Below are 56932 nucleotides of genomic sequence, written 5' to 3' on the forward strand. Positions count from 1 at the left end.
GAGGTGCCGCGGGTGAAGTAGGCGCCCCTGGACGGATGTGTCGCCGGCAGGGTGCGGAACGGGATGCCGTCGCCGTCGACATCCTTGTAGCGGCCGAAGTCGGCGCCCGCCTCGAGCATTTCGGCGGTCATGACCTTGCCGTGGTCGAGGGCGCGGCTGTCGTCCCAACGGAAAGGGTCGACCAGCCATTCGTTCATGCCCATGTCCAGGTCGAGCATGACGAAGACCATGGTCTGCAGCCGGTCGGCCAGATCGAAGGCCTGGGCGCCCATTTCGAAGCATTCGCCCGGACCTTCGGGCAACAGCAGGACATGTTTGGTGTCCCCGTGGCTGGCGTAGGCGGCCGAGAGGATGTCCGACTGCTGGGTGCGGGTCGGCATGCCGGTGGATGGACCGCCGCGCTGAACGTCGAAGATCACAGCGGGAATCTCGGCGAAGTAGGAAAGGCCGATGAACTCCTGCATCAGCGAAACACCCGGTCCCGAAGTGCAGGTGAACGCGCGCGCGCCGTTCCAGCCGGCGCCGACGACCATGCCGATCGAGGCGATCTCGTCCTCCGCCTGGACGATGGCGTAGCGGGCTTGCCCGGTCTCCGGATCGTGGCGCAGCTTGCCGCAGTAGTCCGTAAAGGCTTCCGCCAGCGAGGTCGACGGGGTGATGGGGTACCAGGCGCAGACCGTGGCCCCTCCATAGACAGCGCCGAGCGCCGCCGCGGTGTTGCCGTCCACGAAGATCCGATCGCCCACCGCATCGGTCCGCTTCAGCCGCAGACCGAGCGGCTTGAGGTTCTGTTTCGCGTGGTCAAAGCCGATGTGCAGGGCCTCGATATTGGCCGGGATCATCGCCGGCTTGGAGGCGTACTCCTCCGCCAGAAGCGCTTCGACCACCTCCTGCTCGATGCCGAGCAGGAAGGTCAGGGCGCCGAGGCCGATGATGTTCTTCATCACCTTGCGCTTGGACGGCTCGACGTAGGCGGCGTTGCACAGGGCGGTCAGCGGGACGCCGACCACCGTGATGTCATCACGAAACTTGCTGGCCGGCATGGGTTTGGTGGAATCGTAGAACAGGTAGCCGCCCGGATCGATCTCGGCGACGTCGCGGTCCCAGGTCTGGGGGTTCAGGGCGACCATCAGGTCGACGCCGCCACGCCGACCCAGCCAGCCAGGGCCGCTGACGCGGATCTCGTACCAGGTCGGCAGACCCTGGATGTTCGACGGGAAGATGTTCCGCGCGGCTACCGCCACCCCCATCCGCAGGATCGCCTTGACGAACAGGCCGTTGGCGCTGGCCGAGCCCGAGCCGTTGACGTTGGCGAACTTCACCACGAAGTCGTTCACCGCCCGGGTTTGAGGGGTCATTTCGAGCACCCGCCGGCGTGGGTCATGTCGATGACGACCTTCTGCATGTCCCAGGCCCCGGTCGGGCAGCGCTCGGCGCACAGGCCGCAGTGCAGGCATACGTCCTCGTCCTTCACCAGCACCCGTCCCGTGGGCAGGGCTCCGGATATGTAGAGGTCCTGGGTCAGGTTCAGGGCCGGCGCCTTGAGGCGGGGGCGCAGCTCCTCCTCGTCTCCATTGACGGTGAAGGTGATGCAGTCGGTCGGGCAGATGTCGGCGCAGGCGTCGCATTCGATGCACAGAGGCGTGGTGAACACCGTCTGGACGTCGCAGTTGAGACAGCGCTGGGCTTCGGCCAGGGCGAGGGCGGCGTCGAAGCCCAGCTCGACCTCGGCCTTCACATTGGCCAGGGCCTCTGCCGTGGGCAGTTGGGGCACGACCTGGCGATCCTCGTCGGAGATGTCGTTGTCGTAGCTCCATTCGTGGATGCCCATCTTCTGGGACGAGACCAGCACGCCGGGCGGGGGTCTGAGCCGCACATCATTGCCACGACAGAAGTGGTCGATGGAGATCGCCGCGTCATGACCATGGGCCACCGCCCAGATGATGTTCTTGGGCCCGAACGCCGCATCGCCTCCGAAGAAGATCTTGTCGTTGGTCGACTGAAGGGTGGTCTCATTGACGACGGGCATGCCCCATTCATCGAACGCCAGCCCGATGTCGCGCTCGATCCAGGGAAAGGCGTTCTCCTGACCGATGGCCACCAGCACGTCGTCGCACTCGATGTGCTGATCAGGCGCGCCCGTCGGCCTGAGCGTGCGGCGCCCCTTCTCGTCGATCACCGGGGTGACCTTCTCGAAGGTGATCCCGGTCAGCTGGCCGTCGGCGTGGGTGAAGGCCTTGGGGACAAGGAAGTTGAGGATCGGGATGCCCTCGTGCGTCGCGTCTGTCTTCTCCCAGGGTGAGGCCTTCATTTCCTCGAAACCGGAGCGGACGACGACCTTGACGTCCTCGCCGCCGAGGCGACGGGCGGTGCGGCAACAGTCCATGGCCGTATTGCCGCCACCCAGAACGATCACCCGCCGACCGATCTTCTCGATGTGGCCGAAGGAGACGCTGGAGAGCCAGTCGATGCCGATGTGGATGTTGCGGGCGGCCTCCTGTCGGCCGGGAACGTCCAGGTCGCGCCCGCGTGGCGCCCCGGTGCCGACGAAGATGGCGTCGTAGTCTTCCTTGAGCAGCGCGCCCAGGCTGTCGATGCGCTCACCCAGCCGCATCTCGAGGCCGAGGTTGGTGATGTAGCCCATCTCTTCGTCGATCACACTCTCGGGCAGGCGAAAGCGGGGGATCTGGCTGCGGATCATGCCGCCCGACTTGGCGTCGGCGTCATAGACGACGACGTGATATCCGAGCGGGGCGAGGTCCCGCGCCACGGTCATCGAGGCCGGTCCCGCGCCTATGCAGGCGATCTTCTTGCCGATCCGGTTGACCGGCGCGCGCGGCATGCGGGCCGAGACATCGCCCTTGTTGTCGGCCGCCACGCGTTTGAGCCGGCAGATGGCGACCGGCTCGTCCTCGATCCGCCCGCGGCGACAGGCGGGCTCGCACGGGCGATCGCAGGTCCGCCCGAGGATGCCGGGGAAGACGTTGGACTTCCAGTTGACCATATAGGCGTCGGCGTGGCGCCCCTGGGCGATCAGCCGGATGTATTCGGGAACGGGCGTATGGGCCGGACAGGCCCACTGGCAATCGACGACCTTGTGGAAATACTCAGGCGCCTCGGTGTTCGTGGACTCCAACGCGTGGAACTCCTCTTCCCCCGCTCCGGTGCCCGGGTGAGAGGAGCCGTCCCATCTACACAGGATCACTCGCCCTACGCACGCAACAGATGCTCAAGCTGTTGTTCTAGACCGCGCCTGAGGTCCTAACCAGTATGTCCCGACGAATATTTGTCGGATGCTGTCATCTGTGAATCGCCCTGCGCTGAAAGCCTCGTCCGGGCCGGTTCCTGGAAAATCTCCCCAGTCACGACTGATTATTGAGACCACCCCTGACGCATGATGTTCCAGGCGGGCTCGCTGTTGCGACGGGGTCAGGTTGCGCGCGGCGCGCGAACCTGTTTGGACTGGTCCCAGCGGAGTTGGAGGCTCAATCAATATGTCGGGCGAGGAGTCGGAAGAATGTGCAAGGGAGGCGTCGGGCGCGTTTGAGCCCCTCACCGCCGGCCACCTGTTCTTCCTGCTGCACCACCTGGTCCGACAGCGCGAGAATGCTCTGGGTCGGGAACTGGTCCAGACGGGACTGACGCTCAGTCAGTGGCAGGTCCTCGCCACCTTGAGTCGGCTGGACAGGGCCACGATGGGCGAGGTCGCGGCCTTCTGCGCCACGGACCGCACGACCCTGACCCGGACCGTCGACCGCATGGTCGAGGTTGGGCTTGTCCAGCGCGATCGCGATCCTGTTGATCGCCGGCAGGTGCGTCTGAACCTGACCGACAAGGGGCGGGAGGTTTTCCAGCGCGCCCTGCTGGACGTGACGCGTTTCAACGACCGGGTCACGGGCGTGCTGAAAGCCGAGGAAGTGGAGCGGTTTCAGCCAATGATCCGGCGGGTTTTGACTCACGTCCTTGAGGACAAGGAGTGGGTGGACGACCTGATGGCCTTCCGCCGGCTTAAGGCCACGGGACCCGCGGCATGAGTTGACCGGCCGACCCCGTGATCGGCCTGCGCGCCCCTTTTGATCTTCGACGCTAGTGCGAGAGGCAGAGGCAGATCAGGCTGTCCTTGATGAGATCCCGGGTCACGCCTCCGAGCGCCCACTCCCGCAGGCGTGTGTGACCGTAGCCACCCGCCACGATCAGACCTGCGCGTCGGGCGAGGGCTTCGTCGAGGACCTGACGCCCGGCGGAGGCCTCGGTCGGGGCTACGACCATGGGCTCGGCAGCGATTCCGTGTCGGCCCAGAAAGCGCACGATGTCAGACAATTCGCCGTCGGCGGCTTCAATCTCGTCAGGGGAGCGGATGGCATAGACGGTGACGCCCCTCGCCCGCTGCAGCAGTGGAAGAGCCGCGGACAAGGCAAGGCGGGCTTCCCGGCAATCCTTCCACGCGACGAGGGCCGGCTCGCCGACCGGATTCCGGACGCGGGTCGGCGGGGTCACCAGCACGGGGCGTCCGCTTCCCATCAGGACGTCGGCCACATCCGGAGCGTGATAGGGCGCGCGCGAGTTGCGGCCGCCGAGGATGACCAGGTCAACCGCCCGCGCTTCGCGCGAACACACCTCGCCGGGAAACCCGATCTGGCCTCGCCAATCGGCGTCGACGTCTCTCGCGCGAATGATGTCGGCGAACCGCTCTGAGGCGCGCTTTACCTCGGCCTCCGCCATGTCGCGATAGAGAGCCAGCAATTCGCCGACCATGGCCCCGCCGCCGAGCGGATCATATAGCGGCGGCGCGATAGACCCGGTGCAGAGGCCGGTCAGATGGGCGTTGAATGCATTCGCGAGGTCGCAAGCCAGTTCGAGACGGCTGTCGCTCTCGGCGCCGTCATCGACGGCGACAAGAAGGCTGGCGTAGGTCATGGCGGTCTCCGTCTGTTGCCAAAGAGAACGGCGCCCTGTGATCGCCCGCCTTGATCAGGATCAACGACCCTGTTTGACGGACCCCCCAAGGTGGGATGCTCTGGAGATGCACCATGTTCCTTGCTCGCCTGACCGTCGCCCTCCTGCTGAGCTGCGCCGCTTGCGCAAGCCCGGAGCCCCTGTCCATGACGGTGTTGACGACCCACGACACAGCAGAGCAGGCAGCCGTGCGCGGCCAGCAGCTCGCGACCCAGGCCTGCGCGGGCTGCCATGCGGTGAGCGCTGTCGGTGACAGTCCGATGGCGGAGGCCACACCGTTTCGCGAGATTGTTCACCGCTACCCGCTCGATCAGCTGGAGGAAGCCTTCGCCGAAGGCCTGGTCACCGGCCACCCCGCCATGCCGGCCTATGTCTTTCGGGCCAGCGAGATCGACGACCTGATCGCCTATCTGGAAACCGTGAAAGCCGAGCCATGAACGCCGCGACCCCTCCGCCCATTCACGACCGTGCAGTCGACGCCATTGTCGAGCTGCTTGATCGCGAGCGGCTGATGACCCTGGCCTGCATCCGGCCCGACGGTTGGCCGCAAGCGACGACGGTGGGCTACCTGAATGACGGCCTGAACCTCTATTTCGTCGTCGCCCGAACGAGCCAGAAATTCGCCAACCTCCAGGCCGACTCCCGCGCCTCGGTGGCTATCCGCTCCGAAAGCGGGGGCCATGGCGACGGCGTCGGGGTGTCCATGGCAGGTCATGTCGTTGAGGTTGTCGAGCCTCAAACTGTGGATCATCTCAACGGGAAGGTGATCGAGCGGTACCCGGACGTCCACATCTATTGTCCGGCGGGAGATGCCGTGGCTGTAATGCATTTCGCGCCGGCGATCATCTCCGCAGTCGGCGTCGTTCACGGTCGAAGCGAAGCCCGAACATACGCGATTGGTGATCTCGAGGCTCAAGGCGTTTCGCGCTTTTTCTGACCCCTTGACGCTGATCAAATGCGGGCGCCCGCCGTTGGCCCATGGTTCTTCGCAGGGAGAACCACCATGAGCCTGAAACGCATCCTTGCCCTGGCCTCTGGCGGCGCTGGCGACCCGTCGGCCTTGGCCTTTGCCGCCTGGCTGGCGGGTCAGCACGACGCCGTGGCGGAGGTCGTCCCCGTCTATCCCGACTCAGTGGTTGATATGGTCACCCTGGGCCTGGTGCTCGGCGCCACGCTTTCCCGGGACGCCTTTGAGGAGTTGGCGGAGGCGGAGCGGACGATGCAAGGCCGCATCGAAGTCGCCGCGCGCCAGTCGGCGAATGCGGCGGATGTGGTCTATGGGGCTGGAGAAGGCGCGCCCCGGCTGTCTGTTCTCACGCGGGGGCTTCGGCCAGCGCTCGCCCTGTCCCGAAACGCGGCCTTGGCCGACCTCATCGTGATTGCCCAGGAAGGGCTCAAGACAGGACCGCTCGAGGACCTTCTGAGCCAGGCGCTGCTGGGTGATCGCGCGCCGGTGCTGATCACCCGAGGCGATCCCGATCGTCTGTCCGGGCCGGCGGCGATCGCCTGGGATGGAAGCCCGCAAGCCGGGCGCGCGGTTCGTGCCGCCCTGCCGCTGCTGGCGATGGCCAGCGGCATCCATGTGCTCCAGTGCGTCAGCAGCCTCGACCGGGAGGCCGCGGACCCGGACATCGACCTGCTCAACGACTATCTCAGGCTTCATGGCGTGGGCGCAGGCGTAGCGACTATGTTGGAGGGCGAGGATGCAGGCGCGGTCCTGCTCGCGGCGGCCGAAGGCAAGCGGGCCGGGTTGCTCGTAGCCGGGGCCTGGGGCCATTCGCGGCTTCGGGAGACAATCTTCGGCGGCGCTACGCGGAGTTTTCTGCGCCGGAACGACGGTCCCAGTCTTCTGCTGGCGCACTGACATGGCCATTGGCGTCGACTCCCATGTCAACGCCGTCAGGCGGTCCATTTCGCTTTTCCAGGGACCCACGTCGTGAATGCTGAACTGACCTTTCACGGTGCGGCCGAGTGCGTCACCGGTTCCTGCATGCTGCTGGAGGCCGCCGGTAGGCGCATTCTGATCGATTGCGGCATGTTCCAGGGGCCGAAGACCCTCAAGGCGCTCAACTACGAACCTTTCCCGTTCGCGGCGGACTCGCTCGACGCGGTGCTGCTGACTCACGCCCATATCGACCACTCGGGATTGCTCCCGAAGCTGGTCAGGGCCGGCTATCGAGGGCCTATCTTCACGACGCGAGGCACGCGGGATCTGTGCGAGGTGATGCTGGCGGACTCGGCGAGCATCCAGGAAAGCGAGGTGCGACACCTCAATCGGCGCAACGCCCAGCGTGGCCTTGGGCCCGTGGAGCCGATCTACACCTCCCGGGATGTCGAAAACACCCTGCGGCTGTTTGAGCGGGCCAAGTTCGGCGAGTCGACGCCGATCATCGAGGGCGTGCAAGCGACCTGGTGGCCGGCCGGTCACCTTCTGGGCGCCGCATCCATCCAGGTGCAGGTCGGCGAGGGGGCCGAGGGCCTGAACCTGCTGTTTTCGGGCGACATCGGGTCAGGGCGGCAGCCCTTCCTGCCGCATCCCGACGGCCCCGTCGGAGTCGACCATGTGATTCTGGAGAGCACTTATGGGGATCGCGAGCGCATTGATCTGGAGTTGGTCGCCCGACGCCGCGCGCTCGCCGAAGAACTGCGTCAGGCGCGAGCGGCGGGGGGACCGCTGCTGCTTCCAACCTTCGCCGTCGGGCGCGCCCAGGAACTGATCCTCGACCTGCTGGCGGTGATGGAGGCAGAGCCGGACCTCGCCGCCGACATCTTCCTCGACTCACCGCTCGCCATCGAAGCGACGGAGGTCTTCTTGCGGCGCGGATGGAACCCGGACACCGGCGAGAACCCGTTCGAGCTGCTTCGCCAAGCTACGCGTCTGCACCACCTGATGCGTCCCCAGGAAAGCGATCGGCTCGAGCGGCTAAGTGGATGGCACATCATCCTGGCCGGCAGCGGCATGTGCGACGCCGGACGCATCCGCCGCCACCTCAAACGTCTGCTGTGGCGCAAGGAGGTGACCGTCCTGATGACCGGCTTCATGGCCGCTGGCACCCTGGGCCGCATGCTGGTCGAGAGCCGCTCCGCCGTTCGCATCCAGGGCGAGGAGGTCCGGGTCGGCGCACGAATTCGCAATCTCGACTGCTACTCCGGCCATGGCGATGCGACCGATCTGGCGGCCTGGCTCAAGGCGAGAAGTCCCGTTGGAGGGACCGTGCTGCTCGACCACGGCGAACCGGGGGCCCTGGCGGCCATGGCGACCCGGCTGGCCGATGAGGGATACAGGCCGGTCACCGCCCTGCTGGACCAGACCTACCTCCTGACCCGAACGTCGGCGGAGCCGCTGCCCTCCACGGGCGCGCGGCTGGCTCCGGGACGGGCCACCCGGCCGGATTGGCACAATGATCGCTCAGCCTTCCTCGTGGCTCTCAACGAGAGGCTCCAGGCGCTCCCGAACGACGCGGCGCGAGCCCGGCTGGTCGAGAGACTGAGCGGCGTCCTGGAGCCAGCGTGATGACAGATCCCGCCGCGGTGCTGACCGCGCAGGCCGCCAGCCGGGCGTATCTGTTGCCCGTCACCGACGACGCCTTCCTCCTCGGCGACTCCATGCGGGGCGTGCGGTTCCTGATGGAGTTCGCCAAGGCGGATGAAGCCCTTCGCGCCTGGGGCGTCGCGTCTACGATCGTCGTCTTCGGCAGCGCGAGGATCACCGAGGACGGTCCCGGCGACCACGCGCGCTGGTACGCCGAGGCCCGCCGGTTCGCGGCCCTGGCCTCGCGCGAGGGCGGTGCGCTCCACAGCGGCGGCCAGCCGAGACAGAACGTCATCGCCACCGGAGGCGGTCCGGGAATCATGGCCGCGGCCAACCGCGGCGCGGCGGACGCCGGCGCACCCTCGATCGGCTTCAACATCAGCCTGCCGCAGGAGCAGGAGCCGAACGTCTGGTCGACGCCGGATCTGACTTTCCGGTTCCACTATTTCGCCATGCGCAAGATGCACCTGGCGATGCGCGCCAATGCGCTCGTGGTCTTTCCAGGTGGCTTCGGAACCCTGGACGAATTGTTTGAGATCCTGACCCTGCGCCAAACCGGCAAGATGAGACCGGTGCCGGTCATTCTCGTCGACAAGGCCTACTGGACAGATCTGATCCGCTTCGAGACCCTCCTGAACCAGGGCTTTATCAGTCCGGATGATCTGAAGATGATCCGGTTCGCCGAGGATGGAGCGGATGCCTGGCGCAAGTTCGCCGAGGTCGTGCGGGCCCGGGACGTCGATTGATTCAGGAACCCGGCGGATCGCTCAGGACGCCGGTGAAGATGAGCTCGAAACGGGTCCCTTTCGCATCCAGCGATCGCTGCGCCCGGGCGCCGAGCTGGCTGGCGAGGCGCGAGACGAGCGACATGCCGAAGCCTGGGGACCAGTCGCCGCGCGAACTGCCCACTCCCGAGTCCGAAACGGTCAGTCGGGCGCCGGCTTCAAGACCGTCCAGCGTCACCTCGACGACGCCCGACCGCTCGGCGAGGCCATGCTCCAGGGCGTTGCCGACCAGTTCGGCGGTAATTATCGCCAGGGCGGAAGCGGTTCTGAAATCGGCCCAGAGCGGTTCGATCCGGGTCCGCACCTCGACCTCGCGATCGAGCGCATCCAGCTCGGCGACGTCGCGGCAGATATCGCCCAGCAGGCCATCGAGCCTGACACTGCCGCCGTCGCCCTCCTGTAGTCGCTAATGAAGGTGCATGATCGCCCGGACCCGCCGGCCAGCCTCGCTGAGGACGGTCGCCGCTTCGGGCGTAGCGCTTCGGCTCTCCAGCCTCAGCAGGCTCGCCACCTGTTGCAGGCTGTTGCCGATCTGGTGGTGGGCCGCTTGTATGGCGTCGGCGGGGCCGTGTGATGGTTGAACCGGCCTGTTCAGCATTTCCGTGATCTCCCTCGATCCGATGATTCTAGGTCGGACGGAGTCGCGAGCCTTGAGCCAGATCAAGGCGGGCGAACAAAGGATTCCGGAGACTCGCCATATGCGAACCGCTCCTCCCCGCATCGCCGTCCTCGTCGCCCATCCACGGCGAAGGAGTTTCACGGTCGCCATGGCCCGGGCCTTCGCCGCAGCGGCTCGAGCCGCGGGCGCAGACGTCGTCGAGCGCGACCTCTACCGACTTCACTTCGATCCTCGCCTCCGGGCAAGTGAGATGCCGGATCATCCGGGCGCCACAGTCAGAGCCGACGTGGCCCGGGAACGCGAGGCTATCGCTGAAGCGGATCTCTTTGCGTTCTTCTATCCGCTCTGGTTCAACGCGACGCCGGCGATGATGAAGGGCTATATCGACCGGGTCTTCGGCATGGGCTTCGGCTATACCGCGCTCCAGCACGGCGGCAACCAGCCGGGGCTTCGGGGCCGCAGGATGATCACCTTCACCTCATCGGGCGCCCCCCAGGCCTGGGTCGAGCGCAGTGGGGCGTGGGCGGCGATGCAGACGCATTTCGACGAGCATTTCGCCGCGGTGACCGGCCTGGAAATCATCGGGCACCACAACGTCGGCGGTGTCGGCGGCGGCATGCGCAAGGACGTGGTCGACCGCCACCGTCAGGCGGTCGCGGACCGGGCGCGCCAGATCATTGCCGCCTACCGCCGCGAATAGGGATCAGCGGGCGGTGTAGCCGCCGTCGATGACGAGTTCGGCTCCCGTGACGAATTTCGCTTCGTCAGAGGCGAGGTAGACGGCGCCCCAGGCGATGTCATCCGGCTCTCCGATATGGCCGAGCGGATGCAGGGCGGCCGTCGCCTTTCGGCCCTCTTCCAGATCGCCTTGGCTCGCCAGATGGTTTTCGACCATCGGCGTCCAGATGAAGCCCGGGTGGATCGAGTTCACCCGAATCCTGTCAGCGGCATAGATCAGGGCGTCGGTCTTGGTCATCAGCCGCACCGCCCCCTTCGAGGCGTGATACGGCGGCACGTCCGGCCCGCCGACCAGCCCGTAGATCGACGACAGGTTGATGATCGATCCCCCGCCCGATTGTTTCAGGTGGGGGATGGCGTGCTTGGTGCAAAAGAACACGCCTTTGACGTTGATCGCCTGGACCCAGTCCCATTCTGCCTCGGTGATCTCGTGCGTCGGCTTGTTGGCCCCGGCCACGCCGGCGTTGTTGACCAGGATATCGAGGCGGCCGAACTGCTCGATAATCTCGAGCATCACGGATTTCACCTCGCGCTCGCTCGACACGTCGCAATGCCAATAGGCGATGGCCAGGCCCCGCTCCCTGAGCATCCGGACCAGCTCCAGCCCCTCGGCGTCGAGAACGTCAAGAAGCGCGACGGAGGCGCCTTCTTCCGCCATGCGGATCGCGGTTGCACGGCCAAGGCCCACGGCGCCGCCGGTAATTATGGCGACCTTGTCGATCAGACGGTTCATGGCCTCAGGGCTCCGGGCGGACAATGCGATCTTCGAGCGAGGCCTTGACCGCTCGTGCATCGAAGGCTCGCGCATCGCCTGCGGGCTTTGTCCCGCGGCGCATCACCACCTCGGCGACGGCTTCGTAGGTGGTGATCCGACGGACATCGAATTCAGTGTCCCCACTGTGGCGATCCCATGATCGCCAGCCGGCGCGGGTCCCGTAAGCGTAGCGCCAATGCGGCTCCCAGCCCGGTCCCCACGCCCCGATCGGTTCGCGTACGATCAGGGTGACGTGCTCCTCCGTGTCACGCTCGACCGCATGGAACCAGTCATGGCCGTTCTCCAGAGTGAGCTCGGCCGCCCGGTACAGCAGATAGGTCTCTACCGTCTCGCGGGACGTGAGGCTGTTGCCGGCGAAGACGACCCGCCAGCGTTCCCGCTCGACCTGCAGCTCATGGTAGCCGTCTGTGTGGGCGGGATCGGTCGGTGACGCCGGGTGGTAAGGCGTCGGGGTGGCGCAGCTGCTGAGAAGGGCGGCTCCCCACACCAGGGTTGCGACGACGGACGCGGCTCGGGTAGCTCGGGTCATTCAGACTCTCCTTCGGCTTCCCCCATCTCGGCGGATCTGACGCGGGCCGCCTTGACCGATGTCAATCAGCCCGCATCAGGCGGTCGATCTGCGTGAACAGCATCTCGTCGAGCAGCGGCTTCTCGACGATCGGCGCGCCCGCCGCGGCGGCCCGGCGTCGCAGCGTGTCGGAGGGGGAGGTCGTGATCAGAATCGCGGGTCCTTCGATCCCGCGGTTCCGCAGGGTCGCAAGGAGATCGATCCCGCGATCACCGCTCAGCATCTGGTCGATGATCAGGCAAGCGAAGCGCCGTCCCGGACCCGCGAGCGCCACGGCTTCCCCGGCGGTCCTGCAACAGGCCACCTCAAAGCCGCGTGTGTCGGCCACAAAGGCGAGGGCTCTCAAGACTTCTTGATCGTCATCGACGATCAGGAGAGTCCGTCCTGACTTGTCTTTGGTGGAGGACACTGGAACTCACTCGGAGGACGGGGACCGCCGACCCTTGGCGCCGCCGTGCGGCGCGCGCCTTGACATGGAACAAATCAGAGGCCGGCAGCCAGCGCGATCCGCATCAGTTCCGCGACATTGCGAGCCCCGGACTTGGTCATCAGGTTGGCCCGGTAGATCTCCACAGTTCTGGGGCTGATCTCCAGCTCGAACGCGATCTGCTTGTTGAGCTTCCCCCCCACCACGCCCGCCAAGACGTCCCTTTCGCGGGGCGACAGCTGCGCGAGACGCCCTTCAGCGCTCTTGCGCAGGGCATCCGATCCCTCGGCCGCCCGGGGCGCCGAAAGGGCGTCGCGGATCGAGCCGATCAGACGTTCGTCATCGAATGGCTTTTCGATGAAATCGACAACCCCCGCCTTCATGGCCTCCACCGCCAGCGGGACGTCGCCATGCCCTGTCATCACGATCACCGGCGTGACAGAGCCGCGGCGCCCGAGCTCGCTCACCAACTCCAGACCTGTCAGGCCAGGCATTCGAATGTCAGTGAGGATGCAACCTTCCCCGACCGGGAGGGCCTCAAGGAAGTCACCCGCCGAGGCATAGAAACAGGCTTTGAGGCCGTTCACGTCGAGCAGGAAGGCAAGCGCATCGCGCAGGCCGTCGTCGTCATCGATGACATGCACCAGATCAGACAAGGGCGTTCTCCTCAGCGCGGGGCAGGGTGAATGCGAAGACTGCGCCACCACCGCTATTATCTTCCGCCCAGATTCGCCCGCCATGGGCTTCGATGATGGTGCGACAGATTGACAGCCCTACGCCCATGCCGGTCGCCTTGGTCGTGACGAAGGGCTGAAAGAGGCGTTCGCGCACCTCCGGGTTCAGGCCCGGCCCGGTGTCGGCGACGCTGATCCGGATAGTCCAGGCGTCGTCGGCGCACACCCGGATTTCCAGCTGCCGCCGCGGCGCATCGACCATGGCGTCGATGGCGTTGCGTATCAGGTTTAGCGCCACCTGCTGAATCTGGATCTTGTCGACCATCACCGAACCGACATTTCGGGCCAGCCGCAGGTCCACCCGCACGTCCTGATCCTTGACGCCGACCAGCGCAAGCGCGCTTGCCTCTTCCATCACCTTGGCCGGATCCTCGAGCGTGTGTTCCGTTTCGCCCTTGGCCACGAACTCTCTGAGACGCTTGATGATGTCGCCCGCCCTCAGCGCCTGGTCGCCCGCGCGGTCGAGCGCGCTACGCAGCTTGACCAGATCAGGCTCGGGACCCTCAAGCAGGGTCACCGACCCCTTCATATAGCTGGCGACGGCCGAAAGCGGCTGGTTCAACTCATGAGCCAGAGATGACGCCATTTCACCCATCGCGGTGAGGCGTGAGACATGCATCAACTCCGACTGCAACTGCTGCAGCCGCCGCTCCTGATCACGCCGCTCGGTCAGATCCCGGACAAAGCCTGTGAAGAACCGGCTCTCTCCAACGGCGGCCTCTCCCACGGCCAGTTCCATTGGAAAAGTGGAGCCGTCCTTGCGCTCGCCGACGACGATCCGACCGACGCCGATGATCCTCCGTTCCCCGGTACGGAGATATCGTTCCAGGTAGCTGTCGTGCTCGGATCGATAGGGGGTGGGCATGAGACAGCTGACGTTGCGCCCGATCGCCTCTTCGGATGTCCAGCCGAACAGTCTGACGGCGGCGGCGCTGAACGACTGGATGATGCCGCTCGCATCGATGACGATCATCGCCTCCGGGACCGTTTCGAGGATCGATTGCAGGTGAGCCTGACGGCTGGTCGCCTCGCGGCTTCGGCGCCACAAGCGCTCTCCCCCCTCCGCCACGAAGGGGCCCAACAGGGCGAAACCCAACGCGTTGTAGAGGTTGGCCGTGTCGTTCCAGAGGGCGCTCTGCAGATGGATCGCGCCGGAGGCCAGGCAGAACGCTGTCGCCGCTAGGCCCGGGCCGCGGCCACCGAGCGCCGCAGCCACGAGAACGACCGGTACATAAAGCACGAAGAACGAGCGATCGCCGAAGGCAGGCTCCAACGCCAATCGAATGCCGAACGCGAGGATCGCGCCGATGATCGCGGCCATATAGCCGTATCGGCGGGTCATCGTCTCGGAGATGGTGAATCGAATTTGCACCGGCCCCCTCGGAACGAGACCACATCCTGTGGCTGTCCATCGACCAGTCTAACATACTGACGCGAATTGCGCGCGAGGGTCAGGCGGCGGCCATGTCCGACAAGGCGCCGAGCCGCCGGATGCGGTATCTGCGGGCTCCAATGAACTCGACGAGACCCTCCGCCTGCAGCCTCCCCAGCATGCGGGAGATCGTCTCGATGGTGAGCCCCAGATAATCCGCCATGTCCTGGCGGCTCATCGGCAGCGCGACAATCTCGCCGCGGAAACGGTCGGCGATGTCGAGCAGGAAGCGGGCGACCCTTTCGCAGGCTGTCGCCCTTCCGAGCAACAGCATGTGGGATTGCGTGCGGCCCAGTTCGGTGGCGGTCGCTTGCCAGATCATGCGCTCGAGGCGGCCGGCGTCGTAGGCTGCGGAGCCGGAGCGGCGGATAGCGAGGACTTCGCAATCGCCCAAGGCTTCGGCCGAGAACCGGTGGGTTGAGGTCATCGCGACCCCGAGCACATCTCCCTCGTAGTAGAAGTCGCCGATCTGACGACGGCCGTCGGCCAGCAGATGGCTGGTCCGGACCGCGCCGCGGACGAGACGATAAATCAGGTCAGCGTCCTCGTCCTGGGCGTAAATCTCTTCGCCCTGTCGGAAGGTCAGGCGCGCGGCGCCGGTCCATTCCTCGGCGCCGCTCGGTGCGTTGTCGAAAGTCTGCTGAAGCAGGGTCGGCGTCATGGCGGGCCTCCTCGTCTTGATGAAGACAGGGATAGGCGACCACGACGGTTCTGGTTATTCGGGAGCGACCCCTAGGCGACCTTCCCTACGGGCTGATACGTAGGCGACTCTGATCGGTCGGGACCTCGGACGCCAGGACGACGCCGACCTGTCGAGGTCGTCTGAGCGCCCATGAGGTCAATCAGAAGCCTGTGAGGCCGGACGGGAAGCTGTCCGGGTCAGGAGCACCAGCACCAGGCCGCTGCTGATCAAGGCCATTCCAACGACTGGTCCCCAGCCCGACGCTGCACCCGTGAAGGTTCCGCCTGTGACGGCGATCGCGGCGACGGCGGAGGCAAGGGCGGAGGCGAAGAGCCATCTCCAGGCGCCCGCGGGATGAAGCTTCAGGGCCAACGCCAGCTGGATGCCGCCGTCCACGACCAGAGTCGAGATCGCCAGAATTACCACTGCGAACGCTCCGGTGCGTGGACTGTAGAAGAGAAGGGTCCCGAAGCCCGCCGCCGCGGCGCCGGCGATCAAGAGGGCCCCAAGCGGTCGCCCACCGAGCAGCAAGAGCAGCCAGATAGCGAGTATGGTGATGCCCGCTATCCAAAGCGCCCAGCCCGATGTTCCGCCAAGTACAACGCCTGCCGGCTCAGGCGCCAAGGCAACAACCGCGCCGACCAGGATGAACGCCAGTGCTGCGAGGAAGACCGGTTGGGGCCGGGCGCTGATATCGCTGAGCAGTCCATCCGACCAGTGAGGCAGCGCGCGAGTCGTCATGGGTGTCTCCTGCAGTCGGCTCTCTGTCGTTCACCAAGGCGATCCCTGCCTTGATGTCGATCAAGGCAGGGATCGCCGCTGGCTACATTGTCCGCAACAGGCTCCGAAGGAGGACTGCATGGATATCATGGGATCAAGCCTGATCGTGGTCGCCGACGGACGGCAGGCCCGGCTGTTTGAGGAACGGCGCCGTGGAGGACCGTTGACGGACGTCACCGCCCAACTTGGCGATCTGGCGTCCCATCGGCCTGAGGCCTCCAGCTCACGGACCCGCACCCATGACCGTTTCGGCCCGGCTTCCCACACAGGCGACGGGCCGACGCCACAGGACCGGCGCGAGGCGGATTTCGTTGGCCGTGTAGGCGTTAAGGCTGCCGAGATCATGCGCCGGGGGAGCTATCAGGACCTGGTCCTGATCGCCGCGCCGCGCGCGCTCGGCCAGCTGAGGCGAGCGATGGCGCACGCCGGCCTCGAGGTGGCGCACACCGAGTCCCATGACCGTGTGTCCGAGAGCCCGGCGTCGCTTCGGACCCGCCTGCGTGACCTCCGCCTCGGGGCCTGAAGGCCCTGGCGGCTTCCGATGGTCGGCCTAGCGGAACGCCGTGCCGGGCCGCACGCCGAGCCGTCGGAACAGCATGGCGGCCGGGCAGAATCCGGTGATCGAGGCCTGCAGCAGGTTGAGGCCCACGAACATCGTCAGCCACATCCAGGCCGGATGAATCCAATGGGTCAGCGCCACGCTGACCAGCACCATGAACCCGGCAAACATCATGACGGCGCGGTCGAGGCTCATGCCTTGGACTCCTGTACGGGGGTGGACTGGGTGGTGCGGCGCAGCTTGTGGGCGCCGATCAGATCGAGGGCCAGCTTCTCGTAGAGCGGCTCGGCCTGACCCTTGCGGACCTTGTGCAGAAAGTAGCTCTCGAAGGCGACCTTGGCCGTGTGCACCCAGCCACCGCTGGCGGACCAGTTGATATTGCGCGGCGGGATCTGCGGTTGGGCCATGAACGCCACGCCGCCGTCGCCGAAATCAGCCAGGCAGATAGCGTTCCAGCTGGCCTCGAAGCTCGGCGCCTCGCCGTCGAGGATCTGCTTCAGATTGGCCGAAATGGCCGAGACCATGCTCTCGATCATGAAGCCGGTCTTGGGCACGCCGACAGGCACCGGGGTCGGCCCGGTCGGCGGAATGGCGATGCAGACGCCGAGGGCGAAGATGTCGGGCCAAGTCGGATTGCGCTGGTGCTTGTCGACGAGGATGAAGCCGCGCGGATTGGTCAGTCCCTCGATCCCGCGCACGGCCTCGACCCCGCGGAAGGCCGGCAGCATCATGGAGTAGGCGAAGGGCAGGTCGTGATTCGCCTTGACGGTGCCGTCCTCGCCGACCTCCTCGATATGCATCATGCCGGCGTCGACGCTCTTCACCTTGGCGTTGGTGATCCATTTGATGTGCCGCTGACGCATCTCGCTTTCCAGCAGGCCCTTGGTGTCGCCGACCCCGTCGAGGCCGAGGTGGCCGATGTAGGGTTCCGAGGTGACGAAGGTCATCGGCACCTTGTCGCGCAGCTTGCGACGGCGCAGTTCGGTATCGAGGATCATGGCGAATTCATAGGCCGGGCCGAAGCATGACGCGCCCTGGACCGCTCCGACCACGATCGGGCCGGGGTTCTTCACGAACTCGTCGAAGGCAGTGGCGGCCTCGACCGCATGATCGACATGGCAGATCGACACCGTATGCCCGTTCGGGCCGAGGCCCGGAATCTCGTCGAAGGCCAACTCGGGCCCGGTAGCGATGACCAGATAGTCGTAGTGAAGCGCCCGACCGTCGGCCAGGTCGATGCCTTTTTCAGCGGGCCGGATGCGGCTCACGCCGACGTTGATGAACTCTACGCCTTTGCGCTTCATCACCTCCGGCAGGCTGACTTCGATGGCTTCGCGCTTGCGCCAGTTCACCGCCACCCAGGGATTGGACGGGGTGAAATGGAAAGTGTCTCCCTTCGAAACCATGACGATCCGCGCGCGTTCGCCAAGAACGTGGCGCAGATCATAGGCGGCGATAGCGCCGCCCAGGCCTGCGCCGATGATGACGATGGTGGGCCGGTTCATAGGCGCTCTCCTTCGCGGGACGTTCTGAGATGCCCGATCCTGCGCCGCCCGGTCCGCCGCGCCTTGATCCGTATCAAGGCTCACGATCGGCGCCGGGAGGACAGTTCTCAGGCTTGCATTCATATTAGTACCACCTAATATTAGCGCAAGCTTACATAAGGATAATCCTCTGATGACGAAGCCGACGGCCCTGTTCGCCGCCCTCGCCGCCACCGCCCTTCTGGCAAGCGGTCTGTCGGCTTGCGGCCCGAAGCCCGAGGTCGCCGCCACGGCGCCCGCGCGGGGGGAGCGCCTCTCCGTGGCGGAAGCCCTGATCGACGCGGTCAAGCCGGCCTCGGCTGTGGTTGCGTCGCGCGATCTCGGCGAGGCGCGCGCCCGCATTCCGGGCACGCTCACCCAGTTGAACGTGCGCGAAGGCGATACGGTGCGCCAGGGCGAGGTCATCGGCGTGGTCACCGACAACCGGGTCGGACTTGAGACGGCGGCGTACGGCGCCCAGGTCGCGGCTGCCGAGGCCGAGGCCGCGCGCGCCCGGGCCGACCTGTCACGAATCCAGACCCTGTTCGATCGAGGCATCTACGCCCAGGCCCGGCTCGACCAGGCTCTCGCCGCCTCCCAGGCCGCCAGCGCCCAGGTCCGGGCGGCGCGCGCCGTGCGCTCGGCCAGCGCCGAGACCGGGGCCCAGGGCCGGATTCTCGCCCCGACGTCAGGCCGGGTGCTCGCCGCCGACGTGCCCGCAGGCTCGGTGGTCAACGCCGGACAATCGGTCGCCACGATCACCGCCGGACCGCTCGTCCTGAGGCTGGAATTGCCGGAGGCCCAGGGCCGCAACCTGCGGGTCGGTCAAAGCGTCGTCATTTCGTCCGAGGACCTGCCCGGCGTCAGCGCCGGGACCATCGCCCAGGTCTATCCGGCGTCCAACGCCGGCCAGACCACCGCGGACATCACCGTCGCCGGCCTGAGCAGCGACCGGGTCGGGCAGCGCGTCACCGTCCAGGTGCCGGTGGGACAACGGCGCGCGCTGGTCATCCCCCGCCGCGTCGTCTCCACCCGATACGGCATCGACTTCGTCCGCACCGTCGACCGCGCCGGCCGCGTCAGTGAGGCGCCGGTCCAGCTGGGCGGCCCCGTCAGTGGTGACCGTGTCGAGGTGTTGTCGGGTCTCGCCGTCGGCAATGTCGTTCTGGCTCCGGAGACGGCCCGATGAACCTCGGCCTGTCCGGACGGCTGACAAAGGCCACACTGAATTCGCCGCTGACCCCCCTGATGCTGCTGGCGGCCATCGCCGTCGGCCTGATGGCTCTCATGTCGATCCCCCGCGAGGAGGAGCCGCAGATCAGCGTGCCGATGGTCGACATCATGGTCGCGGCCCCGGGGCTGAGCGCCTCCGACGCCACCGAACTGGCGGCCAAGCCGCTGGAAGCCATCGTGCGCAGCATCGACGGCGTCGAGCACGTCTACACCCAGGTGCAGGACGACCAGGTTATGGTCACCGCCCGCTTCGTGGTCGGCTCGGACCCCGACGACGCAGCGGTCCGGGTGCATGAGAAGGTGCGCGCCAACTACGGCTCCATTCCCGTCGGGGTGTCCGAGCCGCAGATCGTCACCCGGGGCATCAATGACGTGCCCGCCGTAGTCCTGACCCTGACGCCGCGCGCCGACGCCGCCGGGCGCTGGAGCGACCAGGCCCTGTACGACGTCGCCGTCCGCTTGCGCACCGAGATCGGCAAGGTCGAAGACGTCGGCCTGACCTTCATCGTCGGGGGCCGCCCGTCCGAGATCCGGGTCGAGCCCGATCCCGCCCGCATGGCGGCGCGCGGCGTCGCCCTGTCCTCGGTGCTCGAGACCGTCGCCCAGGCCAACCGCAGCTTCCCGGCCGGCGCCTTCCGCGACCAGGGCCAGGCCGTGGCGCTGCGCTCGGGCGAGCGGCTGGCCACGCCCGACGACGCCTCCCTGCTGACCGTCCGTTCGATGGCCGGCGAGCCTGTCTACCTGCGCGACGTCGCGACCGTCGTCCAGGCTCCGCGGGAGGACCAGGCCCGCGCCGCCCACTACGCCCGCGCCGGCGACGGCTGGAGCCGGACCCCGGCGGTCAGCCTGGCCGTCGCCAAGCGTCAGGGCGCCAACGCCGTGGTCGTTTCGCACGGGGTGATGCAACGGGTCGAGGCGCTGAAGGGCACGCTGATCCCCGATGGACTCGAGGTCGTGGTCACCCGCGACTACGGCGAGACGGCCAATGAGAAAGCCAATGAGCTGCTGATGCACCTCGGTCTGGCCACGATCTCCATCGTCATCCTGATCGGCTTCGCCATCGGCTGGCGCGAGGCGGGCGTCACGGCGGTGGTCATTCCCACGACCATCCTGCTCACTCTCTTCGCCTCCAACCTGATGGGCTACACCATCAACCGGGTCAGCCTGTTCGCCCTGATCTTCTCGATCGGCATCCTCGTCGACGACGCCATCGTCATGATCGAGAACATCGCCCGCCACTGGGCCATGAACGACGACCGCAGCCGCGCGCAGGCCACCGTCGAGGCCGTTGCCGAGGTCGGCAACCCGACCGTGGTCGCCACCCTGACCGTGGTCGCGGCCCTGCTGCCGATGCTGTTCGTCTCGGGCCTGATGGGACCGTATATGGCGCCGATCCCGGTCAACGCCTCGGCGGCCATGGTCTTCTCCTTCTTCGTCGCCGTGGTCATCGCGCCCTGGCTGATGATCCGTCTCGCCCGCAAGACCCTGGCCGGGGGCAAGGGTCACGAGCACGGCGAGGGGAGGCTCGGTCGCCTCTACCGCAAGGTGGCCACGCCGGTGATCCGCACGCGCCGCAGCGCCTGGACTTTCCTGATCGTGGTCGGTGTCGCCACCCTGCTGGCCATGTCGATGTTCGGCTTCCGGGCCGTGCCGGTGAAGCTGCTGCCGTTCGACAACAAGTCCGAGCTGCAGGTCGTGCTGGACATGCCCGAGGGAACCAGTCTCGAGGCCACCGAGCGCACCCTGGCCGGGGCTGCGGCCGTGGCGGGAACCCTGTCTGAGGTCGAATCGCTCGAAAGCTATGCCGGAACCGCGGCGCCGTTCAATTTCAACGGTCTGGTGCGTCACTATTTCCTGCGCACGGGCGCCGAACAGGGCGACCTTGCGGTGATGCTCGCCCCCAAGGGCGAGCGCAGCCGTAGCAGCCACGCCATCGCCCTTGACCTGCGCCGCCGCCTGGCCGACCTGCCGCTGCCGGCCGGATCGTCGATCAAGGTGGTCGAGGCTCCACCGGGACCGCCGGTGCTGGCGACCCTGTTGGCCGAGGTCTACGGCCCCGATCCCGCCACCCGCCGCGCGGTGGCCGCCGAACTGGAAACCCTGTTCCGGGCCGAGTCCTCGGTCGTTGATGTGGACAACAGCTACGGCGTCCGCCGTCCGGTCCTGCGCCTGATCCCCGACCGCGAGAAGATCGAACGCTTTGGCCTGTCCGAGCGCGAGGTGCACGACTCCATCGCCGCCGTCATGGGCGGCCAGATCCTCGGCTACGCCGCGCGCGATGACGAGCGCACCCCGGTGGAGATCGCCGTGCGCCTGCCCCAGTCGGCCCGGACGTGGAACGAGCAGATGGCCGTCATGCCGGTGGCTGTGACCACGCTGGACGGCGGCCGGCGGCTGGTCGAACTGGGGGAGGTGGTCGAGGCCCGTCACGAGCTGGCGAGCTGGCCCGTCTACCGCCGTGACGGCCGGGCCGCCGAGATGGTCACCGCCGAACTGGCCGGCGAGTTCGAGGCCCCGATCTACGGCATCCTGGCCATCGACGCCGCCATCAAGGCCCACGACTGGAAGGGTCTGCCGCGTCCCGAGGTACGGCTCAACGGCCAGCCGTCGGACGAGACAGTCCCCACCGTGCTGTGGGACGGCGAATGGGAGATCACCTGGGTGACCTTCCGCGACATGGGCGCGGCTTTCGGCGTGGCCCTGCTGGGGATCTATGTTCTGGTCGTCGCCCAGTTCAAGGACTTCCGCATCCCCCTGGTGATCCTGACGCCCATCCCCCTGACCCTGATCGGCATCGTCATCGGCCACATGCTGTTCGGCGCGCCCTTTACCGCCACCTCGATGATCGGCTTCATCGCCCTGGCGGGGATCATCGTGCGAAACTCGATCCTGCTGGTCGACTTCATCCGCCATGCCCGAACGCCGGGACGACCCCTGCGCGAGGTCCTGCTGGAGGCGGGCGCCATCCGCTTCAAGCCGATCCTGCTCACCGCCCTGGCGGCCATGATCGGCGCGGCGGTGATCCTGTTCGATCCAATCTTCCAGGGTCTGGCCATCTCCCTGCTGTTCGGGCTGATCTCCTCGACGATTCTGACGGTGCTGGTGATCCCCGCTATCTATATCGCGTTGAAAGACGACGGCCGCCCCTTGGCCGCGCCCCCAGCCGCGCAAGAGACCCCATGACCGACGCCCTGCCCATGCCGAACGCCGCCGCCCTCGCCGAGCTCGAGGCCAGCGCCGCTCCCGCCGCCCGCCTCATGCGGCTGTTCGCCAACGAGCAGCGGTTGATGCTCATGTGCCGGCTGAGCGAAGGTGAGTGCGCGGTCGGCGAGTTGGCCGGCTATGCGGGCCTGTCACAGTCAGCCTGTTCGCAGCATCTCGCCCGCCTGCGCGAGGCCGACGTCATCGCTCCGCGGCGCGAGGCCCAGACCATCTACTACGGCATCTCGGATCCGGCCGCGGCCCGCCTCATCGCCCTGCTCTGCGACATCTACCGCGACAAACCCCAGGACCAGACATCATGACCTATTTTTACGCCCGCACGATCGAAGGCGACTTCGAGGCTGTCGTCGAGCGGACCCGCGCCGCGTTGCAGAAACACGGCTTCGGCGTCCTCACCGAGATCGACGTTCAGGCCACGCTCAAGGCGAAGATCGGGGAGGACTTCCGCCCCTACCGCATCCTCGGCGCCTGCAACCCGGTCATGGCCCATGAGGCCCTGAAGATGGAGTCCCACGTCGGCGTCATGCTGCCCTGCAACGTCGTGGTCCAGCAGACCGACGGCGGCGTCGAAGTCTTTGCGGTCGATCCGGCGGCCTCGATGTCGGCCATCGAAAACGCCGGACTTCTCAGGCACGCCCAAACGGTGGGCGAGCACCTGCGCGCCGCTGTCGCCGAAGTCTGATTGCGGGACGTCTGGTTATCGCGGCGGGTCGAAAGCCTGCTTCTGATGCTGCCAGCCATAACGAGAGTCCCCGGGTGATCTGAGCCATGATTGGCGGGGCCGGCAAGCAGGGCAAGCCCCTGCTGGCGGCGCTTTGCGTGCGAGACCAGGAGCAAGCGGCCGTCCCCCAGGACGGCCAAAAACGAGAAAAACAGGGAAACCTTACTCTCGCGCGGCTCGCGGAGACTCTGCCGCTGAAGGAGGCGGCAAGTGTCGCGTGTGGAGTGGCGGAAGGCCGCTCAGCGACCGGAGACGGGGCGCAAATCCCGCCGTGGCGGGCCCTTCAAGGGGCGGAACGACAGGCGCGCGGGGCCATCCACAGATGACAGAGCCCTACGGTTGCCTGAGGCGGCCGACGTAGGGCACGGTTCGACCTCGCACTGTCAGTCTGACAACGCTGTCGAGGCGATATGCGGGGAGCAATGATGATGTCAGCGGCCGATCCGGGCCCGGCCGCAAGCGCCGATCTGACAAAGGCGCTTGCGCATGGGTATCGTCTGATGTCCGACGACCCAATGCTCGCGGAGGCCCAGGCAGACGAGATCCTGCGGCTCCATCCAGAGGAAGCAGAAGCACTGGTGTTGCTGGCCTCAGCCCGGCGCCGACGAGGCGCGCCGGAGGCAGCCTTGGCGGCCCTGGAGCCATTGTTGGCGACCCGGCCCGACTGGGGACCGCTGCATGCCGCGATCGGACTCGCCCTGGCCGATCTGGGCCAGGGCAATACCGCCATCATTGCCATGAAACGCGCCGTGACGCTGGATCCCGGCCTGACCTCCGCTTGGCGCGCCCTGGCCGAGCAATTGGCGATGTGCGGGGACGACGCGGGCGCGGCGGTCGCCACCGCCGAGGAGATCCGTTCATCGGTCTCAGATCCGGTCCTGCTGGAAGCCGGGGCGGCGCTGGCTGACAATCGTCTGGCCATCGCTGAACGCTTGCTAAGGGACTATCTCAAGCGCGATCCGTTCAATGTACCGGCAATCCGCATGCTCGCCGAAACCGGGGGGCGGCTCGGTCGGCTCGACGACGCCGAACGTCTGTTGGAGCGCTGCGTCGAACTGGCCCCGGGCTTTGCGCCCGCGCGGCACAACTATGCGACCGTCCTCTACCGCCAGAACAAGGCCGTCGCTGCATTGGCGCAGCTGGAGCAGCTGCTGAGCCTCGAACCGAACCGCCCCACCTATCTGAATCTCAAGGCCGCTGCGCTCGGCCGGGTCGGCGATTATGACGAGGCCATCGCGATCTGGAGTTCCCTGCTCAAGGCGCTTCCGGATCAACCCCGGGTCTGGCTCAGCTTCGGCCATGCGCTCAAGACCGTCGGGCGTCAGGCCGAGTGTATTGACGCCTATCGCCGCGCTGCGTCCCTCGCACCTCATATGGGAGAGGCCTGGTGGAGTCTGGCCAATCTCAAGACCCGGGTCTTCACCACCGCCGACATCGCCGAGATGGAGCGTCAGTGGGTCCGTGCGGATATCTCCGACGAGGACCGGCTGCATCTGGCCTTTGCGCTCGGCAAGGCGTTTGAGGACGCCGGCCGCTACGGCCCCTCGTTCGACCACTACCAGCAGGGGGCCGGACTACGTCGTGCGCGCGAGCGCTATGACGCCGCCGCCACGACTTCGCACATGGAGCGGTCCCGCGTCGTGTTCACCGCGGACCTGCTGGCCCGCAAGGCCGGGGCGGGCTGTCCGCTGCCGGATCCGATCTTCGTCGTGGGTCTGCCCCGGGCCGGTTCAACCTTGATTGAACAGATTTTGTCGAGCCATACGGCGGTGGAGGGAACCCAGGAACTGCCCGACATCATCTCACTGGCGCGACGGTTGGGCGGCGGGCCCGAGGGGCGGGGGGCCACGAGCTACCCCGAGAGTCTGACGGAGCTAGACCCCGCAGACCTTTCCGCCCTCGGTGAAGAATACCTCGCGCGGACCCAGGTGCACCGGAAGACCGATCGTCCGTTCTTTATCGACAAAATGCCCAATAATTTCGCTCATGTCGGGCTGATCCATCTGATCCTGCCGAAGGCGAAGATCATCGACGCCCGACGGCATCCGATGGCCGGCTGTTTTTCCGCCTTCAAACAGCATTTCGCGCGCGGCCAGAATTTCTCCTACGACCTCTCTGACCTGGGTCGCTACTACGCTGACTACGTCGCCCTGATGCGGCATTTCGATGAGGTCCTGCCCGGTCGCGTGCACCGGGTGATCTATGAGGACATGATCGCCGATCCGGAGACGCAGACCAGGGCCCTGCTCGATCATTGCGGCCTTCCCTTTGAAGAATCCTGCCTGCGATTTCACGAGACCGAGCGCGCCGTGCGGACCGCGAGTTCGGAACAGGTGCGACGCCCGATCTTTTCGGATGCCCTCGAGCAGTGGCGCCACTACCGGCCATGGCTGGGGCCCCTGGAGACGGCCCTCGGGGATTCCCGGCGAATCTGGCGGCAGTAGGCGCCCGTGTGCGGCGCCGCGACAGGATCCGATGACGGATCAATGCGATTCCGCCCGACCGGGGAATAATGTAGCATTGACATTCCCCCGCCGGACCCGCGCTACTGTGCACCTGAACCGTCGGGGGGCTGACATGATCAAGATGAAGTTTGGCGGGAGAGTGCGGGGCGCTCTTTGGTCGGCGGCCCTGATGGGCAGCACCATGCTGGCCGGCGTCCCGGCCGCAATGGCCCAGGACGCTGAGCGGACAACCACGATCGACGACATTATCGTCACCGCCCAGAAGCGTGACGAGAACCTGCAGGACGTGCCCATCAGTATCCAGGCGCTCGGCGGTGAACGGCTCGAGCAGATGGGGGTGTCGGACTTCAACGACTACGTCAAACTCCTGCCCAGCGTCTCCTACCAGACCATCGCTCCGGGATTCTCGGGCGTCTATATGCGCGGCATCGCCAGCGGCGGGGACGGCAACCATTCTGGTTCCCTTCCCAGCGTCGGCGTCTATCTGGACGAACAACCGGTCACGACCATCCAGGGGCCTCTCGACGTCAATGTCTATGACATGAGCCGGGTCGAGGCGCTGGCCGGCCCGCAGGGCACCCTGTACGGGGCCAGTTCCCAAGCCGGGACGATCCGCCTGATCACCAACAAGCCCGACTTCAGCCGGCGCTACGGACAAGTCGATGTGGAGGCCAATTCGGTGGCCCACGGCGGAGTCGGCGGCAGCGTCGAGGGCTTCGTCAATCTGCCGATCAGTGAGCGCATCGCCGCCCGCGTCGTCGGCTGGTACCGGCAGGATGCCGGTTACATCGACAATGTCGCCGGAACCCTCACCTATCCGACCTCGGGGGCGACCATTAACAACGCCAGCCGGGTCGAGGATGACTACAACGACTCCACCGTGATGGGCGGCCGGGCCGCGCTCAGGATCGAGCTGGACGATACCTGGACGGCCACGGCGTCCCTGATGGGACAGACCGCCGACAGCAATGGCAACTGGTCTTATGACCCGGCCAAGGGCGACCTGAAGGCCAGCCATTTCTATCCTGAAACCCTTGAGGACCGCTGGCACCAGGCGGCGCTCACGGTTACCGGACGCGTCGGTAGCTGGGACCTCGTCTACGCCGGGGCCCATATGAACCGCAATGACGAGATACAGCAGGACTACTCGGACTATTCCTTCTTCTATGACACCTTGGCCGGCTACGGGGCCTACTGGACCGACGACTCCGGCACGCCGCTCGACAATCCGTCGCAGTATATCCAAGCCACCGACCAGTACCGGCGCAACAGCCACGAGGTTCGGCTGTCGTCGCCCACGGACGCCCGTCTCCGCGCCGTGGCCGGCGTGTTTTACCAGCAGCAAACGCATGACATCGAACAGAAATATCGGATCGACGGCCTTGCCGGCCCCGGGGGGGCGGTCCCCTCGCTGGAGGTCACAGGCCAGCCTGACACCCTGTGGCTGACGCAGCAGGTCCGAGAGGATGACGACACGGCCGTGTTTGGAGAGCTTTCCTACGACCTCACCGATCGACTCACCCTGACCGGCGGCCTGCGGCTCTTCAGGTCCGAGAACTCCCTGCGCGGCTTCTTCGGCTTCGGCACGGGGTACAGCGCCACGCTGGGCGAGGGTTCCTGCTTCTCCGGGCCGATTGTCCCCGATTCGCCCTGCACCAACCTTGACAAGAGTGTCGAGGAAAGCGGCTCGACCCATAGGCTGAACCTTACCTATAAGATCGACGAAGACCGCATGGTCTATGCCACCTGGTCGACCGGCTATCGCCCCGGCGGCATCAATCGGCGCGGCACCCTGCCGCCCTATGATTCAGACTTCCTGACCAATCATGAGATGGGCTGGAAGACCACCTGGATGGATGGCAGTCTGCGCTGGAACGGTGCGGTTTACGCCCTTCAGTGGGAGGACTTCCAGTTCTCCATCCTCGGATCGAACGGGCTGACCGAGATCAAGAATGCGGCCCAGGCCCGGGTGATGGGCGCCGAGAGCGACGTGGTTTGGCGGGTGACCCCTGACCTGACCCTGTCGGGTGCGATGGCCTATACGGACGCTGAACTCTCCGAAAACTATTGTGGGTTCCTTGCACCGGACGGGTCGCCCGAAACCAACTGCCCGACTCCGCAGTCACCGGAGGGCACCGAACTGCCGGTCACGCCCAGGTTCAAGGCCAACATGACGGCCCGCTACGAATTTCCTCTCGGCAGCCTCGACGGGTTCGTCCAGGGATCGATGGTCTATGTCGGCGAAAACTGGACCGATCTGCGGCTGATCGAGCGAGCGATCATTGGCGAGCAGCCCGCCTATACGACGGCCGACCTGTCAGCCGGCCTGGCCAGCGATGTCTGGACCGCGACCCTGGCCGTCAGCAATGTCACCGACGAACGGGCCAGTCTGTATCGCTATGCCCAGTGCGCCGAACAGGTCTGCGGCGCCAGGACCTACGTCGTACCCAACCGACCTCGCATGATCAGCCTCCGCCTCGGCTGGAAATTCTGACAGGGCGAGTGGGTGGTGTCAGTGGGCCAACCGTCGGTCGGATTTCGCTGAAAGATTGTTAGCCCGGAGCAACTTCCCTGTTCGTCTCACGGGAAAAGGACGCGGCGCGTCGCCCGGATTCCCGGTCGTAGTGAGGGTTGTCGGCAGGTCGAAACGCGTTTGGGATCGGAAATCGGAGCAATTTCCCTGTAATTCCCTGTTTTCAGGGGCGGGCCCAGCCAAGGAAGAACGACCCGTCGCCGAGCGAACGGAGACCGGGGCGGCAAAAGCGGGGCGTTGCAGACAATATTCCGCGACCAAAGACAGCCTGTCCGTCTCCGGGTTCGACGAAGGCGCGGTAATGTCAGGGTTATTTCCCGGGTTACAGGGACCCGGCAGCTATCCAGGAAGTGCGTGGCGGTGCTGGCAGTCTAACGCTTACTTGTCTCCGGTTTGGCCGATAGGCCAGGAGGCGGGATGGATCTGATCAGTTTCAAGCGGCATCGGTTCCCCCGGCGCTGTGATCTTGCAGGCGGTGCGCTGGTATTTCCGGTTCACGCTCAGCATTCATGACGTGGAAGTTGATGGCCAAACGCGGGATCGAGGCGATCCGGTGCTGGGTGATCAAGTTGAGCCTCTGATTGCCGCCAACCTGCGCCGGGCGAGATCACGCCCTACCGGCCGTTGGCACCTGGATGAGGTTGTCGTGAAGATCGGTGGCCGGCGAATGTATCTGTGGCGCGCTGTCGATGACGAGGGCGAGGTGTTCGACGTTCTGGTCCAGAAGCGCCGGAACAAGCAGGCGGAGCTGAAGCTGCCGCGCCGCCTCTTGCGCAACAGCGGGATCCATCCGGAGGCCATCGTCACCGATAAGCTGGCCTCATACCGGGCGGCGATGAAGGTGCTGAAACTCCAGGCTCGTCACCGCCCCGGCGGGATGCGGGAGAACAATCGCGCCGAAAACTCGCACCTCCTGATCCGACGACGAGAACGCAAACAGCAGAAGTTCAAATCCCAAGGCTCAGCCCGGCGTTTCCTTTCCAGCCACGGTTCGATCTGCAACGCGGTCAATCTCCAGCCCCAGCTGATGTCCCGAGCCGGCCTCCGCTCCCCGCGAGGTCTGGCCGATGACGCCTGGGCGGCGGCAACCCAAGCTGCCTGAATGGGGAAAGGGGAGGGGCGCTTTGCGGGCCGAAGGACCTAACTTCAGGACCGGCTGGCTTCGACTTCCGCAACCATCATATGAAGGTCAAGGTTGACGGCGACACCGCCTTCGTGACCGAGACCTATACTTGCCACATCACCTTCAAGGACGGCGCCCGGGGCCCCATCGAGTGTCGCGGAGCGGCCACGAGCGTGCTGCGCAAGCGGGGTGACGAGTGGAGGTTCGACGTCTATCACTCCTCGGCCCAACCCTTCCGCCCACCGCCTGATCGCGGCGGCAACCGTCACCGGCGGCCTCCAGATATCGCTCGCCAGAGGGACCATGAGATCGATGCTCACGCTTTCACGCCGCGTTTTTCTGCTCGCGGAGGCCGAATCTGTCACGGTCGCGGCCTGCGCTCCCGGCGCTCGGCCGTCGACCGGGCTCGTGGTGTACAAGACCCCGACCTGCGGCTGCTGCACGGCCTGGGTGGACCACATGCGCGGCGCGGGTTTCGAGGCGCAGGTCAATGAACTTCCGGACCTCCGCTCCATACGCAGCACCCAGGGCGTGCCGGAGGCGCTCGCCTCCTGCCACACGGTGTTGGTCGGCGGCTATGTGCTGGAGGGCCGGGTGCCGGCCGCGGATGTGCGCAAGCTTCTGGCCGAACGTCCGGAGGGCGAGGGCCTCGTCGTTCCTGGCATGCCGCTGGGGTCTACCGGCATGGAGACGCCCGACGACCAGCGGGAACCCTATGAGACCCTGCTGATCCTCAAGGGCGGCGGCACGCGCGTCTTCGCGCGTCACGCCTAGAAGGGATGCGGTCATGAACGTTCTCAAGCTCTCGACGCAGTTGCATAAATGGATCGCCCTGGTGGTCGGGCTCCAGGTTCTTTTCTGGGTGGGCGGCGGTCTGGTCATGACGGCCATTCCGATCGAGACGGTGCGCGGCGAACATCGCGCAGCCGAACTCAAGCCAAATCCACTCGCTCTGGGCCGCTTGCCGGCGCTCGGCGAGATCGCCCGCCGCGCGGGCGTCGCTCCCGTCCAGGCGGAATTGCACACGACCCCCCGGGGGCCGGCCTGGACATTGAAGCCCGCCAGCGGCGAGCCGATCATCGTATCCGCCCTGACCGGTCGGCCCTTCGGTCCCCTGTCGGCCGCGGACGCCTCGGCATTCGCCAAGCGCGCCTATCGAGGAACGGCGGAAGTGTCCGGCGTCGCGCTGTTGCCGGAGGCGCCCCAGGAGACGGGCCGCACGGGACCTCTCTGGCGCGTGGATTTCGCTGACCGCGAAAAGACCAGCTTCTACCTGTCTCCGGCCACGGCCGAGGTGGTGACCCGCCGCTCCGGCGTCTGGCGCCTCTTCGACTTCTTCTGGCGTCTCCATGTCATGGACTGGAACGACGGCGAGGATTTCAATCACCCCCTGATCATCATCACCACGGCGTTGACGCTGAGCATCGTCATTTCGGGGTTCATCCTTCTCTGGATCCGGCTGGCGCGGGACGTGAAGGTGTTCAAGGCATCACGGCGGGCCGTCCGGCCGGAGTGACGCGATCCGCAGGACCGGCCATGCACCCATGCCCTGTCCGTGCCCGGCTCAGGCGATGAGTGGATGGACAGCGGAACCCGGTTGGTTCCGACTTCATCGGCGCACAGAGGTTCGCCCGGGCGACCCTGCACGATCGCCTCGAACTCCTCTTCTTCGGATGTCAAGCCGGGGTTTGAGCGGAGCGCCCGCCGCCTTGACTCGCCGGAGAGCGAAGCGGAACGTCCGCGGCATGTGGCGCATTGTTCGCACCCTTCTGTTCGCACTCGTTCTGGCCGGCTCCATCGGCCAGGCGTCGGCGTTCGCCGCGCCTGAGCGGCCGGACGCGACCGCGGACGCCATGGACGCCATGCCGGATTGCACCGAGATGATGATGCAGGCGGGGGCCGAAGGTCCGGCGGCTCCCTGCGATGACGCCGGCCCCGACTGCATGGGCCGCGTGGCTTGCACCGCGGTCGTGGTTCCGCTGCCGTCCGGCGCGGACTTCACGGTCCGGCCGCCGGCGCCGCGCCGGCAGCAGGTCGCATTAGGCCGCGACGACACCCGCGCAGGGGAATGGCCCGCGCCCCTCGGCAATCCTCCCAAGTCGCCGGCGTAGCCCAGCTTCGCTGACCACGGCCTGCGCGCTCGCGTGGGCGTTGGCCGAACGACCTGCTTTCCGCGCCGCCTCAAGGTGATCGGCGCGGGGTCTTGAGGACATTCCAATGAACTCCGACTATCGAACGGCTCCGGGCCGTCCCGCGTCACCCGCCGCGGCCTGTCCGGACAGCGGGAAGCCGCCCCGGCGAGCCAGGAGCGGCCCCAAGGGGACGGCCGGCGCCGCAGCCGCCATCTGCGTGCTCGCCGCCTTTGGCGCGCCGGCTATGGCGGAGCCGTTGACCTTCGACGAGGCCCTGGCGCTCGCCGAGGCAACTGCTCCGCAACTGCGGGCCAGCGCCCTTGGCGTGTCGGCGGCCTCGGCGGCCTCGGCGGCCGCAGGCCGGCTCCCGGACCCACAGCTCCGGTTCGGGATCGACAACCTGCCGGTCTCGGGCCCCATGGCTGGTCGGTTCGGCGACGACGAAATGACCATGGCCCGCATCGGCCTCATGCAGGAGGTTCCCAGTGGAGCCCGGCGGCGCGCCGAGCGCGCCGTGGCGGAAGCCGACATCGAGGTGGCCGCCGCCGGCGATGCAATCGCCCGCCGCGAAGCGCGGATCGCCGTCGGCCTGGCCTGGATTGACCTGCACTACACCGGGCGCCGGCTCGCCGCGATCGAGGAGGTGCTCTCGACGCTGGAGCCTCTCTGGGACGCCGCGCCTGCGGGCGTGGCGTCCGGAACGGATCGGCCGGCCGGCGCCCTGACGCCGGTCTTGTTGCGCGCCGCCCTCCAGGACCGGCGCAGCATGCTCATCGCCGACGAGACGAGGGCTCGCGGCGAGTTGACGCGCTGGACCGGCGACCTGGATCCAGCGGCGAGCGGGCCAGCACCCGACCTCGAGGTCGAGCCCGCCGTCCTCAGAATCGGCCTGGAGCGGCTCCCGACCCTGCAGGTATGGCGGGCGGCCGGAAGCCGCGCCGACGCCGAGGTCGACCTCGCCCGGTCGGGGCGACGGCCCGACTGGTCCTTCGAGGTCAGCTACGGCCGCCGGGATCCCATGTTCGGGGACATGCTGTCGGTGGGGGCCAGCGTCAGCTTGCCGCTCTTCGCCAATCAGCGCCAGGAGCCGTTGATCACCGCCCGCGCCGCCGACGCCGTGCGCGTGCGGCTGGAGCGCGAGGCCGTAGCGCGCGAATTACGCGCCGCCCTTGACGCCGCGCTCGCCGACCTTGCCGCGCGCCGGGACCAGTGGGTCCGGTCGCGCGACGTCATTCTTCCGGCCGCCCGCCAGAGAGCGGATCTGGAAACCGCGAGCTACGCCGCGGGGCGCGTGGGCCTGGCGGAGGTCCTCGAAGTCTTTACCGCGATGGCCGACGCGCGCCTCGACGCCCTCGATCGCGAAGCCGCCCTGGCCCGCGACACGGTTCGCATCACCCTCACCTACAGGAGCGACGACCGATGACCGGTTCGCCCAACAATCGCGTCGCGCTTGCGGCGGGCGCCGCCCTGGTTCTCGGCGTCGGCCTCGCGGCGGGACTGATCGGTCGCCCGATGCTGGAGCGCGCCGACAAGGCCGTCGGCGGCGACGTCCGACCCGGAGAGCGCGAAATTCTCTACTGGTACGATCCGATGCTGCCCAACGAGCGCTACCCGGGCCCGGGCCGCTCCTCGATGAACATGGAACTGATCCCGAAACACGCCGACGAGGCGGGCGGTGCGCCCGGCGTGCGCATCGATTCGGCTCTGGCCCAGAACCTCGGCATGCGTCTGGCGACGGTGCGCCGGGGGCCGCTGGAAGGCGACCTCACCGCCTCCGCGGTGATCGACTATAATCAGCGCGATGTGGCCATCGTCCAGGCGCGCGCCGCCGGCTTTGTTCAGCGAGTCTACGGCCGCGCGCCCGGCGACATCATCGCCGCCGGCGCGCCCCTGGTCGACCTCCTCATCCCGGAGTGGGCCGGGGCCCAGGGCGAGTATCTGGCCGTCCGCCGGACGGGCGACGCGGCCCTGATCGAGGCGGCCCGGCGTCGACTCGTGCTGCTCGGGATGTCCGAGCCGCTGATCGCCCAGGTCGAACGAACCGGTCGGCCGAGGACCACGGTGACCATCGCCAGCCCGTCCGCCGGGGCCATCCGCAGTCTGGGCGTTCGGACCGGGATGAGCGTCAACCCCGGGCAGACCCTCGCCGAGATCAGCGGGCTGTCGACCGTGTGGTTGAACGCCGCCGTTCCCGAGATGCAGGCGGACCGGCTCCGGGTGGGCCAGGCCGTCGAGGTCGCCCTGTCCGCCTTCCCGGGCGAACGGTTCGCCGGACGCCTGACGGCGCTGCTGCCCGAGGTGTCCGGGGACAGCCGCACCCTGACCGCGCGCATCGAGATGGCCAATCGCGCGGGGCGGCTGCGGCCCGGTATGTACGGGCAGATCACCTTCGGAGGGGGCGGCGGTCCGGTTCTGCTCGTTCCGTCCGAAACCGTGATCCGAACAGGCGAAAGAACCCTCGTAATGCTGGCCCTGCCCGAGGGTCGCTACCAGCCGACCGAGGTCCGGACCGGACGGGAATCCGGCGGGATGACCGAGATCGTGGGCGGGCTGGCGGAGGGCGAACGCATCGTGGCCTCGGGTCAGTTTCTGATCGACTCCGAGGCCAGCCTCTCCGGCGTGGCGGCCCGGCCGATTTCGGGCGGGCGGGTGCCTGTCGCGCCGGCTGCGTCCTCGGCGCCCGCGGCGCATTCAACGCATCCTGCGCCGACCGCGCCCGCTGCGCCCACTCCGGCTGCTCCGCCGGCCGTGGCGGATGAACACGCCGGCCATGGAGGAGCCGCGCAATGATCGCCGCCCTCATCCGCGCCTCGGTCCGGGCCCGCTTCCTTGTGCTTATGGCCGCCTTCGCCCTGGCGGCGGCCGGCCTCTGGGCGGTGCGGACCACCCCGGTGGACGCCTTGCCCGACCTGTCCGACGTCCAGGTGATCATTCGCACCAGCTATCCCGGCCAGGCTCCGCAGATTGTCGAAAACCAGGTCACCTACCCCCTGGCCACCACCATGCTGTCGGTGCCCGGCGCGCGCACCGTGCGGGGCTATTCCTTCTTCGGCGACAGCTTCGTTTACGTCCTGTTCGACGAGGGAACCGACCTCTACTGGGCGCGGTCCCGGGTTCTCGAATACCTGAACCAGGTGCAGGCTCGCCTTCCGGAGAGCGCACGTCCCGCCTTGGGCCCGGACGCCACAGGCGTCGGCTGGGTTTATGAATACGCCCTCGTTGACCGTTCCGGCCGCCACGACTTGGCCCAGTTGCGAAGCCTGCAGGACTGGTTCCTCCGCTATGAACTGAAAACCGTTCCGGGCGTGGCCGAGGTGGCCAGTATCGGGGGCATGGTGCGGCAGTACCAGGTGGTGCTCGACCCGGTCCGGCTGGCCGCCTACGGCGTCACCCATCAGGCCGTGGTTGAGGCGATTGGGCGCGCCAATTCCGAAACCGGCGGGTCGGTGCTGGAGCTGGCCGAAGCCGAATATATGGTCAGGGCCAACGGCTATCTGACCAGTCTCGACGATTTCCGGGCCGTGCCCGTCCGGACGGCGGCGGGCGGCGTGCCCGTCACCCTCGGCGACGTCGCCACGGTTCAGGTCGGTCCCGAGATGCGGCGCGGCATTGCCGAGCTGAACGGCGAGGGCGAGGTCGCAGGCGGGGTGGTCATCCTGCGCTCGGGGGCCGACGCCCGGGCCACGATCGAGGCCGTCGCCGACCGGCTCGAGACCCTGAAGGCCGGTTTGCCTCCCGGGGTCGAGGTGGTGACGACCTATGATCGCTCGCAGCTGATCGACCGCGCCATCGCCAACCTCAGCACCAAGCTGATCGAGGAGTTCATCGTCGTCGCCCTCGTCTGCGGCCTGTTCCTGTGGCACGCCCGTTCCGCCCTGGTGGCCATCCTGACCTTGCCGCTCGGCGTGCTCGCCGCCTTTCTGATCATGAACCTGCAGGGGGTGAACGCCAACATCATGTCGCTCGGGGGCATCGCCATCGCCGTCGGAGCCATGGTCGACGCGGCGGTGGTCATGATCGAGAACGCCCACAAGCATATCGAACGGTGGGAGCATGAGCACCCCGACGAAACGCTCGCGGGAGAGTCTCGCTGGAAGGTGATCACGGACGCTGCGGTGGAAGTCGGTCCGGCCCTGTTCCTCAGCCTGGTGATCATTACCCTGTCGTTCATTCCGGTGTTCAGCCTGCAAGCCCAGGAGGGCCGGTTGTTCGCGCCGCTGGCCTTCACCAAGAGCTACGCCATGGCGGCAGCGGCCATCCTGTCGGTGACTCTCGTGCCGGTCCTGATGGGTTATCTGATCCGGGGGCGCATCCCCGCGGAGCAGGCCAATCCCGTCAACCGATGGTTGACGCACCTCTATCGCGCCCCGCTCGACTGGGTGCTCCGGCGACCGCGGACGACCTTGGCGATCGCTGTCATCGCGTTCGCCACGACCGCTTGGCCGCTGAGCCAGATCGGCGGCGAGTTCATGCCCGCCATGGACGAGGGCGATCTGCTCTACATGCCGTCCGCCCAGCCGGGTCTGTCGGCGGCGGCGGCGTCAGCGCTGCTGCAGAGAACCGACCGGATGATCCGAACCGTGCCCGAGGTCGCCACCGTGTTCGGCAAGGCGGGGAGGGCGGAATCCGCCACCGATCCGGCCCCGCTGGAGATGTTCGAAACCACGATCCAGTTCAAGCCGCGGGACCAATGGCGGCCCGGCATGACGCCGGAAAAGCTGGTCGAAGAGCTCGACCGCGCGGTTCAGGTTCCGGGCCTGGCCAATGTCTGGGTGCCGCCGATCCGCAACCGCATCGACATGCTGGCGACGGGAATCAAAAGCCCCATCGGCGTCAAGGTTTCGGGGGCCGATCTGGCCGTGATCGACCGTATCGCCGGCCGCGTCGCCGAGGTCGCGGAGGCCGTGCCGGGGGTGAGCTCGGCGATCGCCGAGCGCCTGACCGGCGGCCGCTATGTGGATGTCGATATCGATCGCGCCGCCGCGGGCCGCTACGGGCTCAACATCGCCGATGTTCAGTCGATCGTCGCCAGCGCCATCGGCGGCGAGACCATCGGTCAGACGGTCGAGGGGGTGGCGCGCTATCCAATCAGCGTCCGTTATCCGCGCGAGATGCGCGACAATCCCGAACAGCTGCGGAACCTTCCGATCCTGACCCCGACGGGCCAGCAGATCACCTTGGGCGCGGTGGCCGGCATTCGCATCGCCGACGGGCCGCCGATGCTCAAGTCCGAGAATGGACGGCCCTCGACCTGGGTCTATATTGACGTCCGTGGTCGGGATCTGGCGTCCGTGGTGGGGGACCTGCGGCGCGCCGTCGCGGCGGACGTCGATCTCGGCCCCGGGGTAAGCATCGCCTACTCCGGGCAGTTTGAATATCTCGAGCGCGCCGCCAACCGCCTGAAGATCGTCGTACCGGCGACCCTCGCGATCATCTTCCTGCTGCTCTACCTGACCTTTGGCCGGTTCGACGAAGCCGCCCTGATCATGGCGACGCTGCCGTTTGCTCTTACCGGCGGCGTATGGATGCTCTACCTGCTGGGCTTCAACCAGTCTGTCGCCACCGGCGTCGGCTTCATCGCCCTGGCCGGCCTCGCGGCCGAGTTCGGCGTGGTGATGCTGATCTATCTAAAGCACGCGCTCAGGGATCGGGGACCCGACCCGGACGGCACGCAGGTCGAGGAAGCGGTCCGGGAAGGCGCCCTGCTGCGGGTTCGGCCCAAGGCGATGACCGTAGCGGTGATTCTGGCGGGCCTGTTCCCGATCCTGATCGGTCACGGCGCCGGCTCGGAGATCATGAGCCGGATCGCCGCGCCGGTGATCGGCGGCATGATCACGGCGCCTTTGTTGTCGATGCTCGTCATCCCGGCGGGGTATCTCCTCCTCAGGCGCCGGAAAACACGTTCAGGAAGATCGTCATAGGGACCCGGTCCGCCTGATCACCCTGAATACAATACCGGTGTAGCGCTAATCAGAACGAGTAATGCGACCCATAAGCGCTCATCATGCGAGAGCTGGACCGCGCTCAAGCGCGCGCAGCACCTCTTGCGCCAGCAAGCCGGTCGGCCCGCCCGCACCGCGCGCGGAAACCAGGGCTATCTCGCTGTCGCTTAGCGTCGGCAGGGGCGCACCGAGGACGGCGAGGTCGCGGGGAGCCATCGCTGCCGGCAAGACGCCTATCCCCAGGCCGGCCCGCAAAGCAGCCATCTGTCCGGCAAGGCTGGGCGAGGTGAAGGAAGCCCGGAAGGTGATACCCGCCTCCTGAAGTGCACCGATCGCCCGCTTTCGATAAATGTCCGGGGCCGGCGCAATGATCAACGGCAAAGGTGTGGTCTCACCGATTGACTTGTCGAGCGCCACCCAAACCAGAGGTTCGCTCCAGACCCGGACCCCTAGCTCGGGTCCGACGGGTTCGCGCTTGATCAGGGCCAAGTCGAGTGTGCCGCGCGACATCTGGTCGAGGAGATTGGCGGTGTAGTCGCATGTCACCGAAAGCTTGATGCGCGGGTGGCTGCGCGCAAACGCCCCCAGAATGCCCGGCAAGTGCATCGTGGCGATGTCCTCCGGCGCGCCGAACCGCACCTCGCCCTCAAGGTCTCCCTCCCCCAATGTCGAGACGATCTCGTCATTCAGCCGCAACAGGCAGCGCGCCTGGGGCAGCAATCCGGCACCCTCGGTGGTCAGGCTAATGCCTTTGCCGCCACGATCGAACAGGGGCGAGCGAAGCTGGTCCTCGAGACGGCGGATCTGCAGGCTGATCGCCGGCTGGGTGCGGCCCAACAGCGCCGCTGCACGTGTAAAGCTGCTGGTCTCAGAGACCGTGACGAACGCGCGCAGGAGGTCGATGTCCAGATTGACCAACCGATCCGCCATGTCATTACCATTCCTTATTGCCGACATCACTCCAATAAACTGGGAAAATGGGCCGGTCGAGGCCACACGGGGCCACCTCGAGCGGACCCGTTTCATGCATGCCTGACTTCTCCGCCAGCCTGGCCCTTCTGACATCGCCGGCGCTGCTGTTCTTCTTCGTCGGCGCCGCCGCCGCCTTTGCGCGGTCGGACCTGTCGATTCCCGAACCGATCTCCAAGGCTTTGTCGCTGTACCTGATGCTGTGTATCGGCTTCAAAGGCGGAGTAGAGGCAAGAGCCGCAGGCCTGCACAGCGACTTCCTGATTGCGGGCGCCATTGGCATAGGGCTCAGCGCACTGCTGCCGCTTGTGGCTTTCGTCATTCTGAAGCGGACGTCGCGACTGGACCGGCCGACGATATGTGCACTCGCGGCCACCTACGGGTCCGTCTCGATCGTGACGTTCGCCGCCGGTCAGCAGCATCTTGCCGTGCTTGGCCTGTCCTCCGGCGGCTATATGGCCGCCGTCCTCGCGCTGATGGAGACACCCGCCATCCTGACGGCGCTTATACTGTTGAACCGTAAGGGAGCCGGCGCGGGGGCGCGCCCCACAGCCGTCCTCAAAGAGGTTTTCGTCGGCGCGGCCACGGTCATGTTGGTGGGCAGCTTCTTTGTCGGACTGGTCTCGGGTCATGCGGGGATGGCAAAGCTGGAGATATTCGTGGGGCCACTGTTTCAGGGGGCGCTCTGCTTCTTCCTCCTCGACATTGGCCTGATCGCCGCCCGTCGGCTGATAGAGGGAGGCCGCAAACTTACGCCCGCCATACTCGGCTTTGCCGTGGCGTTTCCCCTCGCATCCGCTCTTACCACCTTGGGTCTGGCCCGAATGGCCGGCCTCCAAGTGGGCGATGCGACCCTTTTGTCCATCTTGGCGGGTTCGGCATCCTATATTGCCGTGCCCGCCGCCATGCGGCTCGCGGCGCCGACAGCCGATACCGGCGTGTTCGTGACCGCGTCACTGGCAGTGACCTTTCCCTTCAACCTGACACTCGGCATTACTTTCTACACCGCCGCGGCAGTGTGGCTTTGGCGGTAAGGCTTTCCCTGCCAGGCGCGCACGTCGGCTATGCACCTAAAAGCGGACCGTCGGCAGGTCCGCAATGGGTGATGGGGTAGACCCCCCCCGACGGCATCGACGTGCCAGAGTGAGGTGTTGAACAACACTCGCAGGAGGCGTCCGTGGGCACGGCAAAACTACCGCCCCCGCGGACGCCGGCCTTGATCGGGATCAAACCGGGCCGTCCGGTTCTGACCTTCCGCCCCGGAGTCGCGGATCTGCCGGTCGGCGACCTTGGCTCGGTTGTGCTCGCCTGGGACGGAACGCGCACGGCCGCGCGGGCCATGGCCGACGCCTTGCCGATCCTCCAGAAAGCGCGCGAGGTTCGGGTGCTGACCGTGACCAATGAGAAGCCCTCCGCCCGCACCGGCCTGGGCAAGGACGCCGTGCGCCATCTTGCGGCGCACGGCGTGAACGCCCTCGTCGATGAAGTCGACGCCGGCGGCCGGCGCATCGGGCCCGTGTTTGAGGATTATCTGGCCCGACACGGTTCCGACCTCTTCGTCATGGGCGCCTATGGCCAGTCACGAGCAAGAGAGTTCATCCTCGGTGGCGCGACGGAACATATGCTGCACGACCCCCGGACGCCCTTGCTATTGTCCCACTGACCGCTCACCGGCGAACATTGGCCTGGTATCCGGAGCGACGCATTCGGGCGGGCGTCGCAGCGGCTGGTCCGAAGGTCGCCATGGAACAGACCGTCGTCAACAGCGGTAGTTCCACTGCCGGCCACGATGGAAGCGGACGTTGAGGCTGATCAGATCGGGAGGTCGAGAATGCTCGGCGCCTCAACTCGAAGATCCTGGATGAGCCTTCCGCTTTTGACGCGTGTCAAGGCGGGCCGCGCCGTCGCTGCCTAAGAATATTCAACGACAACCCGCCGAGGAGCAACGTGATGAGCCAGCCATCGTGGACCGATGGATCGCCCAAGATCATCCTTCTGGCGACAGATCTCAGCAGCCGGTGCGATCGGGCAATGGACCGCGCGGCGCACCTGGCGAATTTGTGGGGCGCGCGTCTCGTCGTGCTCAACGTCATCGAACATGAATATGAACTCGCCGAGCTTGCTCGATCAGATGATCTGCCCAGCTGGCGACGACCGCCGGAGAGGGAGGCGGTGGTGGCCGCCCAGGTGCGTCGTGATCAGGGCGTGACCCTGAAGGGGACGGAAATCCGCGTCGTCGAGGGCGCGGCGGTCGCGACCATTGAGGCCGTCGCCCGGGAAATCAGCGCAGACCTGATCGTCACCGGGATTGCGCGAGACGAGACACTCGGCCGCTACTTCCTCGGCTCTACGGTCGAGCGGCTGGCGCGCCGAACTCCGGTTCCTCTCTTGATCGTCAAAAGCCGCATGCGGCCCTATAGCGAGGTTCTCGTAGCGACCGACTTCTCTCCGTCTTCCCAGCATGCGCTCACGGCAGCCGCTCGCTTCTTCCCGCGCGCCCCGTTGACCCTTCTCCATGCCTGGGAAATTCCCTTCGCGGGGTTTCTGGACAAACCCGATTTCCGGCGTGAGTGGACGGCGATGGCGAAGGCGGGGTGTGACACGTTCGTGGCGCAGTCCGAGCTCTCCCAAAGCCAGCGTCGCGATCTGCAGGTCCTCCTGGAACATGGCTGCCCAGAGACGATGGTTCGCACCTACATGCGCGACAAGGGGGTGGACCTCGTCGTTGTAGGCACTCACGGTCGGAGTGGCCTCTTCGATGTCCGTCTCGGTGGCACCGCCAAGCGGATTCTGGAATCCGCCCCGGGCGACGTTCTTCTGGTCCGTGAACCTCGATCGGTTCGGCGCTCCATAGAAGCGTCGGCGGCGATCGACTGAAGGGCCTTCAATGCTTGCACCCGAACCGACCGTCCCCTGGCATGCCGCCAGCGAGGAGGCCGTGCTTGAGACGCTTGGTGTCTCGCGCATTGGTCTCAGCACTTCGGCCGCCGCGGAACGGCTCGAACAGTTCGGCCCCAACGCGCTGCCGAAAGCCGAACGCAGATCTGCTCCGCGGCGCTTCCTCGCTCATTTCAACAATGTGCTGATCTACGTCCTGCTGGGCGCCGCGGCGCTGACCGCCGTCCTCGCGCACTGGGTGGACACGGGCGTGATCCTGGCGGTCGTGGTGGCCAACGCGATCATCGGTTTCATCCAGGAAGGCCGCGCCGAACAGGCGATGGACGCCATCCGCCAGATGCTGGCCCCGAAGTCGTCCGTGCTGCGTGGTGGCGAACGTCGGACCATTGACAGCGCCCTTCTGGCGCCGGGAGACGTCGTGCTGCTGGAGGCGGGTGAAAAGGTCCCGGCGGACATCCGCCTCCTCGAGGCGGCCGGGTTGCGTGTCGACGAGGCGATTCTCACGGGCGAGTCCGTACCGGTGGACAAGCGAACGGAAGCCGTCCCACCGACCGCGCCGATTGGCGACCGATCCAGCATGGCCTTCAGCGGCACGCTCGTCGCGGCAGGAGCGGGGCGCGGCGTGGTCGTGGCGACGGGCGGGGGGACAGAGATCGGCCGTATCAGCGGCCTGCTTTCCACAGTGGAGACCCTGACCACGCCCCTGGTGCGTCAGATGGACGGCTTCGCCCGCTGGCTGACGGTCCTCATCCTGCTGATCGCCACGGTTCTGCTCGTCTATGGCTACTTCGTCGGGCACATGCCCTTCGCAGAACTGTTCATGATCGTGGTTGGCCTGTCGGTCGCCGCCATCCCCGAGGGGCTCCCCGCAGTCCTCACCATAACCCTGGCCATCGGGGTCCAGGCGATGGCCCGGCGCAACGCCATCATCCGCCGGTTGCCCGCGATAGAGACGCTCGGGTCCGTATCGGTCATCTGCACCGACAAGACGGGCACGCTCACACGAAACGAGATGATGGTGACCACATTGGCGGGCGCTGACCGAACCTACGCCGTGACGGGCGTCGGCTACGCCCCCGAAGGCGCCATCCGCCTCGATCAGGCCGAGGTTGACCTTGCGGGACATCCCGGACTGCTCGAGTTCGCCCGGGCGTCCGAGCTCTGCAACGACGCCGCCCTCCGCTGCCATGATGATCACTGGACGGTGGAGGGCGACCCCATGGAGGGAGCCCTGAAGGCCCTCGCCGGCAAGGTCGTGCGATCAGAACCAAGCCCCTTTGCAACCTGGCGGCGCGTCGCCACCATCCCCTTCGACGCTACGCACCGCTATATGGCGGTCCTTCATCAGGACCTCCAGGGGGGCGCCCGGATCACCGTCAAGGGCGCCCCGGAACGGATTCTCGCGATGTGTTCCGCCCAGCTCGGGGCGGATGGAGACGCGGAGACTCTGGACCTGGCCGCCTGGCATGGCCGGGTCGAGGCGATCGCGGCGCAGGGGCAGCGCGTCCTCGCCCTGGCCCAGCGCGAGACCCCGCGTGATCAGATCGCCCTGACCGCCGCCGATCTTGAGGGCCAGCTGGTGCTCATCGGACTGGTGGGCCTGATCGACCCGCCGCGCGCCGAGGCGATCGCCGCCGTCGCCGAATGTCGCGAGGCGGGCATCCGCGTGAAGATGATCACGGGAGACCACGCCGGTACGGCCGCGGCGATCGCCCGCCAGATCGGCCTGGAAAATCCCGATCGTGTCCTTACCGGCGCCGCGCTCGAACGAATGGATGACGCGCAACTGGCCGGCGCGGTGATTGACACGGACGTCTTCGCGAGGACGAGCCCCGAGCACAAGTTGCGGCTGGTGACCGCGCTGCAGTCCCATCAGCTGACGGTCGCCATGACGGGCGACGGCGTGAATGACGCGCCGGCGCTGAAACGGGCCGACGCCGGAATCGCGATGGGCCGGAAAGGCAGCGAAGCCGCCAAGGAAGCGTCGGACCTCGTTCTCGCCGACGACAATTTCGCCTCCATCGTCGCCGCGGTCCGCGAAGGCCGTACGGTCTATGACAACATCAAGAAGGTAATCAGCTGGACGCTGCCGACCAATGCCGGAGAGACGATGACGATCATCGTGGCCCTCTTGCTGGGTCTGGCGCTCCCGATTACCGCCATTCAGATCCTGTGGATCAATCTCATCACCGCGGTCACGCTCGGAATCGCACTCGCCTTTGAGCCGACCGAACCGAACACGATGAAGCGCCCGCCCCGTCGCCGCGGGGAGCCGCTGTTGACGGGAGAGCTGGTCTGGCACGTCGTCCTCGTCTCCACCCTGTTCCTGGCTGCGGTGTTCGGCGTTTACGCCCATGCCGTCGACAAGGGCCACGCACCCGAGCTCGCGCGCACCATGGCGGTCAACACCCTGGTGGTGCTGGAGATCTTCCACCTGTTTTTCATCAGAAACATCTATGGAACATCGCTGACCTGGAAAGCCGTCCAGGGAACGCGCGTGATCTGGGTCTGCGTTGTTACCATCACGGCGGCCCAGGTCCTCGTCACCTATGCGCCGCCTCTGCAACAGGTGTTCGGCACGCGGGCCGTCCCGCTGATGGACGGCATCCTTATCGTCGCCGTCGGCGCGGTCTTCTTCGCCATCATCGAGACCGAGAAGCAGCTTCGACTGGTCTTTCGCAAAGCCGGAAGTCCACCGGCCGGGGTCCACCACATCCGCCGCCTGGGCCAATGAGGCGCGCCGCGCTAAGAAGTTTATTGTGAGTCCCGAGCCGCCCTCAGTCGGTTGAGCGGGAGTCCTGTTTCGACATCGCCTCGATGCGTTGAACGACCTGTTGCGCAGCGTCGGTAAAGGGCGTCGCCACCAGGTCAGCGCCTTCCTCCAGAATATATTGGTCTGGCGCCTGGTCCGTCGAGGTGACGGCGACCCGTCCCGAGTAGCCCATAGCCCTGAGCTGGTGCAGGAGCACCAGCCGCGGATCGGCATGGCTGACACCCGCCTCGGCCGGGCGAATGGTGGCGACGACCCATTCGGCGGAGTCGAGCGGCAAGGTCGCGAGGAATTCCGGGTCGGCGACATCTCCAAAGACGCCTTCGTTCCCTCGGCTCTGCCAGTCCCGCAGCGCTCGAGGGCTGATATCGACTCCCAGAACCCGCCGCCCGGCGGCCTTGAGGCCCGCGCCTATGGCCCCGCCGTAACGACCGAGTCCGAAGACGATCACATCCGGTCCATCGACCTCGCCCGGCTCGGCATGCCCGGATGGACTCCGTCGATTCACCTTCACGAAACCCAGCAGGGGCTCGCACAGCCGGTGAAGCTGGTGGGAGTAGGTGATCATATAGGTGGAGGCAGCGACGGTGATCAGCCCGACCAGGGTGACAAGCCCCAGCGAGGCCCCGGTCACATGCCCGAGCGAAACGCCCATCGCCATGAAGATCAGCGAGAACTCGCTGATCTGGGCGACCGTCAGCCCCGCGAGGAAGCCCGTCCGGGTATGATACCCCATCCTGGCCATGATCAGCACGACGATGAGCGGATTGCCGACCAGCACAAAAAGGGAGAGCACCGCGGCTGCCCAGCCCCTTTGCCCGAGGGCTCCCAAGTCCAGCTGTGCGCCGAGGGCGATGAAGAAGAACAACAGCAGGAAGTCCCGCAGGGGGGCCATCCGGGCGGCGATCGCGTCCCGGAACGGCGTGGATGCGAGGGCAACGCCCGCTAGCAGGCCGCCCAGCTCCTTACCGAAACCCAGACTCTCGCCCGCCGCGGCGAACACAGCCGCGAGCGCAAGCGAGAAGGCGATCAGCAACTCGGGCGTTCGGGCGAGCCGTTCGGTCAGGCGGTTCGCGCCAAACCGCGCGAAAAGGAGCACCAGGGCGAGGAGCGCCAGTCCGGAGCCCAGAACCGCGAGAATGTCGGCCGGGCCCGCATCGGTCCGCGTCCCCACGCCAAACGCTGAGAGGGCGATCATCGCCAGCACCACGACTATGTCCTGGACGATCAGGAAGCCTAGGGCGATGCGGCCATGCAGAGTCTCGAGCTCCCGCTTGTCGGAGAGCAGCTTCACGATGATGATGGTGCTGGAGAAGGTGAGCGCCACGGCCACATAGAGAGAGGTCACCGGATCCAGCCCCAGGGCCAGGCAGATCAGGAAACCGAAGACGGACGTAAAGATCACTTGCCCCAGCCCTGTGGCGAGGGCGACGAAGCCCAGCGACCGCACAAGCTTCACGTCCAGCTTGAGCCCGACGAGGAACAGGAGGACGGCGATGCCGAGCTCCGCCAGCAGATCGATAGCCTCGCTCGACCGCGCCACATCGAGCATCGACGGCCCCGTCAGGAGCCCGACGGCGATGAAGCTGACGATGAGCGGCTGTTTGAGCAGAACGCCGACGAAACCGAAGCCGGCGGCCAGCACCATCAGGGCGGCGATCTCATTGAAAATGGATGAGGCGATCCATTCACCAAGCATCAGATGTGGGTCTCCCTCTTCCCACCTGCCGATGGAGGCGGCGACTCGCGTTGGCGTTAGGGCGATCTGGCAGACTTTCACCCCTCAAGCCAATGCGGCAGCGAAGCGCTGACGGGGTTGATCCGGATCAAGGCGGATGGTCGCCAACCGCGCATGATTGATCGAATGGAGATCTCCGCTCGCTCCCACCGCAGGAGACGGATGTCCAGCCGTGACCTGCAGAACCGCGCCCGGCGCGTCAGCCGCAGCCAACCCCCTTCCGGAGGTGACCTTGTCCGACAGACTCCCGGCCTTCGCCGACCGCGCCGAAGCGGGGCGGCGCCTCGGCGAAATCCTGGCCGATCGTGTCCACGGAGACGTGATCGTCTACGCCATCCCCCGCGGCGGCGTACCGGTCGCTCTCGAGGTCGCGCGCGCGCTGGAAGCGCCGCTAGACCTCGCCCTCGTGCGCAAGATCGGAGCGCCCGATGATCCGGAGGTGGCGCTCGCGGCCGTGATCGGCGGAAGCCATCCCACGACGGTCATCAACGAAGAAATCGTGAGAATGACCGGAACCCCCCCGGAGTGGCTGGAGCGGGAGCGCGTCGCTGCGCTCGCCGAAATCGATCAACGGCGCCGGTTGTACCTCGGCGACCGCAGGTCCCTCGACCCCAAGGGTCATGTGGCGGTGCTGGTGGACGACGGCATGGCCACAGGCGCCACGGCCCGAGCCGCTATCGCGGGGCTGCGCGCTCAGGGGGTGCGTCGGATCGTACTGGCCGTTCCAGTGGCGCCGCGATCGCTTGCGGCCGAGCTCCACGAGGAGGTCGATGAATTCGTCTGCCTTCTCCAGCCCGATGCGTTCAGATCGGTGGGCGACGCCTATCGGGATTTCGATCAGGTCAGCGACGCCGACGTCGTGGCCTGCCTGGGCTGACCCCTCTCCCGAGCGGGGCGTCCCCACCTGGGCAGGATTCCGATCCGCTTCGGCGACGCTCGCCAAGGCGTCACGCGGCCCCGGTCCTGTCGGCGCGATTACTCGCCTCGGCGGGCGTCCGGACTCGGGGGGATCCCCACGGAGGAGGTTTCGTCGATGGCGAAGACCGCCGCCTGGTCGGCGAGGCGAAGGACGTCCTCGCGCAAGCACAGGTCCGTCCCCGGCGAAAGCAGTGCGGCGCTGCCTGCCGCGATAGCGTAGCGCAACCCCTCGGCCGGGTCCCCCTCCCGGGCGAGAACCCACAGGAGCGCCCCAAGGAAGCTGTCGCCGGCGCCGACCGTGCTGACCGGTTCGATCGGCAGACCCGGGGATGTCCAGGCTGCCTCCCGGGTCGCCAGCAGCGCGCCCTCGGCGCCCAGGCTGAGGGCGACCGCCGCAGTTCCACCACCGTCGATTAGGTCGCGGCAAGCCTTGAGACGTTCGTCCGTCGTGGGGAGCGGCCGACCGACAAGGTCCGACAACTCCCGGAGATTAGGCTTTATGAGATACACGCCCGCTTGCAGAGCCGCCTCCAGGGCGGGGCCGGAGCTGTCAATGACCAGGCGCAGGTCGCGTTCCTTCGCGCGGCGCGCCAGATCGTGCAGCCGTCGCGGCTCGACGCCCGGGGGCAGGCTGCCGCTGACGACCAGGAAACCGCCCTCGGTCCCGGCCGCGAGCGCCGCCTCAAGGCACCGGTCCAGTTCAGCGTTCGAAAGCACCGGGCCTGGCAGCACGAACCTGTATTCCGCGGTGTTGCTCAGGTCCATCACAGTGAAGCTCTCCCGTGTCTCTCCTTCGATCACGGTCGCGAGGGAGGGCGCGCCTTCCGCCTCCAGAAGCGCGGTGAGCCGCTGCCCGGTCGGCCCGCCGGCGGGATAGACGGCCCGGGCCCCGCCGCCGAGGCGCTGGATCACACGCGCCACATTGATGCCGCCGCCCCCGGGATCGAAACGCGGCGGGGCGCAACGCAGCTTGTGCGCGGGCGCGATCCGCGGCGTGGCCGTCGATACATCAAGCGCCGGGTTGAGGGTCAGGGTCACGATGGCGGCGGGCATGGTTTGATGTCGCCTGCCGGCAGGCGCCGCGCCTTGATCGGGATCAAGGCGGCCCGCGCCGATCCACGGACACTGGAGCCTCCCATCGAGCGAGGCCGTCATGCACCCCTATTCCGCGCCCCGAACCCTGCCGCCCCGACTTGACCGCGCCCACGCCTACTGGCGGAGCCTGATCCGCAAGAAGGCGCCCATGCCCTTCTGGGACGATCTGACGCCTTCCGACATGGGCGACCTCGTGGACGACGCCTTTACGCTCGAGGTGTTCGACAAGCCGGAACGGTTCCGCTTCGCGCTGGTCGGAGAGGGCCTGGAGGCTGGAGGCGTCCCGGAGCTGGAGGGGACCTTCCTGGGGGAAGGGTCGCTCCCATCGCCGTTCGACTTTCTTCTCTCCCAAGCCAGCGCGACCGTGGAGGCCGGGCAGCCGACCCTGCACCGGTTCACCGGCCCGGATCGCTACGACCGGCTGCTCCTGCCGATGTGGGGCGACGGCCGCACCGGTCTCCTGCTGGGGGTGATCGACCGCCCCTGAGCAACCCTTGGGCCCGCCTTGGTCGATCCCGAGGCGTAGTCCGCGACCGGGAACATTCCCGTTTTCAGACGGAGAGCCTCTGATGCCGACACGATCGCATGAGCCGGCGCCCCGAAGCGCCCAGGCCTACATCCGGCCCTTCGACAGCCTGGGGCTGGCCGATGTTCCGCTCGTAGGGGGCAAGACGGCCTCCCTCGGAGAGCTCCGTGGGTTGCTCGGTTCCGGACCGATCACGGTGCCGGACGGGTTCGCCGTCACCGCGGACGCCTACCGGGACGCGCTGACCGAAGCCGACGCCTGGCCGAAGTTGAGGGCTCTGCTCGCCGATTTCGATCCCGCCGACGTCGCGGAGCTTTCTCGCCGGGCCGCCCGGGCGCGGGAGATCGTCTATGCGGCCACCGGCGGCGCGGCGCTCCGCGACCAGATCGCTTCGGCGTTTCAGAGTCTGGCCGCGTCCGGCGACGGTCCGATCAGCGTGGCCGTTCGCAGTTCGGCGACGGCCGAGGACCTGCCGACCGCCAGCTTCGCGGGCCAGCACGACAGCTTTCTCCACCTGCGGGACGAGGACGCGGTTGTGGACGCCTGCCGGCGCTGCTTCGCCTCACTCTTCACCGACCGGGCCATCGGCTACCGGGTCAACAACGGCTTCGACCACTTCAAGGTCGCCCTGTCGATCGCCGTGATGCGGATGGTCGGCGCGGACGAGGCCGCCAGCGGCGTCATCTTCACCCTCGATCCGGAGAGCGGGTTTCCTGACGTCGTCCTGGTCACCGGCGCCTACGGCCTCGGCGAGGGCATCGTTCAGGGCCTTGTCGATCCGGATGAATTCTACGTCCACAAGCCCACCTACCGGGAGGGCCATCGCGCGGTGCTCCATCGTCGGCTGGGCGCCAAACAGGTCCGGCTCGCCTGGCGGGCCGGGCGCGGCGGTCCGATCCGCACCCTGCGGACGCCTGTGGACCTTCGGCGGCGCTTCTGCCTGGGTGATGCGGACGTCCTTGCTCTCGCGGGCGCCGCGATGGTCATCGAGGCCCATTACTCGGAACGGGCCGGCGGGCCCATGCCGATGGACATCGAATGGGCGCGTGACGCCGACGGCCGCCTCTACGTGGTCCAGGCCCGTCCCGAGACGGTCGTCTCCCGGCGCGCCGCGGACGAGATGATCACCTGGCGGCTGACCGGGACCGGCGACCTGCTGGTGTCCGGCAACGCGGTGGGCGAGAAGATCGCGACCGGGCCGGTCCGCCTCGTCCGCACCGCCCGCGACCTGGAGGCCTTCCGCCCCGGAGAGATCCTCGTTTCCGTGTCCACCAGTCCGGACTGGGACCCGGTCATCAAGGTCGCCGCCGCCGTCGTGACGGACCGCGGCGGCCGGACCTGCCACGCCGCGATCGTCGCACGGGAATTGGGGACGCCGGCCGTGGTCGGCGCCGGCGACGCCACCCGCCGCCTCGTCGACGGCCAGATCGTCACGGTGTCCTGCGCCGAGGGCGAGACCGGCCGCGTCTACGCCGGCGCCGTCCCGTTCGAGACAGAGCAGCTGTCCCTGTCCAGTCTGCCCCGGCCCGAGACTCCGGTGATGTTGAACCTGGCGCACCCGGACATGGCGCTCCGCGCCGCGCGACTGCCGAGCGCCGGCGTGGGGTTGGCGCGGCTGGAGTTCATCATCGGTGAACAGATCGGCCTGCATCCGATGGCGGCCGCCCATCCGGAGCGCACATCGCCCAAGGTCCAGGCCGCCATGGCCCGCCGGATCGGCGAGGATATCTCCCCCCGCGAGTTTTTCGTGCGGCGGCTCGCCGAGGGCGTGGGACTGATCGCCGCCGCCTTCTATCCCCGGCCGGTCATCGCGCGCCTGTCGGACTTCAAGACCAACGAATACGCCCGACTCGTCGGCGGCAAGGCGTTCGAGCCGGCGGAGGAGAATCCGATGATCGGCTTCCGCGGCGCCGCCCGGTACGACCATCCGCTCTACGCCGACGGATTCGCGCTGGAATGCGAGGCGCTGGCCCGGGTCCGCGGCGACATGGGGCTGACCAACCTGCGCCTGATGGTGCCGTTCTGCCGCCGGGTGGAGGAGGGGCGGGCCGTGCTCGATGCCATGGCGCGGCGCGGCCTGAAGCGCGGCGAGAACGGGCTGGAGGTCTACGTGATGTGCGAGATCCCCAACAACGTGCTGTGCATCGACGCCTTCTCCGAGCTCTTTGACGGGTTTTCGATCGGCTCCAACGACCTCACCCAGCTCGTCCTCGGCGTCGACCGGGATTCCGAAGTCGTCGCCTTCGATTTCGACGAACGCGACCCGGGGGTGCTGGAGATGCTGCGCCTGGCCGTGGAGGGTGCGCAGCGCAACGGCCGACCGGTCGGCATCTGCGGCGAGGCTCCGGCCACCTGGCCCGAAATCGCGACCTTCCTCGTCGGGCTCGGCGTCGATTCCATCAGCGTGAACCCCGACAGCCTGCCGCGCACCCTGCGGACCGTCGCAAAGGCGGAAGGGGGCGACCATGGCGGCGCCCGCCGTCATCTGGCGGGACGCCCGATCGGTGATTTCATGTCGCACCGAGTCGAGACGACGCCGTCAGACATGGGCCTCGAAGCCTTCGTCCGTCATCGCCTCGCCGCCACCCGCCACGGCGTTTACCCGGTCGTCGAGCTGGATCGTCTCATCGGGGTGGTGGAGCGAGCGGACATCCTCCGTACGCCTCGCGAACGCTGGGCGCGGACGACGCTCGGAGAAGTCTGCACCCCGCTGGACGAAGCGCTCGTCGTGGCGCCGGACGAGGACGCCTTCGCGGTTCTGGAGCGCATGCGAAGCGAGCGCCGGCCGCGCCTGCTGGTGCTCGATCGGGGTACGCTCGTCGGGATCGTCACCCTGGACGATCTGCTGGAGCGGCTCGCCCTCGCCCGACAGTTCGAGCCGGAGCCGGTCTGACAGCGGCGTAGCCCTGGCGATCCAAGGTGAGGTGATCGCGAGGTGGACATGATCGCAAGGCTCCACGCGAAGACTCGTCGCAAGGAGCCCAAACAGCAGCTCCGTGACCTCCGCGAGGATGCTGGTGTTCCGACTGGTCTGGAGAGGAGAAATGTATGCGCGTAGCGGTCTTCAGCACCCGCCCCTATGATCGGCAGTTCCTGACGGAAGCCAACGCGGCGGGGACTCACGAGCTCAGCTTTTTCGAGGCGAAACTGGATATGCAAACCGCTGAGCTCAGCGGGGGGTTCGGCAGTGAGGGCGTGACCCCGTTCGTCCGCCGAAACCGCACAAAATTCGCTCACAAGGCGACTTGAGGCGTTAACTTGGCAGCACCCTCTTCGCCGCTTCCGCGCCGAAGCGGCGTCAGTTTGGGCGGCCGCGGTTGCCTGATTTCAGGCAGGGTAGGGCGGCTTTCGACTTGGCGCGGTTAACCTGGCAGCACCGGCCGCGATCCGCCGAATTTCGTGCGCGATTTCTTCGGGCGAAAGAATAAAATCGATGCAGCCGCTGTCGATTGCGCTCTGCGGCATGTCAGGCTGAACGGCTGTATCGAGCTTCTGGGCGATCGTGATGCCCCCGACGTCCTTTATGCCGCACAACGCTGCCGCCCCGTCTCCGTCATAGCCCGAGACGATGACCGCTATCAGCTGGCCAGACCAGTTCTCCGTAAGCGAGCGCAGAAAGACCGTAATGACGTCGGGCCAACCCCTTGGCTTTGAGATCGGCTCTAGCCGGAATTCTCCATTCCGGACATGGAGATCACGTTTCTCCGGAATGATGAACACGCAATCTGGACGTACATCCAATCGGTCTGAAATCAACTCTACGGGCATGGTCGTATAGTTCGGAAGAATCTGGTGGAGCCTCGTCGCCACGGTCCGCAGGTGATTTACGATGACGATCGCAACGCCCAGGTCGGCCGGCAGATTTTTCAGCAGCCGCGTGTAGGCGTCGAGACCGCCGGCAGAGCCACCGATACAAACGATGGGGAATTTTTTCGTCATAGCTGAGCCTGCCTATGTATCAACACGTTGAGCTCGTCGGGAGACGACTGCGGACCTCCCGCCAATGGCACAACCATGAACGTTGCTGCTGCGGTGTCGGCAAACTCCCTCAGCCCGTTCCTACCGACGGGCGTTTACCACCCTGGCGCATAGATCGCGTATTTCCTTGTCCAGTTGCGCGCCCGTGAAGGGCTTGGGAAGGCGTGCTTCTTCGCGCAATCGCTCCGGCAGGGCGTGCTCGCTGTAACCACTCAGCAGCAACACCGGCAAGCCGCGTTTCAGGAGCATGTCAGCCACGGGATAGGAATGGCCGCCGCGGATATTGATGTCGATGATCGCGAACCCAAGTGCCGCGTTGGTGGCCATGTCCAATGCCTTTTCCAGCTCGGCGATCGGACCGACGACTTCATGGCCAAGTCCTTCGACCGCGTCCTCTATGTCCATTCCAATCAGGGGTTCATCCTCGACCACGAGCACCCTGAAACGCACGACACCGTCCGTCATCGCGGAGAGTCGTGCGACGGATCTGCGGAGCGGATGCGGCCAATGTCCTCGGCAAACGGAACCGAAATCTCGCAACGGACCCCTGTTGAAAGGAATTCCCGGTTCACCTTGGCGTTCAAGCCACGAACGAGACTGATCTCGATGAGCTTCGTTCCGAAACCTCGGCTGCTCGGTGGCACAACGGGCGGACCGGCGGTTTCTAGCCACACGATTTCAAGCTCCGGCTTGCCCTCCGCTCCGGTAACGCGCCAGCTGACGTCGAGATGCCCTGTCTCGGTCGAAAGGGCGCCGTATTTGACCGCATTCGTCGCCAATTCGTGGAGCGCCAACGCCAGGCCCAAGCTGGCCCTTGATGAAAGCACGACGTCGACGCCCGACATTTCCACGTTATCGCGCTGCTCGTAGGGCCGTAGCTCGGTTGCCACGAGTCCCCGCAATGAGCATTCAGCGCCGCCGAGCTCGGTCAGCAGACCATGCGCGCGCGCGATCGCCTGTATCCGCCCTTCGATATCGGCCCTCGCCGTCTCGTTGGTCCCGTCCGCCTTGAGTGTCTGGGTAACCACTGACGAGACGATGGCCAGAATGTTTTTCACCCGGTGATCGAGCTCGGCCATTAGCGTCTCAGCGCGGTCTTCGGCGGCTTTTCGCACGGCGATGTCGCGCGCTACCGCAGAAGCGCCGATAATCGTGCCCGACTTATCGCGCATGGGAGAGATCGTCAGCGACACATGGATCACCCGGTCGTCCTTGGTCACCCGGCCGATATCGATGTCTGTGATCAGCTCCCCGCGCCGCAGCCGCGTCAGATTATCGGGCCATTCATTGATCTGTACGTCGTCCAGCAACCTGGACATTGGCTGCCCGATGATCTCGTCGGCGCTGTAGCCGTAGATCGTCTCGGCACCCGGGTTCCAGCTGGTGATCTTTCCGTTGAGATCGTGACTGAGGATCGCATCCTGAGACGAGGTGACGATAGCCGCCAGATGGGCCCTGTCGCGTTCTAGCCGTTTCCGATCGGAGATATCGATGAGCGTAATGACCACGCCGTCGATGACGTTGTTGAGGTCGCGGTACGGCTTTACTCGCACCAGATAGGTTGCCGCGCCGTCCTCCGATTCGGCCTCACGCTCCAGGGAACCGAGGTCGCGCTGCACAGTCGCAATGTCTTTGGTCAAGGCCGAGCCGGTCAGGCGGGATGCGAAGTCGCCGATAGGCCGACCTTCGTCGCCCTCCCGTACATTGAAGATTTCAGTGATCGCCGGTGTGAACCGTCGGATGCACAACGCATTATCCAGAAAGAGGGTGGCGATCGAGGTGTTGTCAAAGAGATTCGCGAGATCGCTGTTCGACCTGACGAGACTGTCAGCCCTGTTGTTCAGCTCCGCATTAACGGTTTGCAGCTCTTCGTTGATCGACTGAAGTTCTTCCTTTGACGTTTCGAGTTCTTCGACCGTTGAGTGAAGCTCTTCGTTGACCGATTGGAATTCTTCGTTGGAGCTCTGTAATTCCTCGTTCGCGGTTTCCAGCTCTTCGGTGATGGCCTGCAGCTTCTCACGCGCGGCGATAAGCTCGCCATGGTCTGTATCGGAGGCGAGTGAGCTGACCTCGGGTTGATCCGTGATGTCTGACCCGACAGGTGGACCGAGTTCCTGGAAGGCGAGCAGGAGACACCTCTGCCCCCCAACCGGTTCCGCCATCGGCTCGGCGATCAGGTTGATCGTTTGCGCCTGTCCGGCGACCAGAAAGGTCGCCAGCTCCTGAACCTGCCGCTGGTCTTCGAGCGCCTTTCGGACAAGTGTCCGGACGGGCGAGCGCAGTTGAGTGTGCAGCATCCGAAAGAGATTCAGGCTGGCCCCGCCGCTTACCGGCTCCATGAATTTCGCGACCTGGCCCGAAAAGCGCTGGATCTCGTGTTGACCGTCAAAGACGATATAGGCCGGTGCGAATTGCGCCATCATCCGCGCCGCCTGGTCGTCGATGCCCTCGGCCTCTGACGGCGGCTTGGCCGATGACGCCTTCGTCATTCGGATGCTCGACGGGGATCGCGGAACCTCGGACGCGACATCGAGGCGCCTGAAAATCCGACCGCGCTGGTCAAACGCCTTGAAGAGCCGCGCGCTCGCCGCAAGGGTCTCGGACGGACCGAGCCATAAGAGACCACAGGGTTTGATTCCGTAGTGAAAGGTTGCGATGACGCGCTGCTGCAACGCTGGTTCAAAGTAGATCAGAAGGTTTCGGCAAGACACCATATCGAGTTTGGAAAACGGTGGATCCTTTACCAGGTCATGTGTTGAGAAAACGCACATCTCCCGGATATGTTTTGCGACCCGGTAGCGCTGCCCTTCCTTGACGAAGTGTTTCTCGAGCCGCTCCGCTGTGACGTCGGCCTCTATGGCGTCGCTGTAGAGGCCGATGCGGGCAATTGTAATGGCCCGATCATCGATGTCCGTCGCGAAGAGCGTGACTTGCCGTGGCGATTCGGCGTTCGTCAACGCCTCCTTGAGCAAAATGGCGATCGAATAGGCTTCCTCGCCTGTCGCACAGCCCGCCACCCATATGCGTAGAGGTTGTTCCGGACCACCTCTGGCGATCAAATCAGGCAGCGCGGTCTTCGCCAGCGCCTCGAATACGACGGGGTCGCGGAAAAACCGCGTTACGCCGATCAGGATCTCCCGGAACAGGAGTTCGGGTTCATCCGGCAATGTGCGCAGCAACCCTATATATTGCCGCGGATCCTGGACACGAAGCACCTGCATCCGTCGGTGGACACGGCGCATCAGGGTGCTGGACTTGTACTGGCCGAAGTCTCGCCCCAGGCGGCTGTTGAGCACGGCGCAGATCGTCATCAGGTATTTGGTCTGGTCCGGTCCAGACCCTTCGGACAAGCCATTGCTTGCGACATGGTCTTGGAAGTCGCGATATTCCAGCAAACGCGCCGGCATCTCCTGGGGTTGGAGCACATTGTCCACAAAGCCGCCCGCAGTCGCGCTCTGAGGCATGCCAAACTTGGCGCGATGGTCGAAGGCGGCTTCGCTGAGCGTCAGCCCGCCGCCCTCCTTGATGGCTGCGACACCAATCGTCCCATCGCTGCCGAACCCCGAAAGAATAATCCCCACAGCGTTCTCACCCTGGTCCTCGGCCAACGACACGAAGAAGGTGTCGATCGAGGACTGCCGGGCGGTCGGCGTCTCCGGCGGCGCGACACGGAGAACCCCATCCTCGATCTTCAGGATCGCGTTCTGGGGGATGACTGCGACGGTGTTTGGGGCCGCGACCGTTCCGTCGACGGCCTTCACCACTGGCATCGCGGTATATTCGCGAAGAATCTCAGCCAGCGCACTGTTGTAGTCAGGGTCCAGATGCTGAACCAGGACGAACGCCATACCGCTATCCGCGGGCATTTTGGAAAAGAACGACCGGAAGGCTTCAAGACCGCCGGCCGATGCGCCGATGCCAATGATCAGATGGCCCGTCGTCCCGGGCCAGTTGTCAGTTGGGCCGCCTCCCGCCGGCACATTTGCAGCTGATCGGGGGACCGCCGCAGCTTGGACAGTAGGCGTTGATCTAGGCTTGGCCATGGCTACCAATCCGCCTGCATCGCCGACAAAGCAATAACCCTCGCCGGTGGGTGCTGTCAGGCCAACGCTAAAAGGTCTTGTGTGGACGGCGCTCGATTGGCAAGGGCGTTGAGGTAGGGATTGGTGGGTTACAGTCTTGTGTTCGGCCTGTTGATGCAGGGCTCGGCCTGCTGGCCCTGATGTCGTCCGCTGACCTGGTCTCCTATCTCCGGTGAGCGCTTCGCTGCGCCGACAATTTATCGGAGTGTCCTGGTCTTCGGTCCCGATCCGGATCGCATCACCTCATGGTCCTTGCCAATTTGTGCCGCCGTCGGCGTTAAGCCGCGGCTGGATCCAGTCTGAAGGGCTCACCCCGCCTCATGATCGCCCAGGCGATCCGGGCCATCTTATTTGCGAGGGCGAGGGCGAGGGCGACCAGCTTGGGCGGCTTGCCCTTTTCGAGCAGGGTTTTGGCCCACGTATCCAGACGTCCGGTTCGGGTTTTCGAGTGGCTGAGCACGGCCGTGGCTCCGGTAA

At 66.4% G+C, this 56932-nt stretch carries 49 protein-coding genes and 2 pseudogenes (2 of these 51 cut by a window edge); 30 read left to right on the forward strand and 21 right to left on the reverse strand.

Annotated elements, in window-relative coordinates:
• Window positions 1–1358: the 5' portion of a 2-oxoacid:acceptor oxidoreductase subunit alpha gene (locus tag ACTIEW_RS04970; RefSeq protein ID WP_439476813.1), read on the reverse strand. It extends 481 nt beyond the left edge of the window; 1358 of the gene's 1839 nt are visible here — the first part of the coding sequence; the start codon lies at window positions 1356–1358; its stop codon lies beyond the left edge, outside the window.
• Window positions 1355–3136: an FAD-dependent oxidoreductase gene (locus ACTIEW_RS04975; RefSeq protein ID WP_439476814.1), complete on the reverse strand. Its 1782-nt coding sequence runs from the start codon at window positions 3134–3136 to the stop codon at window positions 1355–1357. Before ACTIEW_RS04975 ends, ACTIEW_RS04970 begins: the two co-directional genes overlap by 4 nt.
• Window positions 3137–3494: 358 nt before the next feature.
• Between ACTIEW_RS04975 and ACTIEW_RS04980 the strand changes: the two genes are divergently transcribed.
• Window positions 3495–4034 carry a MarR family winged helix-turn-helix transcriptional regulator gene (locus tag ACTIEW_RS04980; RefSeq protein ID WP_439476815.1) on the forward strand — a complete coding sequence of 180 codons (540 nt, stop codon included), beginning with the start codon at window positions 3495–3497 and terminating at the stop codon, window positions 4032–4034.
• A gap of 52 nt (window positions 4035–4086) precedes the next feature.
• Here ACTIEW_RS04980 and ACTIEW_RS04985 read toward each other — a convergent pair whose 3' ends face one another.
• Window positions 4087–4917 (reverse strand): universal stress protein, encoded by an 831-nt coding sequence (locus tag ACTIEW_RS04985; RefSeq protein WP_439476816.1) that lies wholly within the window; start codon window positions 4915–4917, stop codon window positions 4087–4089.
• Between the two features lie 113 nt (window positions 4918–5030).
• Here ACTIEW_RS04985 and ACTIEW_RS04990 point away from each other — a divergent pair, with 113 nt between their 5' ends.
• The 5 genes from ACTIEW_RS04990 to ACTIEW_RS05010 all read left to right on the forward strand — a co-directional run bounded on the left by ACTIEW_RS04990 (window position 5031) and on the right by ACTIEW_RS05010 (window position 9234).
• Window positions 5031–5393: a c-type cytochrome gene (locus ACTIEW_RS04990; protein WP_439476817.1), complete on the forward strand. Its 363-nt coding sequence runs from the start codon at window positions 5031–5033 to the stop codon at window positions 5391–5393.
• Entirely contained in the window at window positions 5390–5893 is a 504-nt protein-coding gene (locus tag ACTIEW_RS04995) for a pyridoxamine 5'-phosphate oxidase family protein (RefSeq protein WP_439476818.1), read from the forward strand. The genes ACTIEW_RS04990 and ACTIEW_RS04995 overlap by 4 nt, the downstream gene beginning before the upstream one ends.
• 66 nt (window positions 5894–5959) lie before the next feature.
• Window positions 5960–6820: a universal stress protein gene (locus ACTIEW_RS05000; protein ID WP_439476819.1), complete on the forward strand. Its 861-nt coding sequence runs from the start codon at window positions 5960–5962 to the stop codon at window positions 6818–6820.
• 72 nt (window positions 6821–6892) lie between these two features.
• Window positions 6893–8470: an MBL fold metallo-hydrolase gene (locus ACTIEW_RS05005; RefSeq protein WP_439476820.1), complete on the forward strand. Its 1578-nt coding sequence runs from the start codon at window positions 6893–6895 to the stop codon at window positions 8468–8470.
• A complete protein-coding gene (locus ACTIEW_RS05010) occupies window positions 8470–9234 on the forward strand; it encodes a TIGR00730 family Rossman fold protein (protein ID WP_439476821.1) in 765 nt (254 codons plus the stop codon). Before ACTIEW_RS05005 ends, ACTIEW_RS05010 begins: the two co-directional genes overlap by 1 nt.
• Before the next feature lies 1 nt (window position 9235).
• On the opposite strand, the gene ACTIEW_RS05015 is transcribed toward ACTIEW_RS05010, so the two are convergent.
• Together ACTIEW_RS05015 and ACTIEW_RS05020 are read right to left on the reverse strand one after the other, a co-directional pair.
• A complete protein-coding gene (locus ACTIEW_RS05015) occupies window positions 9236–9577 on the reverse strand; it encodes an ATP-binding protein (protein ID WP_439476822.1) in 342 nt (113 codons plus the stop codon).
• A gap of 102 nt (window positions 9578–9679) precedes the next feature.
• The gene (locus tag ACTIEW_RS05020; RefSeq protein ID WP_439476823.1) at window positions 9680–9871 is read right to left on the reverse strand and encodes a histidine kinase dimerization/phosphoacceptor domain -containing protein; all 192 of its coding nucleotides are present in this window, start codon (window positions 9869–9871) and stop codon (window positions 9680–9682) included.
• A gap of 52 nt (window positions 9872–9923) precedes the next feature.
• Between ACTIEW_RS05020 and ACTIEW_RS05025 the strand changes: the two genes are divergently transcribed.
• Window positions 9924–10592 carry an NAD(P)H-dependent oxidoreductase gene (locus tag ACTIEW_RS05025; protein WP_439476824.1) on the forward strand — a complete coding sequence of 223 codons (669 nt, stop codon included), beginning with the start codon at window positions 9924–9926 and terminating at the stop codon, window positions 10590–10592.
• Between the two features lie 3 nt (window positions 10593–10595).
• On the opposite strand, the gene ACTIEW_RS05030 is transcribed toward ACTIEW_RS05025, so the two are convergent.
• The 7 genes from ACTIEW_RS05030 to ACTIEW_RS05060 form a co-directional block, all read right to left on the reverse strand.
• The gene (locus ACTIEW_RS05030) at window positions 10596–11363 is read right to left on the reverse strand and encodes an SDR family NAD(P)-dependent oxidoreductase (protein WP_439476825.1); all 768 of its coding nucleotides are present in this window, start codon (window positions 11361–11363) and stop codon (window positions 10596–10598) included.
• A gap of 4 nt (window positions 11364–11367) precedes the next feature.
• Complete coding sequence (locus ACTIEW_RS05035) at window positions 11368–11934, reverse strand: CC0125/CC1285 family lipoprotein (RefSeq protein ID WP_439476826.1); 567 nt, start codon at window positions 11932–11934, stop codon at window positions 11368–11370.
• A gap of 61 nt (window positions 11935–11995) precedes the next feature.
• Complete coding sequence (locus ACTIEW_RS05040) at window positions 11996–12382, reverse strand: response regulator (RefSeq protein ID WP_439476827.1); 387 nt, start codon at window positions 12380–12382, stop codon at window positions 11996–11998.
• A gap of 74 nt (window positions 12383–12456) precedes the next feature.
• Complete coding sequence (fixJ, locus tag ACTIEW_RS05045) at window positions 12457–13056, reverse strand: response regulator FixJ (protein WP_439476828.1); 600 nt, start codon at window positions 13054–13056, stop codon at window positions 12457–12459.
• The gene (locus ACTIEW_RS05050) at window positions 13049–14506 is read right to left on the reverse strand and encodes a PAS domain S-box protein (RefSeq protein ID WP_439476829.1); all 1458 of its coding nucleotides are present in this window, start codon (window positions 14504–14506) and stop codon (window positions 13049–13051) included. Before ACTIEW_RS05050 ends, fixJ begins: the two co-directional genes overlap by 8 nt.
• Before the next feature lie 79 nt (window positions 14507–14585).
• Window positions 14586–15227, reverse strand: a complete 642-nt coding sequence (locus ACTIEW_RS05055) for a helix-turn-helix domain-containing protein (protein WP_439476830.1) — start codon at window positions 15225–15227, stop codon at window positions 14586–14588.
• A gap of 177 nt (window positions 15228–15404) precedes the next feature.
• Entirely contained in the window at window positions 15405–15989 is a 585-nt protein-coding gene (locus tag ACTIEW_RS05060; protein WP_439476831.1) for a hypothetical protein, read from the reverse strand.
• A gap of 118 nt (window positions 15990–16107) precedes the next feature.
• On the opposite strand from ACTIEW_RS05060, the gene ACTIEW_RS05065 reads away from it, so the two are divergent.
• Window positions 16108–16551: a host attachment protein gene (locus ACTIEW_RS05065; RefSeq protein ID WP_439476832.1), complete on the forward strand. Its 444-nt coding sequence runs from the start codon at window positions 16108–16110 to the stop codon at window positions 16549–16551.
• Between the two features lie 27 nt (window positions 16552–16578).
• On the opposite strand, the gene ACTIEW_RS05070 is transcribed toward ACTIEW_RS05065, so the two are convergent.
• Window positions 16579–16782 (reverse strand): YgaP family membrane protein, encoded by a 204-nt coding sequence (locus ACTIEW_RS05070; RefSeq protein ID WP_439476833.1) that lies wholly within the window; start codon window positions 16780–16782, stop codon window positions 16579–16581.
• On the reverse strand, window positions 16779–18092 hold the full coding sequence (locus ACTIEW_RS05075) for an NAD(P)/FAD-dependent oxidoreductase (protein ID WP_439476834.1): 1314 nt from the start codon (window positions 18090–18092) through the stop codon (window positions 16779–16781). The genes ACTIEW_RS05070 and ACTIEW_RS05075 overlap by 4 nt, the downstream gene beginning before the upstream one ends.
• A gap of 172 nt (window positions 18093–18264) precedes the next feature.
• On the opposite strand from ACTIEW_RS05075, the gene ACTIEW_RS05080 reads away from it, so the two are divergent.
• The 14 genes and pseudogenes from ACTIEW_RS05080 to ACTIEW_RS05145 all read left to right on the forward strand — a co-directional run bounded on the left by ACTIEW_RS05080 (window position 18265) and on the right by ACTIEW_RS05145 (window position 37460).
• Window positions 18265–19299 (forward strand): efflux RND transporter periplasmic adaptor subunit, encoded by a 1035-nt coding sequence (locus tag ACTIEW_RS05080; protein WP_439476835.1) that lies wholly within the window; start codon window positions 18265–18267, stop codon window positions 19297–19299.
• Window positions 19296–22526: an efflux RND transporter permease subunit gene (locus tag ACTIEW_RS05085; protein WP_439476836.1), complete on the forward strand. Its 3231-nt coding sequence runs from the start codon at window positions 19296–19298 to the stop codon at window positions 22524–22526. Before ACTIEW_RS05080 ends, ACTIEW_RS05085 begins: the two co-directional genes overlap by 4 nt.
• Window positions 22523–22867, forward strand: a complete 345-nt coding sequence (locus ACTIEW_RS05090) for an ArsR/SmtB family transcription factor (protein ID WP_439476837.1) — start codon at window positions 22523–22525, stop codon at window positions 22865–22867. The genes ACTIEW_RS05085 and ACTIEW_RS05090 overlap by 4 nt, the downstream gene beginning before the upstream one ends.
• Window positions 22864–23247, forward strand: a complete 384-nt coding sequence (locus ACTIEW_RS05095) for a DUF302 domain-containing protein (protein WP_439476838.1) — start codon at window positions 22864–22866, stop codon at window positions 23245–23247. Before ACTIEW_RS05090 ends, ACTIEW_RS05095 begins: the two co-directional genes overlap by 4 nt.
• A 467-nt stretch (window positions 23248–23714) precedes the next feature.
• Window positions 23715–25730, forward strand: coding sequence for a sulfotransferase (locus ACTIEW_RS05100; RefSeq protein ID WP_439476990.1), 2016 nt, complete (start codon window positions 23715–23717; stop codon window positions 25728–25730).
• Between the two features lie 133 nt (window positions 25731–25863).
• The gene (locus ACTIEW_RS05105; RefSeq protein ID WP_439476839.1) at window positions 25864–28245 is read left to right on the forward strand and encodes a TonB-dependent receptor; all 2382 of its coding nucleotides are present in this window, start codon (window positions 25864–25866) and stop codon (window positions 28243–28245) included.
• 481 nt (window positions 28246–28726) lie between these two features.
• Window positions 28727–29386: pseudogene (locus ACTIEW_RS05110) on the forward strand (IS6 family transposase).
• Entirely contained in the window at window positions 29383–29901 is a 519-nt protein-coding gene (locus ACTIEW_RS05115; protein WP_439476991.1) for a YybH family protein, read from the forward strand. Before ACTIEW_RS05110 ends, ACTIEW_RS05115 begins: the two are co-directional and overlap by 4 nt.
• Window positions 29816–30181, forward strand: coding sequence for a DUF411 domain-containing protein (locus ACTIEW_RS05120; protein WP_439476840.1), 366 nt, complete (start codon window positions 29816–29818; stop codon window positions 30179–30181). The genes ACTIEW_RS05115 and ACTIEW_RS05120 overlap by 86 nt, the downstream gene beginning before the upstream one ends.
• A 13-nt stretch (window positions 30182–30194) precedes the next feature.
• Window positions 30195–30923, forward strand: coding sequence for a PepSY domain-containing protein (locus tag ACTIEW_RS05125; RefSeq protein WP_439476841.1), 729 nt, complete (start codon window positions 30195–30197; stop codon window positions 30921–30923).
• Between the two features lie 229 nt (window positions 30924–31152).
• Entirely contained in the window at window positions 31153–31518 is a 366-nt protein-coding gene (locus ACTIEW_RS05130; RefSeq protein WP_439476842.1) for a hypothetical protein, read from the forward strand.
• A gap of 106 nt (window positions 31519–31624) precedes the next feature.
• A complete protein-coding gene (locus ACTIEW_RS05135; RefSeq protein WP_439476843.1) occupies window positions 31625–32962 on the forward strand; it encodes a TolC family protein in 1338 nt (445 codons plus the stop codon).
• Complete coding sequence (locus tag ACTIEW_RS05140; protein ID WP_439476844.1) at window positions 32959–34329, forward strand: efflux RND transporter periplasmic adaptor subunit; 1371 nt, start codon at window positions 32959–32961, stop codon at window positions 34327–34329. Before ACTIEW_RS05135 ends, ACTIEW_RS05140 begins: the two co-directional genes overlap by 4 nt.
• Complete coding sequence (locus ACTIEW_RS05145; RefSeq protein ID WP_439476845.1) at window positions 34326–37460, forward strand: efflux RND transporter permease subunit; 3135 nt, start codon at window positions 34326–34328, stop codon at window positions 37458–37460. The genes ACTIEW_RS05140 and ACTIEW_RS05145 overlap by 4 nt, the downstream gene beginning before the upstream one ends.
• 81 nt (window positions 37461–37541) lie before the next feature.
• Here ACTIEW_RS05145 and ACTIEW_RS05150 read toward each other — a convergent pair whose 3' ends face one another.
• Window positions 37542–38411 (reverse strand): LysR substrate-binding domain-containing protein, encoded by an 870-nt coding sequence (locus ACTIEW_RS05150; RefSeq protein WP_439476846.1) that lies wholly within the window; start codon window positions 38409–38411, stop codon window positions 37542–37544.
• A 98-nt stretch (window positions 38412–38509) separates the two neighbouring features.
• Between ACTIEW_RS05150 and ACTIEW_RS05155 the strand changes: the two genes are divergently transcribed.
• The 4 genes from ACTIEW_RS05155 (at window position 38510) to ACTIEW_RS05170 (ending at window position 44082) form a co-directional block, all read left to right on the forward strand.
• Window positions 38510–39484, forward strand: coding sequence for a sodium-dependent bicarbonate transport family permease (locus tag ACTIEW_RS05155; protein ID WP_439476847.1), 975 nt, complete (start codon window positions 38510–38512; stop codon window positions 39482–39484).
• Between the two features lie 182 nt (window positions 39485–39666).
• Window positions 39667–40113, forward strand: coding sequence for a universal stress protein (locus tag ACTIEW_RS05160; RefSeq protein WP_439476848.1), 447 nt, complete (start codon window positions 39667–39669; stop codon window positions 40111–40113).
• 287 nt (window positions 40114–40400) lie between these two features.
• Window positions 40401–41327, forward strand: coding sequence for a universal stress protein (locus ACTIEW_RS05165; RefSeq protein WP_439476849.1), 927 nt, complete (start codon window positions 40401–40403; stop codon window positions 41325–41327).
• 10 nt (window positions 41328–41337) lie between these two features.
• The gene (locus ACTIEW_RS05170; protein WP_439476850.1) at window positions 41338–44082 is read left to right on the forward strand and encodes a cation-transporting P-type ATPase; all 2745 of its coding nucleotides are present in this window, start codon (window positions 41338–41340) and stop codon (window positions 44080–44082) included.
• Between the two features lie 43 nt (window positions 44083–44125).
• On the opposite strand, the gene ACTIEW_RS05175 is transcribed toward ACTIEW_RS05170, so the two are convergent.
• Window positions 44126–45817, reverse strand: a complete 1692-nt coding sequence (locus tag ACTIEW_RS05175) for a cation:proton antiporter (RefSeq protein WP_439476851.1) — start codon at window positions 45815–45817, stop codon at window positions 44126–44128.
• Window positions 45818–46088: 271 nt separating this feature from the next.
• Here ACTIEW_RS05175 and ACTIEW_RS05180 point away from each other — a divergent pair, with 271 nt between their 5' ends.
• Window positions 46089–46733: a phosphoribosyltransferase gene (locus ACTIEW_RS05180; protein ID WP_439476852.1), complete on the forward strand. Its 645-nt coding sequence runs from the start codon at window positions 46089–46091 to the stop codon at window positions 46731–46733.
• A 98-nt stretch (window positions 46734–46831) separates the two neighbouring features.
• Here ACTIEW_RS05180 and ACTIEW_RS05185 read toward each other — a convergent pair whose 3' ends face one another.
• Complete coding sequence (locus ACTIEW_RS05185; RefSeq protein ID WP_439476853.1) at window positions 46832–47827, reverse strand: 1-phosphofructokinase family hexose kinase; 996 nt, start codon at window positions 47825–47827, stop codon at window positions 46832–46834.
• 100 nt (window positions 47828–47927) lie between these two features.
• Between ACTIEW_RS05185 and ACTIEW_RS05190 the strand changes: the two genes are divergently transcribed.
• From ACTIEW_RS05190 to ACTIEW_RS05200, 3 genes are all read left to right on the forward strand, one after another.
• Window positions 47928–48356, forward strand: a complete 429-nt coding sequence (locus ACTIEW_RS05190) for a hypothetical protein (RefSeq protein WP_439476854.1) — start codon at window positions 47928–47930, stop codon at window positions 48354–48356.
• Window positions 48357–48438: 82 nt separating this feature from the next.
• Window positions 48439–51288, forward strand: a complete 2850-nt coding sequence (gene ppsA / locus ACTIEW_RS05195; RefSeq protein ID WP_439476855.1) for a phosphoenolpyruvate synthase — start codon at window positions 48439–48441, stop codon at window positions 51286–51288.
• A gap of 155 nt (window positions 51289–51443) precedes the next feature.
• Window positions 51444–51644, forward strand: a complete 201-nt coding sequence (locus ACTIEW_RS05200; RefSeq protein ID WP_439476856.1) for a hypothetical protein — start codon at window positions 51444–51446, stop codon at window positions 51642–51644.
• A gap of 78 nt (window positions 51645–51722) precedes the next feature.
• Here the strand turns inward: ACTIEW_RS05200 and ACTIEW_RS05205 are convergent, their stop codons facing one another.
• From ACTIEW_RS05205 to ACTIEW_RS05220, 4 genes and pseudogenes are all read right to left on the reverse strand, one after another.
• Window positions 51723–52334 (reverse strand): chemotaxis protein CheB, encoded by a 612-nt coding sequence (locus ACTIEW_RS05205; RefSeq protein WP_439476857.1) that lies wholly within the window; start codon window positions 52332–52334, stop codon window positions 51723–51725.
• Window positions 52335–52454: 120 nt separating this feature from the next.
• Window positions 52455–52838 carry a response regulator gene (locus ACTIEW_RS05210; protein WP_439476858.1) on the reverse strand — a complete coding sequence of 128 codons (384 nt, stop codon included), beginning with the start codon at window positions 52836–52838 and terminating at the stop codon, window positions 52455–52457.
• On the reverse strand, window positions 52835–56416 hold the full coding sequence (locus ACTIEW_RS05215) for a CheR family methyltransferase (RefSeq protein WP_439476859.1): 3582 nt from the start codon (window positions 56414–56416) through the stop codon (window positions 52835–52837). The genes ACTIEW_RS05210 and ACTIEW_RS05215 overlap by 4 nt, the downstream gene beginning before the upstream one ends.
• 316 nt (window positions 56417–56732) lie before the next feature.
• Window positions 56733–56932: pseudogene (locus ACTIEW_RS05220) on the reverse strand (IS110 family transposase) (its annotated part continues 277 nt past the right edge of the window); the annotation flags it as partial.

This window comes from Brevundimonas sp. (assembly GCF_051860745.1).
Lineage (GTDB): Bacteria > Pseudomonadota > Alphaproteobacteria > Caulobacterales > Caulobacteraceae > Brevundimonas.

What these genes read in the sequence shown, in the direction of transcription:
- ACTIEW_RS05215 (WP_439476859.1), bottom strand. Translation starts at nt 56,416, where the DNA reads ATGGCCAAGCCTAGATCAACGCCTACTGTCCAAGCTGCGGCGGTCCCC.
- ACTIEW_RS05080 (WP_439476835.1), top strand. Translation starts at nt 18,265, where the DNA reads ATGACGAAGCCGACGGCCCTGTTCGCCGCCCTCGCCGCCACCGCCCTT.
- ACTIEW_RS05105 (WP_439476839.1), top strand. Translation starts at nt 25,864, where the DNA reads ATGATCAAGATGAAGTTTGGCGGGAGAGTGCGGGGCGCTCTTTGGTCG.
- ACTIEW_RS05020 (WP_439476823.1), bottom strand. Translation starts at nt 9,871, where the DNA reads ATGCTGAACAGGCCGGTTCAACCATCACACGGCCCCGCCGACGCCATA.
- ACTIEW_RS05185 (WP_439476853.1), bottom strand. Translation starts at nt 47,827, where the DNA reads ATGCCCGCCGCCATCGTGACCCTGACCCTCAACCCGGCGCTTGATGTA.
- ACTIEW_RS05205 (WP_439476857.1), bottom strand. Translation starts at nt 52,334, where the DNA reads ATGACGAAAAAATTCCCCATCGTTTGTATCGGTGGCTCTGCCGGCGGT.
- ACTIEW_RS05200 (WP_439476856.1), top strand. Translation starts at nt 51,444, where the DNA reads ATGCGCGTAGCGGTCTTCAGCACCCGCCCCTATGATCGGCAGTTCCTG.
- ACTIEW_RS05000 (WP_439476819.1), top strand. Translation starts at nt 5,960, where the DNA reads ATGAGCCTGAAACGCATCCTTGCCCTGGCCTCTGGCGGCGCTGGCGAC.
- ACTIEW_RS04985 (WP_439476816.1), bottom strand. Translation starts at nt 4,917, where the DNA reads ATGACCTACGCCAGCCTTCTTGTCGCCGTCGATGACGGCGCCGAGAGC.
- ACTIEW_RS04990 (WP_439476817.1), top strand. Translation starts at nt 5,031, where the DNA reads ATGTTCCTTGCTCGCCTGACCGTCGCCCTCCTGCTGAGCTGCGCCGCT.
- ACTIEW_RS05055 (WP_439476830.1), bottom strand. Translation starts at nt 15,227, where the DNA reads ATGACGCCGACCCTGCTTCAGCAGACTTTCGACAACGCACCGAGCGGC.
- ACTIEW_RS05210 (WP_439476858.1), bottom strand. Translation starts at nt 52,838, where the DNA reads ATGACGGACGGTGTCGTGCGTTTCAGGGTGCTCGTGGTCGAGGATGAA.
- ACTIEW_RS05070 (WP_439476833.1), bottom strand. Translation starts at nt 16,782, where the DNA reads ATGAGCCTCGACCGCGCCGTCATGATGTTTGCCGGGTTCATGGTGCTG.
- ACTIEW_RS05125 (WP_439476841.1), top strand. Translation starts at nt 30,195, where the DNA reads ATGAACGTTCTCAAGCTCTCGACGCAGTTGCATAAATGGATCGCCCTG.
- ACTIEW_RS05150 (WP_439476846.1), bottom strand. Translation starts at nt 38,411, where the DNA reads ATGGCGGATCGGTTGGTCAATCTGGACATCGACCTCCTGCGCGCGTTC.
- ACTIEW_RS04995 (WP_439476818.1), top strand. Translation starts at nt 5,390, where the DNA reads ATGAACGCCGCGACCCCTCCGCCCATTCACGACCGTGCAGTCGACGCC.
- ACTIEW_RS05030 (WP_439476825.1), bottom strand. Translation starts at nt 11,363, where the DNA reads ATGAACCGTCTGATCGACAAGGTCGCCATAATTACCGGCGGCGCCGTG.
- ACTIEW_RS05135 (WP_439476843.1), top strand. Translation starts at nt 31,625, where the DNA reads ATGAACTCCGACTATCGAACGGCTCCGGGCCGTCCCGCGTCACCCGCC.
- ACTIEW_RS05035 (WP_439476826.1), bottom strand. Translation starts at nt 11,934, where the DNA reads ATGACCCGAGCTACCCGAGCCGCGTCCGTCGTCGCAACCCTGGTGTGG.
- ACTIEW_RS05170 (WP_439476850.1), top strand. Translation starts at nt 41,338, where the DNA reads ATGCTTGCACCCGAACCGACCGTCCCCTGGCATGCCGCCAGCGAGGAG.
- ACTIEW_RS05060 (WP_439476831.1), bottom strand. Translation starts at nt 15,989, where the DNA reads ATGACGACTCGCGCGCTGCCTCACTGGTCGGATGGACTGCTCAGCGAT.
- ACTIEW_RS04980 (WP_439476815.1), top strand. Translation starts at nt 3,495, where the DNA reads ATGTCGGGCGAGGAGTCGGAAGAATGTGCAAGGGAGGCGTCGGGCGCG.
- ACTIEW_RS05065 (WP_439476832.1), top strand. Translation starts at nt 16,108, where the DNA reads ATGGATATCATGGGATCAAGCCTGATCGTGGTCGCCGACGGACGGCAG.
- ACTIEW_RS05095 (WP_439476838.1), top strand. Translation starts at nt 22,864, where the DNA reads ATGACCTATTTTTACGCCCGCACGATCGAAGGCGACTTCGAGGCTGTC.
- ACTIEW_RS05155 (WP_439476847.1), top strand. Translation starts at nt 38,510, where the DNA reads ATGCCTGACTTCTCCGCCAGCCTGGCCCTTCTGACATCGCCGGCGCTG.
- ACTIEW_RS05100 (WP_439476990.1), top strand. Translation starts at nt 23,715, where the DNA reads ATGTCAGCGGCCGATCCGGGCCCGGCCGCAAGCGCCGATCTGACAAAG.
- ACTIEW_RS05175 (WP_439476851.1), bottom strand. Translation starts at nt 45,817, where the DNA reads ATGCTTGGTGAATGGATCGCCTCATCCATTTTCAATGAGATCGCCGCC.
- ACTIEW_RS05130 (WP_439476842.1), top strand. Translation starts at nt 31,153, where the DNA reads ATGTGGCGCATTGTTCGCACCCTTCTGTTCGCACTCGTTCTGGCCGGC.
- ACTIEW_RS05085 (WP_439476836.1), top strand. Translation starts at nt 19,296, where the DNA reads ATGAACCTCGGCCTGTCCGGACGGCTGACAAAGGCCACACTGAATTCG.
- ACTIEW_RS05145 (WP_439476845.1), top strand. Translation starts at nt 34,326, where the DNA reads ATGATCGCCGCCCTCATCCGCGCCTCGGTCCGGGCCCGCTTCCTTGTG.
- ACTIEW_RS05140 (WP_439476844.1), top strand. Translation starts at nt 32,959, where the DNA reads ATGACCGGTTCGCCCAACAATCGCGTCGCGCTTGCGGCGGGCGCCGCC.
- ACTIEW_RS05010 (WP_439476821.1), top strand. Translation starts at nt 8,470, where the DNA reads ATGACAGATCCCGCCGCGGTGCTGACCGCGCAGGCCGCCAGCCGGGCG.
- ACTIEW_RS05190 (WP_439476854.1), top strand. Translation starts at nt 47,928, where the DNA reads ATGCACCCCTATTCCGCGCCCCGAACCCTGCCGCCCCGACTTGACCGC.
- ACTIEW_RS05165 (WP_439476849.1), top strand. Translation starts at nt 40,401, where the DNA reads ATGAGCCAGCCATCGTGGACCGATGGATCGCCCAAGATCATCCTTCTG.
- ACTIEW_RS05090 (WP_439476837.1), top strand. Translation starts at nt 22,523, where the DNA reads ATGACCGACGCCCTGCCCATGCCGAACGCCGCCGCCCTCGCCGAGCTC.
- ppsA (WP_439476855.1), top strand. Translation starts at nt 48,439, where the DNA reads ATGCCGACACGATCGCATGAGCCGGCGCCCCGAAGCGCCCAGGCCTAC.
- ACTIEW_RS05075 (WP_439476834.1), bottom strand. Translation starts at nt 18,092, where the DNA reads ATGAACCGGCCCACCATCGTCATCATCGGCGCAGGCCTGGGCGGCGCT.